This is a genomic window from Sphingobacteriales bacterium (assembly GCA_016719635.1).
Classification (GTDB): domain Bacteria; phylum Bacteroidota; class Bacteroidia; order Chitinophagales; family JADIYW01; genus JADJSS01.
The window spans coordinates 57,672-115,342 of the sequence record JADJYT010000016.1; the positions used below are offsets into that span (position 1 = coordinate 57,672).

Here is a 57,671-nt window from a genome sequence, read left to right on the forward strand (position 1 = left end):
CTTGTCTTTAGGCTGCATCACCAGATTGCCGCCATCCCATTTTTCCGCCATTTTGCAGTCTTCAATCGGTTCTGTCAATGGTTGTATGATTTTTTGCAAAACGGACGTTATCTGCTCCAGAGACACCGCATCCTTATCTTTCTCTACCAGCTTTACGACTACCATTCCGTCAAAATTCTTGGAGATTTCTTTCTCTCCCTCCCCGGGGAAATAAATGTTATAAGAGTATTCATCCCTGTCGTCGATGATTACACCGTTTCCAAATTTGGGGTGTTCAATCCTTGTACCTATTGAAAATGCTGCCATACTGAATTTAAGTTTGAACGAAAATAAAAAAGCAAATCTACATTTCCCAATTTTTACGGATACTCATTCAGTTTGACCAGATACTAATTTCCCTTGTCTAGTATCTATGTATTTCCTAAATTTAGGTAATCATTAAAAGAATAAACATGAAAAAGATAGTATTAGCAGGAGTATTTACCCTTTTATTTTTTAACGGATACAATACGTTTGCACAATGGGGTGGTTTGGGCGACAGGATTGCAGATGGCCTAAGCAATAAAGCGCAGCAAAAAATACAGCAAGAGGTAGATAACGCGGCTGAGAAGGCATACAACAAAACCAAGGAGGGTGTAAAGAATGATGTAAAAAATTCATCCTCCAAGTCAAAAGGGAGCAACAATTCGGATAGCAATAACGGTAGTGATGGAAACGGTTCGACAGCAGGCAACAGCGGAAGCTCCTCCTCCGGAAACGGGAGTTTAAAGGCTTACGGAAAGTTTGATTTCGTACCCGGTGAAAAGGTAATCGCCGTGGAAGATTTCTCACAGGATGCCATCGGTGATTTTCCGGCTAAGTGGAATACAAATGGAACTGGAGAATTAGTATCAATAGATGGACAACAGGGCAAATGGTTGAAATTTGGACCTGAAAGTATTATTTATCCGGAGTTTGTAACCAACCTACCCGAAAACTTTACTGTGGAGTTTATGCTGGCATGTACACAACCATTCAGTTATTATTCCACTGCCTTTCATTTTTTCTTTGTTCCATTGGCAAGCCCTGTAAAAAACTACGTGAAATGGAAACAATATGGCGGAGATAAGGATAACGGCGTGTTAATTGCCTTACATCCGGAAGCAGCCGGTGGCGGCGCAAACGGACAGAAATTTTTAGTTACCTATGATGAGACGGGAGCGGAACTTCTAAGGAACCAAACGGACTTTGGCGATTTTACCCATGAAAGTAAAAATGTGGTGAAAGTGTCCGTCTGGCGGCAAAAGACACGGCTGAGGGTATATGTCAACGAAACGAAGATCTGGGATATCCCAAAAGCGTTCTCCGCAAGCGTTAAATATAATTTTCTTGGATTCCGTACAGATGGTTATCATGATCCGAACAACGCCTATTTTCTCAGCAATTTAAGGGTTGCCGTTGGTGCACCGGATACCCGTCATAAATTTTTAGAATTGGGAAAATATTCTACCACAGGCATCAAATTTGATGTGAACAGCGATAAAATCAAAGGAGAATCCTACGGAACCTTGAAAGATTTTGCCGCTGTAATGACAGAAAATCCGGAGGTTAAAGTAAAAATTGTGGGCCATACCGACAGCGATGGTGACGATGCCGGCAATATGACGCTATCCAAAAAACGGGCTGACGCGGTGAAAGCTGCCTTAAACAAAGAATTCGGAATTGACAACAGCCGAATGGAAACGGAAGGAAAGGGCGAAACTCAGCCTGCAGAACCAAATACCTCTGCCGAAGGAAAAGCCAATAACCGGAGGGTGGAATTTGTAAAATTATAATACTATCAGCAAATTTATTAACTATAAAATCATAACTATGAAGAATTTATTTTCAAAATCATTTATCGCTATAGCTATAGTGATTTCAATTTTTTCATGCTCTAAAGAAGGGCTTCAGGGCCCTGCCGGAAAAGACGGAAACGCCAATGTGATGTATTCGAATTGGATTACTTTTGCCGCTAATTTCACCGATATTGCCACGAATAAAACCATGGGGGTCGTAGTTCCTCAATACACAGATAATTTTGTAGATTCAGGAGGATTTTATTTAGCATTTGTAAGATGGCAGAATAATGTCCACTATCAATTGCCATTTTCACAGCGGTTTAATTCTACTTCATCTCCTATTGTAGAAATGGATGCTACCGGGATCTCATTTGGTGTTACCGGTGAGCTTCGATTTGCAGCCCACAGACAGGATTTTGGCAATTTACAAACAGAATTTACCACACTTATAACGACAAACACACTTCAGGTTCGCTATTTCCTGATAAGAGGCACTCAGAATTTAAGGCTCGGAAATGGCCTTTCTATCCAGGATTATTACAAATCAAAATCCTATGAAGAAATATGTGCCCTTACTGGCGCTCCATTGTAAAAATAAATTATTTTCACCAAACAATATCGAATCAAAATACAGCTTATGAAGACAATCCATCTCTTAACAATCCTGGCACTAACGCTGCTTTCCGCAGCCTGTAAAAAAACAACCACTTCCGGCAGCGTCAAACAGCAAATCAGTTTAAAGGCCGATGGCGTATTATTTTCTGTAACCACCGGTGATGCCGGCGTTACCCAATCCGATGCGCATATTCGCGATGGTAATAAATTTCAATTAGACGCCACTACCAGCACCAAAGATTTCTCCATCAACAATCAGAATGTTCCCTCCACAGGCTCTTACAATATGACTGGCGCAGGGAATGCTTTCAACTTTGTACAGTGGGAAGACGGCAGTGAATTATTCAGTTCTCTCGGAACGGCCAAATCTCACCTTACATTTAACATCTCCAACATTGCCGGAAGTTCAGCAGATTACATAAGATATGTGGAAGGCACTTTTTCCGGAGTGATTTATAACTCTTCCCAAACGGATTCTGTAAAAATCACTGATGGACAAATCAATATCATAGAATAAAACAGATTCAGAAAATTTCCTTTAAAATAAATAAACCGCTCTTTGCAGCGGTTCATTTATTTACTTCTCAAAACTGATTTCTTTAAATCCATATTTTTGAATACCGGCAGCTGTTTCAACAAGCAGCCTTCCGGCTTCATCTACGCCAATGATTTTTCCTTCAAAGATCACATCGTCTTTTTTGAAGCTGGCAAATACATTATACCGATACAGATTTTCTACATATTCCGTCTTCAGCCGTTCAAATTTCCGCTCTTTAAGCAGTAAAAAATATCCCTCTACCGCATTTAAGAGTTTATTCAAAACAGATTGTCTGTCCAGCTCCTGACCTGTTAAACATTTCAAACTGGTGACAGGCACTTCCATCGGAAAGGTATCCTGATTTACATTCAGCCCTATTCCAATTACAGAATATTTCAGATGCATTCCGGAAATGGTGTTTTCTATTAATATACCTGCTATCTTTTGGTGATTAACGTAAATGTCATTTGGCCATTTAATCTTTACCGTCGACAGTTGATTACTCACCGTTGACCAAATTCCCAGCGAAACGGCCATATTCAGGTAAAATTGTTCTGTTGCAAACAGAAACGAAGTGTGATAGATGAGGCTAAACGTTAAGTTTTTGTTAGGTTCGGACAGCCATACGTTGCCGGTTTGCCCCCTGCCCGCATATTGTTCATCTGCTAAAATGACAGTTCCGTCAATTGGACTGCTTTTTGCTATGTACTCCTTAGCGTAATTGTTCGTAGAATCTATTGAAGGAAGGTGTATAAGGAACTTTCCCGTGAAAAAAGTGTTATTTACTTTAATTTCCAAAATTTAGTAGATTTGAGTGAAATTATAAATAATAAAGCATTTGGAAAAAATTAAAGCAAAGAAAAGAACAAAAAACGCATCCACGGATAATCTGAATGAACTGATCGTATCAATCATTCAGGACAAGAAAGGAAAGGATATAGTAAGTTTGGATTTAAGAAAAATTCCGGAAGCAATTGCAGATTATTTTGTAATTTGTCATGGCGAATCTACCACACAAACACGCGCCATTACAGACCATCTCGAAGAAGAGGTTCGCAACCAAGCCAATATCAAGCCTTTTCATATTGAAGGACGTTCTAACGGTGAATGGTGCTTATTGGATTTTGGTGATGTAGTGGTTCATATCTTTCAACGGGAGAAACGCGAATTTTATCAGCTGGAAGACCTGTGGAGCGACGCCGTAATACAACATTATAAAGACTAACAACAACATACGCATTTTATACAACCTATTACTTACCAATTAACACAAATACATGGATTTTTTACCCGAAAACGAGGAGCCGAAGAAGAAAAAAGGAGGATTCAACAGCTATTGGCTGTTTGCCATATTGATTATTGGATTATTAGCCACACAGTTTCTGTCCTTAAACTTTCAGATCAAACAAACCACGGAAGATGATTTCTTCCGGAAGATGATTCCCTCGGGTGATGTTGCAAAAATCACCATCGTCAATAAGGAACAGGTGGAAATTTTCATCAAGGAAGATTCCCTTAAGGCAAAGAAACAATATGCTCCTCTGCGCCAAACAAAGATAGGAACACCGAACAAGGGTCCTCACTATTCATTTGATATTGTTTCAGTAGAAGTTTTCAAACAACAATTGGTTGACATACAAAAAGGGGTTCCAGACAATTTGATAATCCCTTATACTACTGAATATCGAAAAGGAATTTTTGATATCATCGGCTGGTTATTGCCCATCATTCTGCTGATAGCCGTATGGATGTTCCTGATGCGCCGGGCAACCGGCGGCATGGGCGGGGCAGGCGGCCAGATCTTTAATATCGGAAAATCGAAGGCGAATCTTTACGATAAGGACATGAAAGTCAATATCACATTTGACGATGTGGCAGGATTGGATGAAGCCAAGGAAGAAGTGAAAGAAGTCGTGGATTTTTTAAAGAATCCCAAGAAATATACTGCATTGGGTGCCAAGATTCCGAAAGGCGTATTGCTGGTCGGCCCTCCGGGAACCGGTAAGACCTTGTTAGCGAAAGCGATGGCAGGCGAGGCACAAGTGCCTTTCTTTTCCATATCAGGTTCTGACTTCGTGGAAATGTTTGTCGGTGTCGGTGCTTCCCGTGTAAGAGATTTATTTAAACAGGCCCGTGAAAAAGCACCTTGTATCATCTTCATTGACGAGATTGATGCCGTGGGTCGTGCGCGCGGCAAGAATATGATGCAAAGTAATGACGAACGCGAAAGCACACTCAACCAGCTTTTGGTAGAAATGGACGGGTTCAGCGGCGACAAAGGCATCATCATGCTGGCGGCCACCAACCGTCCGGATGTACTGGACTCTGCCTTGCTGCGTCCCGGACGATTTGACAGACAAATCTCGATTGACAAACCTGACCAGAAAGGACGGGAACAAATATTCAAAGTTCATTTAAAGAAACTGACCAAACTAGGTCCGGATGTCACCCCTGAGAAATTAGCATCCTTAACACCCGGATTTGCCGGTGCTGAGATTGCCAACGTATGTAATGAGGCAGCACTGGTGGCCGCCCGTAAGGAAAAAACACAGGTGGAAGTGGATGACTTCAATGAAGCGATTGACAGAAGCATCGGCGGTCTGGAGAAAAAGAATAAGATCATCTCTCCGCACGAAAAGGAAATCATTGCCTATCACGAAGCGGGACACGCCATCTGCGGCTGGTATCTGGAACATGCCCATCCGTTATTGAAGGTTACCATTATCCCTCGCGGGATTGCAGCGCTGGGCTATGCACAATACCTGCCGAAAGAGCAATATCTATACCGAACGGAACAGTTGCTGGATGAAATCTGCATGACATTGGGTGGCCGTGCGGCGGAAGAAATCGTATTTAACAAAATATCTACCGGCGCCCAAAATGACCTGCAGCGCATCACACAACTGGCTTATGCCATGGTGACCGTATACGGAATGAATGACAAAGTGGGTAACGTATCTTTTTACGACCCGCAAAATGAGAATATGTTTACCAAGCCTTATTCGGACGACACGGCAAAGGTGATTGACGAAGAAGTCAGAAAATTAATCGACACCGCGTATCAGCGCACGCTGGGTCTGTTGACAGAGAAACGCGAACAGCTGAACAAGATTGCAAAGGCGTTATTAGAAAAAGAAATCCTGTTTAAAGCAGACCTGGACGAACTGATTGGTAAACGCACCTTCGATGAAGAGACGGTTCCTGTTGCCGTGACCATAGATTAATCGATATCCAGTAAGATAACAACGGCTCCTGCTACTTAGCGGGAGTTTTTTATTGATTTAACTTTACATTCCTAAAAATATAGAGGCAGATTCTATATTTTAGCGTATGCCCATTACCAGAATATACCTCGTATCACTCATTGCCACCACCTGTCTTTTGTTCATTTTCTTACTATTAAACACAACGTTTGACGGCAGTATATGGGATGGTATGCAAATCAGCAAATCGGCATTAACAGTAGAATACTGTGAGCTCAACCGGACACAAGATCTTTTTCATCAGTCGATGAATACCTATTCCAATCTGGTTTATTTCTTTTTGGGTTGTATTGTCCTGCAGACAGCACTATTGGACAGAAAACACAAACAAGCGGATACTGCAAACCCGCTGCAACAATTTCCGATTCTATCTTCTCTTTTTGGGTGCTGTCTGGTTTATTTATGTTTTGGCAGCGCCTTCTTTCATGCATCGCTGACCTGGGTGGGCCAGCGGGTGGATATGAATGCCACCTACAGCCTATGCATTACCTTACTGGCAATCAGCCTGTACAGGTTATTCCACCGGCATTTTATATCCGAAAAACTTAAAGGGATTTATATTGCAGCAATCATTCTTATTATTGTGATTTTTGTGCAGGTTCATTTAATTATTCCAAGTATTATCCTGCTGCCCTTACTAATTATTTCTGTCATAACCACTACCATCATTAATGTCAGCAAGAACAAAAACGCTTATCCTCTTACTATGGCCTTGTTGAGTTTTTTGCTGATGGGGGGTGCAATCATATTACGAACGCTGGATGTACAAAAAATTGGATGTGACCCAACATCCATTTATCAGGGGCACTCGCTATGGCATATCTTCACCGGTATGAGCGGATTTTTATTGTATTGGTTTTACAGAAGCGAATTGAGCACCGTCATTCCGAATAAAATGAGGAATCTCGAAACGAATTAAAATGGCTGTAACATTTGCGGAATTTCTCTCCGCCGGCTGGCGGATCGAAATGACGTGTTCCTCTCGGTCTATTAACTACTTACAATCTCCTTTTTCTCTTATTTTCTGATAAAAATCTTCGTAAAGGGGTAAGATATTCCTGATGTCAAACTTTTGTGCCTGTGCAAAAGCATTCTTTTTAAACTGAGCCAACTTTGCATCATCTTTCAGCAGTTCCATCGATTTTAGCGCCATCCCTTCCACATCTCCTACGTTTAGCAAGAAGCCGGTCACTCCTTCAATATTTACTTCCGGGATGCCCCCGGCATTGGAAGATACTACGGGAACCTCACAGGCCATCGCTTCCAATGCTGCCAATCCGAAACTCTCGCTTTCAGAAGGCATCAGGAACACATCCGCTACCGCCAACAGTTCCTCCACCGCTTCCTGCTTACCCAAAAACCGGACATCCATAGAGGTGCACAGACTACGCGCTAAAATTTCTGTCGCCTGGCGTTCCGGACCATCTCCTATCATGAGCAGCTTGGAAGGAATCTGAGAAGATACTTTGCAAAAGACATGGATGACATCTTCCACCCGTTTTACCTTTCTGAAATTGGATGTATGTACCAATATTTTTTCCCCGTTGGGTGCAATCGCCTTTTTAAAATGGTCTTTGTTTGTTTTTTTAAATCTGGAAAAGTCTATAAAATTGGGTATCACCTCAATCTCATTTTTGATATCGAAATGGGCGAATGTATCTTTCCTTAAGCTCTCAGAAACCGCCGTCACACCACAGGACTGATTGATGGAATAGGTGACCACCGGTTCATACGTAGGATCTTTGCCAACGAGCGTGATATCCGTACCGTGCAAAGTGGTGATGACCGGAATATCCAATCCTTTCTGCAACAAGATCAGACGTGCCATATAGGCAGCAGAGGCATGCGGAATGGCATAATGCACATGAAAGATATCGAGTTTTGCATTGATGGCCACATCCACCAGCTTGCTTGCCAGCGCCGTCTCGTAAGGAGCATAATCGAACAGGGGATAATCGTTGAGACGCACCTCGTGGAAGAAAATATTTTCATTGAATGTATCCAGCAGACGGGCAGGCTCTTTGTAGGTGATGAAGTGGACATTGTGTCCCTTCTGTGCCAACCCTTTTCCTAACTCCGTGGCCACCACACCACTGCCCCCGAAAGTGGGATAACAGACAATACCAATATTCATAGCTATTCTTTTAACGCCTATAAAGGTAATAAGTTTCAGGCAACCCTCGAGGTCAATCCTGTCTTAATTGTTCCTGCATGGAAAGTCCGCACTGCAGGAAAGCGGCATAATTATTTTTGTCGGCAGAAAAACTGTAATCTACCGGCTGGTTGAGAAGCTGTTCTTTCGTATTGATCAGCACATACTGAGGCTGTGCGTTGGTTTTGAAATGCCTGGCCTGAAAGTCACTCCACTTTCCACCAACCGTTTTTATTTCTTTTTGTTTTCCGGTAGCATCCGAGGCAAACCATTCCGACTCTGGCAAAGGTTTTCTGTCATCGACATACAATGAAATTACGACATATTTTTTCATCAGGCTTTGTATGGATGCATCACTCCAGACATTTTCCTCTATCTTTCTGCAATTGACACATCCAAAACCGGTGAAATCGAGCAATATGGGCAGGTCATGTGTTTTTGCATAAGCGAGTCCTTCATTGTAATCGGTAAAATGCAACAACTCCTCCTTATTCTCTTTCTTAAAATTATACGATGACGGAGGAGCCAGGCCGCTTAATAATTTCAAAGGTTTATAAGAGTATCCAGTTAGCAGATAACCAACAAAAACAACTGAAGCAACGCCAACGGCAAGTCTTCCCTTGCCTAATTTCTCCTTGGGGTTATCATGCGGGAAACGGATGAGTCCAAATGAAAATAATGCCAACAGTGTAAAAATCAATATCCATGCCCCGAGGAATAATTCAATGCGGAAGAATCCCCAGTTTTGCGTTAAATCCACCACCGATAAAAATTTGAACGCCAATGCCAATTCCAGAAATCCCAGCACGACTTTTACAGTATTCAGCCACCCGCCCGACTTAGGCAATGAGTGCAGCCACTGCGGAAACAAAGCAAACAAGGTAAACGGCAGGGACAAAGCCAGTGAAAACCCAAACATACCCAACAATGGTTTCAGAGGGATATGATTTAACAAAGTGGGACCACCTCCGGTTGCTGCCTCCACCAACAGTGTTCCGATTATAGGGCCGGTACACGAAAACGAAACCAACGCCAGTGTAAATGCCATAAAAAAGATACCGATATTGCCCCCTTTGCTGGACAAAGCATCCGATTTATTAGCCCAGGAAGCGGGCAACGTAATTTCATAATATCCGAAAAAGGAGAAGGCGAAAATGACAAACACGATAAAGAAGAGCAGATTGAACCACATATTGGTAGACATGGCATTCAGTGCATCGGAGCCAAATACGCCGGTGATGATTATTCCCAGCAACAGATATATCACTATGATAGATATACCATAAATAAGTGCCTTACGTATGCCTTGTTTTCTGTCTTTTCCCCCTTTCGTGAAGAAACTGACGGTAAGCGGCACCATCGGGAAAACGCAGGGTGTCAGTAATGCCAGCAGTCCGCCCAAAAACCCGGCGACAAAAATCCACCAGTAACTTTTATCTTTGCTTTGCGCCTGCACACTACAGCTGTTTTCCGCATATTTCCAGTCAAACGTTGCCGCAACGGCTGAAGCCATTCCTTTGGTAACAGCAGTTGGCGTATCTGTCGGTTCGGTTTGTTCCGGAATATTTCTGGACGTATCCGCAGTGGCGGCAGAAACGGTTCCACTCAGAGGAATTGAAAATTTCTCCGGACCAAAAGGGATACAGCCTTCCTCGTCCTTACAGACCTGTCCGTCAAACTCCCCTTTGAGAGTGGCATTCGGACTTTTTATTTTTACCTTCTGAACAAAGGTAACCGTATTGGAAAAAGAAGAGACTGTCACACCGAACAGTTCATCGAACTGCTTTTTCAACTTTCCTATTTCTTTGGGTTTGCCGATTAATACGACAGCGGCATTTTTTTCAAATCTGAATTCAGTTGGCAACGGGCCGTTAGCTTCCGTAAATTGAGAATACACATGCCAGTCATCATCCAGCGAACAGATAATCTTGATATTAAACTCATCTCCGCTTATCTTTTCCACCTCACTTTTCCATGAAATATGCTGGTCAAATGCCGCTTTAGAAAAGAAAGCAGACAGGATAAAATAAAGAAAAAGGAAATACCTTATATTTTGTTGATTCATTTAGGCTATAGTTAAGTTCAATAATGACTCGAACAGTTTTCTGCCATCCGTATTACCCAGTACGTCTTCCGCCGAACGCTCCGGATGCGGCATCATGCCAAATACATTTCTGCCGGCATTACAGATACCGGCGATATTTTCTATGGAGCCATTTGGATTAGAAGTATCATTTATACTTCCCGAGACATCACAGTATTTAAACAAAATCTGATCGTTTTGTTTCAGGGAATGCAATGTTTTTTCATCTGCATAATATCTGCCCTCACCGTGTGCTATCGGGATGTTCAACGGTTCGCTTAAATCCAGGCTGCGGGTGATGGCGCTGTCCGTTGTCTGCGGCAGCAGATACTGGTTTTGACAGATAAACCGCTGATGGTCATTCATCAGCAAAGCACCCGGTAACAGATGACTTTCGCACAATACCTGAAATCCGTTGCATATACCCCAAACGTAACCGCCGCTACCTGCATGTTGGATCACTTTTTCCATAATGGGCGAAAAACGGGCAATAGCTCCACAACGCAGATAGTCTCCATAAGAAAACCCCCCGGGAATCATGATGCAGTCTTCGACAGTCAGATCCTGTAAAGAAGTGTCTTTATGCCATAAAATGCGGGTTTCGCACTGCATCACCTTACTGCACACATGAATTACATCCTGATCGCAGTTAGAGCCCGGAAAAACAACAACGCCAAATTTCATAATAAGAATTTTTTAGATTCGAGAAACGAGATTGGAGAAAGATTGACAGGATGTTAAAGCATCTCATATCTCTCCTCTCTAATCTCATACCTTAAGATTACGAAATTATTTAATAATCCTTACAATGTTTGTAACAAATATCACTAATACAAAGATAGCATTCAGGATTTCGCCCAATCGCTTTTTACGTATTCTTAACATGAGCAGTGTCAGAAAGATGCTTACCGGAAGTATCAGATAGCTGAACACCACCGAATTTTGCCGGTAGCTTGACAGTACCACCGCTAAAGCACCTAAGAAAAACAGAATAAGCATATTTACATTTTTCCTTCTTCTGATGCCTGCGGAGAACATTATACCCCGCAAACTGACAAACGAGAACAACAGATAGGATAAGATCATTCCGACCGCTATCGCGCTGCTCGTATCAAAATCAGGTATTAACAGATGAAAATCCAACAACTCTGACATCTTAAATTTTAACGGAATATCCGCCAAATAACTGATACTGACAACGACATAAGCGGGAAACAGTATACCAAAAAACAATAAGACAAAATGATGAAACCGAAAAGAACTTAAAATGTAAAATATCACCAGCAGAAAGGGCAGCATGAATATAAAATGCACATCCAGTAAGATAACAATTCCAGTCAGTACTCCCAGATTAAAAGATTCAAGCTTATTATTCTCTTTAGCCCCCACGATAAGCAGCATATGCAGAATGGCCAATAAAATAAAACCGATAATCGTAAAGACAGAGAATAGGTTGAATTGATGGAAAGCGGCTGTAATCATGCTGAAATACACGGCTGGCACAAGACTGCTGACTTCATGGTAATCTGCCTTGTTGAAAAGAGAATTAAACCATATTGCCTGCAAAAGAAGGCAGCATTGAGCAAGAATGAGATTGAGCAATGGATACCCTGGCAGAATGATGCCAATGCCACCCCACAGGGACTCCAACTCCGTAACAGCAGGGGAAATGCCTGATAAAAGAAAGGGAAGCCTGATAACAAGAAAAAACAGCAGAAAGGCTAAGGTAGTAGTAGGCTGCTGGGATTTAAAAAAAGATATCACATTTCAGGTTTAGGGAAGATTATTTATGACCATTAGCCTGTTAGTATTGAAACAGTACTAATTGTAAATTACGTTTCTGCTCACTGGGAACGATGATGGTCTGACCGTCCAGCTGTTTGGCTTTCAGCGGCACCAATACCAAATCTTGTTTCTCGCTGTTCATAACACTCAGCCGTTTGGTCAGCCCATTTGGATTAATGTTATATTCCACAAAATTCCCAATATTATAAAAATCCTCATTAAACAAGAATTTCAGTACATTATTCGATTCAAAGAATGCGAAGGAAGAATAATATCCTTCATCATTCTCTGACACCTGTACTTTTGGTAAAGAGGATTGCCAGTCCAATGTACCGTCCTTATTGATAGAATAAATACCAATGTCGTAATAATGGTTTTGTTCAATATATCTGGCGGAAGTGGTTGCAGGATAGGTATTATAGTATCCATAATTGGTCATAGGCATACGTTCCACCCTTGTAAACTTATACTCCCCCTCCGTTACTACAATGGCACCACCGTCACTGCGCGGGATGATCCTTCTCGGACGCACCAGAGATGCCTTATCCTGCCATGTCTTGAATTCATTGTTTTGTGACCGCTGTAATATCTCCTCGTCAAAAGGCATCTTGGAATTGAGTAATACCGTATTGGCTCCCAAGTCAATGGTCTGGTTGAGTAACCCAATATCCCTCTTGTCTTTGATGCTCTTATAACAGGCTGTCACATAGACCAACCCGCTTTGATTGGTAACTTCCGTAATAATATTTTTAAGTATCGCATCCTGACTCATCAGCATCTGCTCACTGATGGTATTGGTGGATGGATTATATGCGAAGATGGTATATTTATCAAAATTGTAATCCTGATTGTCATACCCTCCTTCATGACCTATCGCTGCAACGACACTACCCTGGTTGCTCACCTTAATAGATTTTAAAGACACATTACTGACATCTGTCAGCGTAAAGATATTTCTTTTCAGAATTCTCAGTGAATCGTCCATAACTGTAAACCGAACAAAAAATGAAGACTTTGTCTTCACTATATTAAATAGCAGTATCTTGGATTTGTCCGGTGACGCCTTTACATAAAAAGCTTTTGAATTTCCAACGTTTACCAAAGGGAGAGAATCCAAGAGAATGGTTTCGTTCGGTATTGTTAGCTTATTGTCCAGTACCTTTAACTTGAAGAATTGAAAATTTTCATTGTTCGTAGTATAAAAGGTCAGAACCTTATCTTTCAATAACAAGAAACCTTCCAGATTAATGCCCCTTCCCTTAAATGGCAATTCCTTTCTGTTGACAATACGCAGTTGATTATCGTATGCAACCAACTCACTTTCGTTGCTGCCAAAGAAATGAATAAGGATACCCAAATCATTCTTACCAATGATTTCATAATCGGAAAAACGGCTTGCCACTTTATCGGGACTTGATTTTACAATCGTTTGTGAAAACAGAGAAGAAGGGTTGGAAAGAAAAGAAATAAACAATAGCAGAACAACGAAACAGAACAAGTTCACTTTGACGAACATTCTGGAGGAAAGGTTCTTTGTACAGTTGCTATATGCCATATTAATTTTCATCCTTTTTTTCTCACGGATTCAACCATTATTTTTTCTGTCTGGGATCCAATGCATCTGTTAGTCCTTCACCAATCAAATTAAACAGCGTCACCGTCAGGAAGATGGCAACACCGGGAAAGATAGCCACCCACAACTGGGAAGCACTTCCACGTGCCAATGACAACAATTTACCCCAGGTGATGATTTCCGGGGGAACACCCAGCCCTAAGAAAGACAGGGAAGATTCTATCAAAATAGCTGCAGCAATACCAAATGCGACGGTAATCAATACCGGTGAAATGGCATTCGGTATGGCGTGTTTGAGTAATATCCTGGTCCTGCTGTATCCGAGCGCTTCGGATGCTTCAATATATTCTAAACTTCGCACTCTCAACAATTCCGCCCGTATGAAACGGGCAATCTCCGTCCAGGATGTAAGACCTATGATAACCATTACCAGCATAATTCCAGGTTTAGAAATAGCAATGACCGCTATTATTAAGAATAAACGCGGAATGGACACCAATATTTCAATCAGCCGCTGAACAATGATATCAACCGGTATCGCGGTCTTCTTTCTGAAAAACGGTATAATCTTTAATATAAAACCTGACGCATATCCAACGAAAAGCGCTCCTATGAAAATTCCAATACTGATGAGCAATTGTCCTAAGAAAGAAACGATTGATTTGCCAATTGCATCGCTTAATATATAGCTCCTGGAACCGAACGCATAAAACCATGCGAAATACAGAAAGATGAAACCCATCAGCATGGATGCTCTCGAAATCTTAATGCGGTTATCCCCGAAGAACCCGGCAAGAGACCCCAAAAGAATCCCGATCAATGAAGCGATAGACATGGAAACAATACCTACGGTAAAGGCGATTCTGGTACCATGTATCAAACCCGCTAATATATCACGGCCTATTCCTTCCGTTCCAAGCCAGTGCCGCCACCGGGTGGAAGCTACGCTCTGTTTGGCAAACGGAGAGACAAAGCCTGAATTGAAGAAATCCTGGGTAGTCGGAGAATACGGAACAATGGGCCGTATGGCAAAATCAAACTTTGTATCTGTCCAGTTGATGTTCAATAAATCCTTTGGCCATTTTGCAATGCCTAAATCAACGGCATACTCTTTGAAAATAGGGAAATAGGTATGGCCCTTATAGGTACACACTATCGGTTTTTCATTCGCCAGGAAGTCCGCGGTTATGGCTATCAATGCCATTACCGCTACAATATACGCTGAGATAACGGCCCGCTTGTTTTTCTTGAACTGCCGTTTGACGTATGACCAGTAATCCTGCCTTTGATCTGTGTTGTTGGAGTCGCCCATGTTATTTCTTATTATACGAGATTCTTGGATCTACCACTGCATACAATATGTCAGCCACCAGATATCCGACTAATGTAAGAATAGCTGAAAACATGACAACCGTATATACTATCGGATAATTTCTTGCCACCAGCGCTTCATAGGCCAGTTTTCCCATTCCGGGAATGGAAAAGATAATTTCTATTACAATCGAGCCGCTTATAGCCAGTGGAAATACGCTGGCAAACAGGGTAATGATGGGTAATAACGAATTTTTAAATCCATGCTTCCATAAGACTTCTTTCTCTTCCAATCCCTTGGCCCTTGCCGTACGGATATAATCCTGGCTTAATGTCGTAATCATGGCTCCCCGCATCTGCCGGTATAAGAATGCCAGGCCACCGTAGGTAAAACAAATCATAGGCAGTATCAGATGGTATACGCGGGTACCTGCCACTTCCGCCAGGCTCATACTGCTGTCGAGCTCTCCTACCCCGTATGCCGGGAACCATCCCAGGAAGTCTCCACCTCCGAAAAACAAGATCAACAGAGTGGCTACCCAGAAATTGGGCAACGAATATAACATAAACAAGAATGTAGAAATGGTCTGGTCTCTTTTGCTTCCTTTTCTCGCCGCTGAGAGAATGCCTAAGGGTATGGCTATGAGGTAGGTTAAAATAATGGATAAGATGCTCAGCATAACCGTCCAACGTACAGCATCCCATAACACGTTCTTTACAGGACGGCCATCCTGATAGGAAATACCAAAATCCCCTTTAAAGAATTTGGTAATCCAGTGGTGGTATTGATTGTCTCTGCCATACCAGTGAAGGGCCGGAATATATTTTTTATAGGGTGTGGCCTTTTTTACGACGCCATCCGTATATGATGATTCCAACGTACTAAATGAAGGCTGCAATGCCGCTAATGTGGGTGCCTTACTGATTTCTTTTTCAATATTCCGGAAAGCAGTTTGCAGTGCATTGCCATCATAGTTCAGGTAAGTCTTCTGAATATTGTCCTTTATAATAATTAATGCATCCCCATTGGCTGAATCTCTCGGCGTATCGCCCGTTTTCAATTCAAATGCCCGGATATTCTTGTAATACTGGTCAATCTCACTCCAGTTGCCGTATTTATCCACCAGCCTTTCTAAATTCTGACGATGAAACTTTTTAGGAATCTCATACATGTTGTTGGGGGTGGCAGCATTCGAAAGGGTGAAATAAAAGATGGGCAGATCCAATCCTAACTGTTTCCGTTTGTCAATGTACGCTCTCTCTGAAGCAATGGCATTAGCAGAACTTCCCATCTCACTGTTACTGTTAAGCATCTGTTCCACTGGGTCGCCGGGCACGCTGGTACTCAGCATAAAGGTGACTAAAGAAATAACCAGCAAGGTAGGGATGAAAATCAATATCCTTTTGACGATGTATTTGAACATATAGGTTCAAAAATACGATTTTAGCTGTAATTAAATAAAAAAAATCCTGCCGTTTGCGGCAGGATGCAATAGATTCAACTTTCTGATTGTCTTTTATTCCCTTCCTTCCACTTTATATCCTTCTTTCACCTTAAATCCGGCGAACCATACGCCCGGATAAACCGGACCGGCACCGGTATTCTCAAACCTTTTGTGAACGCAGTTTCTGAAATTTTGTACGTATAAGAAAATATACGGCACTTCATCGTGTTCAATCTGCTGCCATTGTTTGTACAATTCATTCCGTTTGGTGACATCCAGCTCTGCCCTTATTTGTTCCAGTAAAGCATCGGTTTTTGCATTGCCGAAATTCATATAATTGGACCCTCCGTTTGCAGAAGATGTATGGAAAATCTGTTTCTCATCATCCGGACGCGGTTCTTTCACCCAACCCTGATAAAACAACTGGCAATTATGTTTCTTTAATTCATCCAGGTATAAAGCCCAGTCTAAGGCCTTTATTTCCAATTTGATACCTGCCTGTTTGAATGAATTCTGAATCAACAAACCCACTGTTTCCCTCAGCGGATTTCCGCTGTTGTATGAATAGCTGATTTCAAATTTCGTTTTCTGGCCATCAATGACTTTATCCAGTACGCCGTCACCGTCGGAATCATTCCAGCCTGCCTCTGCCAGCAATGCCTTTGCCTTTTCCACATCATACGGATATGGAGTAATGCCGCTGTTGTATGCGTCCTTTTTCATGGGTAAGATAGAACCGATGGTGCGTATCCCCTTGCCATATAACACTTTCTCAATAATCTGATCTACATTCGTCAGGTAACACAATGCCTGTCTTACCTTCTGATCCGTCAGCACCTTATCTCTTCCATTCACACCTATCGCCTGATAAGCCAGCATCTGGGGCTCCGATTTCACAAAATTCTGTTTGAACTTCGGAGAATTATCCAATTCCACATATTCCTTTACCGGTGTGACATAAATGAAATCCAGCTTTTCATCAACGAGCGCCGTAAGTGCCGTATTAAAATCATTGATTGTTTCAAACACCAGTCTTTTCGGATAGGCCTCGAAGTATTCGTTTTCTTTTGCCAGTTTATCTCCCCACCAGTTTTTCTTCTTCTCTAAAATCAACCGTTGTCCCGTTTCAAATGAAACCAGCCTGTATGCTCCGGAACCCATAACAATCGTGGTATCTCTGTTTGATTTTTCTGAATTGAAGAAATCGGCAAATTCATTTATTTCCGGGTCACTGTTTGCTTTGCTGTTCCCGGAAATCAGTTCAGCAATGGTATATTTCCTGAGCACTTTTTTAGAATCGTAGATATATTCAGGTATGATTGGAATACCGCCTGTCCCGTCTTCCATCCCTATATGTTTGGAACAAACGAACGTAATCTTTCTGTTGTTATCCGGATACGTTTTTATATCTTTTATAAAATCTACTCCCGGTTTTACATTGTCAGTATTTGCTTTTGGACAAAATATGGTCTTAACGGTAAACAACACATCATCCGTGGTAACCGGCTGCCCGTTATCCCACACAGCTTCCTCCCGCAGTTCAAAGGTCAGCTCCGCCATGTCACCGTTCTGCACCAACTGTGGTCTGGCTTTAGCCAAAACAGGTACTAAATTCATCGTCTCATGATCATAATTCAATAATTGCTGAAAAATATTGGGAGAGATATAACTATTGGAAAAAGCATCCGATGTCGTCATAGGATTTAATCCTTTGGCGTCCGACAAACCGTGTATCACCACCTGGTCTTTATACACTTTGTTAGACCCTCCTTTGTTGCCTTTACAACCGGATAGTGCAATCAAAACAACCGTCGCTACCCAAATAAATTTTGACTTATTGAACATATTACTCTTAATTTAGGTTACAAAAATAAGTGTTTTAAACCGTTATTTCGTTAATTATGGCAAAAGTAATCATTACAGGTGGAACAGGTTTGGTGGGGAAAAGATTAACCCAATTACTGCTTAACAGAGGTTATGGGGTAAATATCCTCTGCCGGAACCCCAAAAGACCGAATGAATTCAAATGGGACATTTCCGGAAACTATATCGACAAAAACGTATTTGAACAGGCAAATGCCATCATCCATCTGGCAGGTGCCGGCGTGGCGGATGAGCGCTGGACGGCGGAACGAAAAAAAGAAATCATAGACAGCCGCATACGGTCTGCCGGATTGCTGTATGACTATTTAGCCAATAACAAACATACCATTTCAAACTTCATATCGGCTTCGGCTGTCGGTTTCTACGGCGACAGGGGAAACGAAGTGCTGACTGAGACGTCAACAGCAGGTACCGGTTTCTTAGCGGATGTCTGCAAGTTATGGGAGAACGGGGCAGACACATTGGCAACTCTCCATATTCCGGTCAGCAAAATCCGGATCGGCATTGTCTTAAGTAAGGACGGAGGCGCTTTACCGAAATTAGACCTTCCGATAAGGTTTGGTATCGGTGCGTATATTGGCAGCGGAAAACAATACGTTCCGTGGATACACATCGATGACCTGTGTGCCATTATTCTGTATCTCCTGGAAAATAAAAAGTATGCAGGCATTTATAATGCAAGTGCTCCGGATATAAAAACCAACCGACAGATGAGTGCAACCATCGCAAAGGTATTGCAACGTCCCTTCATTCCGGCTCCGGCTCCGGCATTTCTGCTTAAAACCGTTATGGGAGAAATGTCAGAGATGTTGCTGATGAGCAGCAACTGCTCTCCGGAGAAAATTACTGCCGCAGGCTTCCGTTTTCAGTTCCCTTTGCTGACAGATGCGTTGGAAAATATCTATCATACTGCTCCACCCGGTTAAAAATACTTTGTAATTTCAGCATTGAAAGGATATAATTTGTTATATTCACGAAACAAAAAAAATATCCCATGCGCAAGTTTTTTTTATTCTCAGTATCCGTACTTCTTACAGTTGCATTGCAGTCTTGCAAAGGCGGCAAAAAAGCAGGAGACAGCGCCGGATTCACCTATGATGAGCAAATAGAAAAGGATTTTCTGGAAAAGCTGATCCTCGTAGAAGACGGTGGAACGGTGGAATTACCTGCCGGTAGATTTCTGTTCAAAAAGGCCCTGTCGATGGAAGGCAAAAAAGATGTCACCATTAAGGGTGCGGGTGCTGACAAAACGATACTTTCCTTTTTGGGACAAACAGAAGGCGCTGAGGGAATTAATATTACCAACTGTCAGAATGTGACGGTAACGGACTTTACCATACAGGATGCTAAAGGCGACAACCTGAAGCTGAAAGGATGCGATGGTGTGCACATCCATCATATGAACTCCACCTGGACCACAGGGGCAGACACGTCCAATGGAAATTACGGATATTACCCGGTAGAATGCAGAAATGTGGTCATGGAGCATTGTGAGGTATCTTATTGCGCGGATGCCGGTGTGTATATCGGACAATCCACCAATGTCACCATCCACGACTGTTACGCACACCACAACGTAGCTGGTATAGAAATTGAAAACTGCATCAACTCGGATATCTATAAAAATAAGGCGGAAAACAATTCAGGGGGGATTTTAGTTTTTGACTTGCCTAAATTATTTCAGGCAAATGGCCGCAATGCAAGAGTTTGGGACAACGACTGCGTCAACAATAACTTTCCGAACTTTGGGAAGCCGGGAAGTATCGTTGCCAGCATCCCTCCGGGCAGCGGAATGATTATCATGGCCACGGACAGTGTAGACATCTATAATAATCGTATCACGGATAACAAAACGGTTGGCTGCGCAATTGTAAGTTATTTTACAACAGGTAAACAACTTAACGATTCCACCTATGGTCCATACTGCCATAACATCTATGTACATGATAATAAATTCAGCAGAAAAGCGATGATGATACCGGCACTGGATACAGATTTTGGCAAACTTGCCATGGCAGCCTGTAAATCCCCTATAGATATTGTATACGACGGAAGTGCAGAGAAGAGCCTCATAGATGCGAATGGGAATCTGCCGGAAGGCAAGAAAATCTGCATTCGCAACAACGGCGACATAAAATTCGTCAACATGAACTTGTGGAAAGCAAAAAACTTAACGGATGTGCTCCGTACTTTCGACAAGGATATGACTAAATTCGACTGTTCTTATACGGGCATTAACGGAAATAATACGAATCTGTAAATACAAATAGTCTTTATTGGTTTCTTTCTAATGAAGTGCGCAAACAGAATTCTATGAAAAAAGTATCCATCGCGGCCATCTTACTTTCGATTACCTGTGTCATCCTATTTAACCAATGTAAATTTTCCGGTGACGGCAAAGTTACGCTTGATGTTGCCGCAAAACCATTTGAGAAATTATCCCAATATCATTTCTTCAAAGGCTCATTAAAAGATCTGATACCCAATGAAAAAGTACTGCCTTATGATCTCATTACTTCGCTGTTTACCGACTATGCCCACAAATCCAGATTTGTATGGATGCCGGAAGGAGCTGCCGCTACCTACTCAAAAGACGAGGTAATGGAATTTCCTGTCGGGACCGTGCTGATAAAGAACTTCTATTATCCGCATGATTTCAGAGATGAAAGTAAGGGTAAAAGAATCTTGGAAACACGCCTGCTGGTAAAAAGAGAAGACAAGTGGGATGCATTGGATTATGTTTGGAATAACGAACAGACCGATGCTGCGCTGAACATTGTAGGCGATTCAAAGAAAGTGGACTTTATCAACCCAGAGGGTGTCACCCGGCATATCGACTATTCCATTCCAAATAAGAATCAATGTAAAAACTGTCACAACCTGAATAATGTACAAATGCCAATCGGTCCGAAAGTGCGTTACCTGAACAAAGATTTTAAATATACGGACGGAGTAAGAAATCAGCTGGAAAAATGGACGGAAATCGGGTATCTGAAGGGGTATGAGAAAGAAGAAAACTTAACGAATAAGATTGCAGATGTATTTGATGAAAAAACCGGATCCCTGGAGGAGCGGGCAAAATCATATCTCGAAGTGAACTGTGCCCATTGTCACCGCAAAGAAGGCAGCGCCAATACCTCAGGGCTATTCCTGTTATTGAGTGAAAAAAATCCGGAAAGCTGGGGAATCATGAAAAGTCCGGTAGCTGCCGGCAAAGCCAGCGGCAATAACCTATATGATATCGTACCCGGAAAACCCGGTGAATCCATTTTGGTTTACCGCACTGAAAGCGATGATCCGGAAATACGCATGCCTGAACTGGGAAGATCGGTGGCACATGCCGAAGCTATCATACTTATCAAAGAATGGATTGCTGCCATGAAATGACCGCTTTGTATTTCTAACTCCTTTATTTGACTATGTTATACCGCCGTATGCCCATAGAAGCCGAATCTCCCGAAGAAATGGGCTATGGCACGATTCAGTACAACCTGGCAGAAAGTTCGGTGAGGGATATCTATTTCCGTGACTTACATATCGACTTAAACGATTTATTCATCTGCTACGGTGAGCACCGCGGCAATGCCGGGTTGAGAAAGGAGATTGTGTTGGATGAGAAAGGCCTGGATGCGGAGGATGTATTGGTTTGTCCGAGCGCGGCTACTGCGTTGTTTATCATTTCAACCACATTACTGCAACCTAAGGATCATCTGATTGTATTGCGGCCGAACTATGCGACCAATATTGAAACGCCAAGGGCAATAGGCTGCACGATAAGCTATATAGATTTGTCTTTTGAAGAAGGCTTTCAGTTTACATTAGAACAGATAAAAGAGGCAATAACACCGGAAACCAGACTCATCAGCCTTACCTCCCCACATAATCCAACCGGTGTGGTCTTTGACGATGCATTAATTAAAAGCGTTATTGATCTCGCGAAAGAACGGAGTATATATGTGCTGGTGGATGAGACCTACCGCTACCTCCATTTCCAATCCGGCTTAATCCCGTATTATGCAGGTATTTCAGACAATGTCATTTCTGTCTGTTCCCTGTCCAAGGCATTCGGTGTGCCGGGCATCCGCCTGGGCTGGCTCATCACTGAGAATAAGGCGCTTCAAGCCGCTTTCCTGGCCGCCAAAGAACAGATTATCATTTGTAATTCCGTAGTGGACGAAGCCATTGCCCATCATATCCTAAAACAGAAAGATAAGTTCCTGCAACCTACCCATCAGCTTATCCGGGAACAGTTCAGCATCCTGAAAAACTGGATAACCCGTGAACAGGATATACTGGAATGGGTGGAGCCCAACGCCGGTGTTGTCTGTTTTCCGCGAATCAAGAGAGAATACAATATTGATATAAAGAAGTTTTACACCATCTTATATGAACAACATCAAACACTGGTTGGCGCAGGACATTGGTTCGAACAAGACGACCGCTGCATGCGGATTGGGTTCGGGTATCCTCAAAAGGAAGAATTGAGGATTGGATTGAATAATATCTTCAACACAGCCAGGAAGGCTGCGGTTTAAATCACTTCGCAGCTGTTGCCGGAGCCTGCATCTCATTGAACGTTACATCTGCCGGAAGCTCAAATGCCGATGACGGAACATCGGTTTCTTCGAATCGTACAAACCTGGTTTTGATGGTATGGCCACTGACGCTCATTTCTGATTGAATAGGCAACCCTTTCCAAACATAGGATTTTCCATTCATTCCCTCTACACTAAAACTGAAGACCTTGCAATCCTTTCCATCAATAGTTTCATTGGCGATCTCCTTTATCTGGAATTTATCTCTCATCTCCTTCGTTAAATTCTTGAAATCAATATTCTTATCGTCAAACTTGCCCTCTTCTATTCTCATTTTTGTAGCAGCCCCCATGGATGGTACCGCCCAGGTATACAGAAAACCGTCTTTTATAAGTGATCTTGTTGATGTATTGATTTTTTTACCCATCATCTCCATGCTCACCGTACTTTCTATCAGCTGTGTTTTCCCATACCCCTCAAATGTTGTCTTAATGTTGGCATTTCCCATACCCATCATTTCAGTTTGCGTTTCCAAGATACCGGATTTAAAATCATATCTGCCTTCAACGCCTCTGGTTTCTGTGTTTACAGACTGTGCCTGTTCTTCTGAAACAGCCTCAGAATTTGTACTGCTGTTCTTGCATGCGGAAATGCTTATTGCAAAAACGGACAATAAAACAATTAGATTTTTCATTTTTATTGATTTTATACTTAAAGATACAAAAAATATCTCAATCTAACTGTATTTTTGGAAGATGAACTGGCTACCGTTAGAAGAAGGGGTAAAACATAAAATCGAATCTGCACCATTATTCAAACCTATAAGAATAACCTTTGCAGGAAAAGACATCTGTGTCGTAAAAACAGAAGAGGATATCTGCGGGATCAGCAATAAATGTCCGCATGCAGGGGCGCAATTGCATTACGGACACTGCAATAAGAAAGGGATTGTAAGCTGTCCGCTGCATGGCTATAAATTTGACTGTAAAACTGGAAAGAGTGCAGACGGGAATAATTATAAAATTACCCATTATGCATTTAAGTTAGAAGAAGATAAGTTGTATATTGGTTTAAGATAGAAAGCTTTTTTTAGTATTCCTGAAATGAGATACAGCATCCACGAAATAAAGTCCATCCTAAACGGACATTTCCTCCGGCAGCCGTCAGATGCCATTCTTACGCAGGTTTGTATTGACACCCGGAAAATAACGAACGCTGCTCAATCACTGTTCTTCTGTTTATCCGCCCGCAACGATGGCCATCAGTATATCGGAACGGCTTTTAATAAAGGCATCCGGAATTTTATTGTATCAAAAGGAGTGGAAATTTTTCAATTTCCTGACGCAAATTTTATCCAAGTAGATGATACCCTGCAAGCCCTGCAGCAATTAGCAAAACATCACCGCGAGCAGTTTAACATTCCGGTTATCGGCATAACCGGCAGCAACGGAAAGACCATAGTAAAAGAATGGCTGTATCAATTATTATCTGCCGAAAAAAATATTGTAAAAAGTCCTAAAAGTTATAACTCACAAATTGGCGTACCGCTCTCTGTGTTGAATATGGACGCCGCAAACGAGCTGGCAATTTTTGAAGCCGGTATTTCTACAGTTGCTGAGATGAAAAATTTAGAAAAAATAATCCAGCCCAGTATCGGAATACTAACAAACATTGGCACCGCTCACGATGCCGGCTTTTCCTCAAAAGAAGAAAAACTGAAAGAAAAATTAAAATTATTTACGAATAGTAAAACGCTGATTTCCTGTTATGACAATCCGCTTGTCTATACTGAAGTCGGAAAAATGGCGAAAGAAAAAGCATCATTAACGTCTGTCTCCTGGAGCGTAAATATTGATTCTGCTGTCATAATTAATTTTATTAAAAGAGAAAACGACTCTTCATTTTTCTCAATAAAAAATGGATATGGATCGACACTTGATTTCCCGGCTTTTACATTAAAGATTCCATTTACAGATGATGCATCCTTAGAAAATTGTCTGCATTGTGTTGTTACACTTTTGCAATTAGACTATTCAACAGACATCATTCAAAGCAAAATTTTATCGCTTCGCAATTTACCAATGCGTCTGGAATTGAAATACGGCATAAACAACTGTACTATAATAGATGATTCCTACAGTGCCGATTTTCATTCGCTTCAGGTAGCTTTAGACTTTTTCAAACAACAGGAAACACACAAAAAGAAAACGCTTATTATTTCTGAGTTTGAGGGTTCCGGTTTAAGTGAAAAAGATTTTATTCAAAAATTAAAAGGTATACTGCAGGAAAATAAATTCGATAAACTGATTGGTGTAGGCAAATCTTTCATGCATGAAATAGAATCCCTTGCTTACACGGTTAAGGAATGGTATGTATTTGAAAGCACGGAAAAACTGATTGAGCAGTTTAATGTATTAAAATTTGAGCATGAACTTATTTTGCTGAAAGGCGCTCGCAAATTCAGTTTTGAGAAAATCACTGCACAATTAATCGGACAAACACATGCCACCGTTTTAGAGGTAAACCTGAATGCATTGACGAATAATTTAAATGTGTATAAAAGCTATTTGCCAAAAAATTGCGGTGTCATTGCGATGGTAAAAGCCTTTTCGTATGGCAGCGGCAGTGTAGAAGTGGCCAGTTTGCTCGAAAAACAAGGTGTAGATTATCTCGCGGTTGCTTATGCTGATGAAGGTGTTGAACTGCGAAAAGATAATATCAAAACAGCGGTTATGGTGATGAATCCTGATGCAGTAGACTTTGACAGGATGCTGGAGTTTAACCTCGAACCGGAAATTTACTCACTGAGAATCTTAAAAGAATTAATCCATTTTCTGGACTCTTTACATCATCCGGAATCATTCCATTTTAACATTCACCTGAAACTGGAAACAGGTATGAATCGTTTAGGGTTTGTTGAAGACGAATTGAATGAACTGTTAGCCATCCTCCGGCAACATCCGTACGTGGTAGTCAGGACTGTATTTTCGCACCTCGCAGCCAGTGAGGAAGCACAGTTGGACGCTTTCACGGAAGCACAGATAATAACCTTTAAAAGGCTTTCTGAGAAAATAACCGAAGGTCTTCCTTATCAGGTCAAAAGGCATTTATTAAATTCATCCGGCATTCTCCGTTTTCCTCAGGCATATTTTGATTATGTAAGATTAGGCATTGGCCTGTACGGTGTTGACAGTTCCTCCACTATTCAGGATAAATTGCTTCCTATCGGTAAGTTAAAAACCAGGGTGGCACAAATCAAGCAGGTGAAAGAAGGAGAAAGCATCGGTTACTCCAGAAAGGGAATGGCAGACAAGGACTTAAAAATCGGCGTGCTGGCAATAGGCTATGCGGATGGTTATGACAGGCGATTCGGCAACGGAATCGGGGAAGTTTTTATAGCAGGGCATCGGGCGAGCATCATCGGCAATATTTGTATGGATATGTGTATGGTGGACATCACGCATATCGATGACGTGCACGAAGGGGATGAAGCCGAAATCTACGGCAAAGAAATCTCCATCATTGAACAGGCAAGGAAAATCGGAACGATTGCCTATGAATTACTGACCCGCATTTCAGGAAGGGTAAAACGTTTGTATTACCTCGATTGAGGAAGACAATCAAAAGAGCAAATCAACGATTGCTGAATAAAAAAGCTGAATTTCGTTATTTTGAATTATATTTACAATTAATAGATTCTATATTAACATAGTACTAAAAACATGAAAAAAATAAAAATAAACCCTATAGTATTTTTTATTACTTTTTTATCCCTGAATTCAGCATGCACAAAAACACTAGACGATATTTCTAATATCACAGACTCGAACCAATTAAGCAAACCATTAAATGAAGAGGCAATTATAAATGCCAGAAAGGCAGTAATTGACTCATTCTTATACTTTGCAAATTTAGTTTCACCAAGCAGAGATATTGACAACTTTGATAATATATATGGTGATTTACAAGAAGTTAATGTATGGAAAAACACCATTGAAACAACTACTAGCGGTGGTGGTGGTAACAACGGTGATTGTTATGAACTTCCTGCTTGCAATGGAATTACTTTTCCACTTCAACCCGGGTGGGCTTGTGATGTAATTCCACCCAAAGACACATTCAATAATATAATTAATGCATTTGGTCAATATGGAACAGATATTCGGCAACAATATGTGGTACATTATCCCGCAAATAAAAATTCAAGCTCGCCAATTATTATATTAGTGCATGGTGGTGGTTGGTTTAGTGGCCCAAACCCAGATGAATTATTAGGTTGGCATTTTGGTTTTACGACTAACAAACCTAATAACTTTGTAAAGAATTTATTAGACAGTGGTTTTGTTGTGGTAAACCTTTTATATAGACTAACACGGTATGGTGATGTTGATGCTGATATTACAACAAATCCAATTCCAATTCAAGACCAAATTAGTGATATTAACTCTGGCATATTGCATATCCGTAGCAACTTTCCAACATGCCTCGGGTTAAATGCAAATAGTATACAAGTTTTAGGTGAGAGTGCTGGTGGTCATCTTGTTTTATCCTGGGCTTATGCCAATGCTAGTACATCTTACATAAAATCCGTGGTATCTATGTATGCTCCAACAAATATGCAACAATATGGTAACTACTTAAAAAACATACCTACGTATGCAAATTTTACATGTGGTAACGCTTTTAATGGGTTTCCATGGTATTTCCCGATTGTAAATATATACAATCCTTACATGGTATATAATACAACAAATTTTAACTGTCAAGCCTTAACTTATCCTAATTCAAGAGTATTGCAGTCATATAAACTTATTCAAAGTTTAGTAAAGACTATAATTTCAGCACCACTTAGTTCATCAGAATTATTCGATGTATCGCCGTGTAATATCTTGAATTCAGCCAGGATTATCCCAACTTTTATTATGCATGGAAAAAATGATGTATTTGTTCCAAAGAATCAAGCCACTAATAAAATGGATACGACCCTAACGAACAATGGAGGATTATTATTTAACATTAATTCCTCTGGCGGAAGCGTACCTACAAGTTATACATCCAATTTAAAACACGGCATTAAATATTATGATTATGCCAATCATAGTTGGGAAACAACCAATACTATCTTTGCTCCACAATCAACCCTTTACAGTCTCATTAGAACTGATGCCATCAAATGGTTAAACGGACACAAATAATATCATATATGAAATTATATATTTATCTGGCTATTACAACAGTAATTCTTTTTTCATGTAAAAAGAATTGTATATATCCCTATAGCTCATTAAATGGGAAAGTAAAATCAATGACCATTAGTTTACAAGATTCTTCTAAATTCAATATCATTTTTTTTTACGATACATTAACAGCAAAAATCACAAATATTAAACTCCTCAGGAAACCTCCAGATATTGATTCATTCGGACTAGATGCTGAATTTGTATTTAGATATGATAAAAATATAATAACCATAGATGAAATAGGATTAGATAATATTAATATATATCACCAGTACAAAATTCATTTTGATAACTATAAACATATTAATGCATTTAACACAGTTGATGTTAATTTTAATATGGAAGCCCCATACATGACATGTATTCAGCAAGGCAGTAGAATAGATTCATTTTACGAAAAATATAATTGGCCAACAGCGTTCAACAGGCAATGTTATGATTATGTTTTCGATGGTAATAATTATACCGGCTTTAAATTCGAATATGACTGGTATGCCATTTTTGGCGGCAACGTGCATGTTTTAGACTCCGCAAAGATTAACTATACTAACTTACCCTTTACTTCTTATGCGCCTATGCAGTATATGTATAGCGCCAACACATTATTTAATTTAGGAGCACCAGGCGAAGTCTTTTATGATATATTGTATTTCCTGCAATTGGAAGGATTTGTTTTTTATACACCAAACAGAAATTTGGTGAATACCATTAGAACTTTTGATGACAGCACAAACATTGTTTATATGAATTATGACTTTAATTCTAATAATCAACTTTCTAAATTTTATGTAAATTTCAGAACTCCATCCTTCAGATTCTTTACCTATACTTTTGAGTATTATTAAACTTACTTAGTTTTAACCGCTTGTACGGTTAATAGTTGAATTGAACATCTAAAAACATAGTTATTTTGTTGATTAGCCAAAACTCCATAGCTCCCGGCAGGGTAAAACGTTTGTATTACCTCGATTGATATTTATTCTGAGATGTTACTTTCTTCCGTACCTGATTCTTTCACCTCCTTTTCCTCGGATATTGCACCCTTTCCTTCCTCTCGTTGGACAGGATTCTCTTGTATTTCAACGGTCAATTCCTCTGTTGGTAATTCTTCTTCTCTGGCAGGTTCCTCAGCCTGCTGTTCCTGTTTCTTGTTTTGCTGCTCCTGTTCGCGCTTCAGCTTTTCCTGTTCTCGCTTTTCCTGCTGTTTCTTCTCTTTTTCCAAATCCGCTTTCAGCTGGGCTATTGTCTGCTGTATTCCCAATACTTTCGCTTCCTTTTCCTTCACGGTATCCAGTATGAAACCAAACCGGTTTTTAATTTCCTCTTCGGTCAGTTTACCTCTGGTATAATGCTGCATCTTTTCCAGCTGCATCTTATAACTATCGGTATCACGCGCCACGGAATCTTTCAGGCCGGCTAATATTTTTGTCAGTTGGGCAATGCGGTTATTCGTCTTGCTGACGACCTCCGTCATGCGGTACTTGCGCAAATCATCAAAAATTTCATTAATCTGATTATACAGATTCTTCTTATGATTCCAGCGGATAGCCGCTTCTTTCAGCTCCGCCTGCATTTTCTTCAGCTCATCGAAAATATGCTTCCACTGATCCGCATAAATCAGTTTGGACTGCAGCTCTTCTGTGCGTTTATAATAACTTTTCACCAGAACCGCATTGGCCTGATCTTCATTTTCATGGTTAATTCTTTTGACCGCTTTCAGCGCCTCAAACACACGGTTGATCTTATCTTTCAGGACAGTGGTCTGCTCCCAGGATATTTCATTTTTTTTCTGATAAGAAGCGATCTTCTCCCATTGTGCCTTTGCCTTATCCCACAGGGAGGCATCGTAATCTGCTAGTACGGATGCCTTTTCTTCCAGCAGTTTCACCTCATCGGTCAGCAGCTGATTGATTTTGGTGCTCATCAGTTTCTTTCCCCATTTGTGCTGCGACTGCAGAACAATATCCGTTCTGTCCACCTTTACATTTTCCGGCAAAATGGTATCGCTGTTCGCATCCACTTCCCAATGGATGGTATTTTCCGGAAAGGTAAAATCCCCTCCGTTCTTCCATTCCACAAAAAGAGCATCCTGGATTTCTTTGGTGACCTCTTCTTTAGGAAAAGCGTAGAGATGAATTTTTGCCGTTTCTTCATTCAGGTAGACAGCAATCAGGGCTTTTCTGTCCGTGCCTATTTCTCCCCATAAAACCAATCGTGTGTTCATAATATAATCGCAGGTGTAAGTAGCCGGTGACGGATATTCATTACGGAACAACCGGCACATCAATTTTGAAATTAAATAAAAACAGTTTGTATTTCCATACAAACTGTATATGCAAAATTAAAGATTATTGTTTAATAATTCAAAGAAGCGCGTTTTGATTTAACAGTTTCTATTATTTGCTGTTGTATGACAATCTGCTGTTGTTTCGTAGTCTGGTCCACATCATTTTTCTTGATGTCCTGCTCGCGTTGCTGTATCAGCGCCTTCGCTTTTTCAATTTCTTTAATATGATCCTCTTTTTTCTTCACGAGGTCTTTCAAATCCCCTGTTAGTCCCTTCAGCACTTTTTCCTCTGATTTCAGCTGGTCGTCGGTCACATCAATGGCACGGTCTCTGGCAAATTTTTTCAATACCGCTTCCATTCCTGCGTATTGTGATCCATAAGCTGCTGATGTGATAAAGGCACCTCCCAAATCTGTAAAAACGGTCACCTTAGAGCCTTTTTCCACCGGTGAAACGATAACATACATATCTACCACATTCGCGCTCACCGTTGGTATTTGAGCATTATCAATGAATATCTCGGGATTCTTTTTATCTCTCGCGACTTTCCCTTTCATCTTTTTGCCCCATCTTTCAATGGCGTCTTTGGCACCCTCCTGGTCACTGCCGTTCAGCACGATCTCAATACCATTCTGTTCACCTTTGCTCATAAACTGGCGAACTTCATTTGTGGTAAACACAGTCTGTGCAGACAAGGAGGCAGAAAGAAACAAAGCCGCTGTCAACAATAAATGATTAAAATAATTTTTCATAATAATTTAATTTTATTTAATAATATTGGAAACTTTTCCTTTGGTGTACTGCAAAATGAATGCCACAAAATAATTCTGCGCCCTGACCTTTTCAAGCACTGCCTTCGCCTCTCCCAAATCATAATACTCTCCCAGTCTGTATATATACTGTTCAAATGATTTTATCCTTTCAATTTTTCCCAGATTGCTGAGTTGCGGAAACTCGACATTATCATCCAGGAAGCTGCCAATCTGTATTTTGTAACTTATGTCCGGACGGTTGATGAGTTTAAGTTTAGCCGGTTTATAGGAATCGGGAATCGGCAGGAAGGCTGTAGTATCTAATTCAAACAACTGTTCTGCAATCTCCGGATTGATAACCTTCTCCGTTTTAATTTCCGTCTTGTCAGGCTTTATTTCTTCTGAAAGAACCGGAGGTTTTACAGGAATTTCTTCAGTTTTCTTTTCGGAAACAACTTCTTTCTTCAGTTCATTTTGAATTTTCGCCGTTCCTTCGGATGATTTAGCTGTTTTGGAATCTAACCAGCTAATCTTAGCCGGTTCATCTTTTGATATTACCTTTAGCAATGAATCCACCTTTGACCGTGTAATCGGTTCATTGTGCACCGGTTTATTGATGACCGTTTCAGGCGGACCATTCTGTTCAACTTTAATATATGTGGGCACATTATTCCTGGCGTATACCTTGTTGGCGGTAGTGGTAAAGGTGTTCCCTGTCAATATATAATCTTTCACCTTAACACTATATTTATCCAGGCCGTAAGTGGATAGTTCGTCCGTAATCTTATTTTCCTGCCGTTCAAAAATAACTTTGTAATTGTTATTCAATAACAGCTTCAGCTGATACCTGCCGTCTTTATCAATTTCAATCTCCCGCAATTTCTGAGTAGTGTAATTCACCATCCTCATCTTGACATTCTTTGCCGGTTTATTGGTTGCTCCATCTGTCACCTTACCCGTAAACACAATATAATTCTCCAATGACAATTGGTTGGTTGCACTGTTGAGAATGCTGAACTTTGCATTTTGGCTCAGTCGAATCTCTTCAACTATGGAATCCGTGGAATTCTTTCCAAATGAATTCGGGGTAATCGTTACGGGTTTATAATTGTCTTTTGAAATATTCACCGTGAAATTCTTATCCCTGGCCACTTGAAAAACGGCCCTGCCGTTAGCATCTGTCACCCCTTCCGTCATCCTGTTATCATTCTTGTTTTCGGAGAGTTTCAGAAAGGCGTAGTCTAATGCATGGCCGCTGGAAGAGTCTGATACCTGAACGATCAGTTTGAGGTCGAAAGGAATAAACCGGTAAATATCAAATCCTCCCTTGCCTCCGGCTCTGTTGGAAGTCACATACCCCGTATTAATCGCTTTGTCAAACAGGATACTGACCTCATCGCCAGCCGAATTGATAGGCGCCGGCTGCATCAAAACATCCTGCCAGACATTATTTGCATAGTCAGCCACATATATATCATAACCGCCAAAACCTCCATCCCTGCCGGAAGAAAAATAAAGGATGTTGTCTTTTCCATCCTGAACGACGAAGGGACTTATTTCATCGGCTGGTGAATTCAGCAATTTCCCCAAATTGGACGGTTTGCTCCAGCTATTGTTTGTCCATGAACTCTTCCAGATATCGAAACCGCCTGAACCATTCGGCAGATTAGATGAAAAATAAATATCCGCACCGTCAGTGCTGAATGCAGGCTGCCTGAATATATAACCTTCCTGATTAAAGGGCAGCGGTTGAATGTTTAACAGATTACCACCCAGATTATCCGCTATGTACAATTGTTCATGGGCTTTTGAAGCTTTATTAGCGTTAGCATTATCTGATTTAGCGGCAAATACCACCCTGTTGCCATCTCTGGAATAAGATAATCCGGTGATGATTAATTTGAGCATATTTGGATTCACGACCCTGACAGGTTCAGCAAAACCATCGTATGCCCTTACCGCCTGAAGTATCCTGTACTGCGTTTTATCCTCGGGAGCAGAAGGGTTTTGTATGGTAACATAAACGGGGTTGGTTCTGAGTACAGCCAGTTGTATTTCATCTGCTGAAGTATTAAACGCATAGTTTTCCAGCTTGTAATTATCCGTTAGCGCCGATGCTTTGAGGATGCGTTCACATTGATTCGCCAAATCCATTACCTTATTCACATCACCCGTCATGGCTGCGTACATCAGATAGGCATCTAACGCTTTCTGATATTCCCCGGTCAACTGGCTGGCATAGGCGTAATTGAATAAATTAATCTTGGAAGAATTGATCAGTTGAGTTTCTTTATTATACCATTGCATCGCCGCGGTATATTCCTTTTTCTTTACATACAGGTCTGCAATCCTGAAGGCATCCTGCGGATCGCGGTTTGGGCTGTAATATCTATCCTGGTAATACTGGATCACCTTATCGATTCCACCCTTGGCAATTAATTTGCTGATATACGCTGCATCCCATTTCTTTGCAACAGAAACGAGGGACAGGAACATACAAACCAATAGAAATACTCTTCTCATAGTTACCTGATTAATGTGCTTCCAGCCAGTTGGTACCGAACCCTGCCGATACCTCTAAGGGTACCTGCAAAGGTAACGCATTTTGCATTTCGTGTATTACAATTTTCTTAATTTCCTCCTTTTCGGGTATATAAACATCAAACAACAGCTCATCATGTACCTGCAGGATCATCTTGGACTGCAATTTATGCCGTTTGAAGGCACGATGGATGTTTATCATCGCGAGTTTTATCATATCGGCTGCGGTACCCTGAATAGGTGCATTGATGGCATTCCGCTCTGCAAATCCGCGTATCGTCCAGTTCCCGGCATTGATATCGCGCAGATAACGGCGTCTGTGCAAAAGCGTTTCCACATACCCGTTTTTGCGCGCCGATTCAATGGTCGAATCCATATAATTTTTGATGCCGCTGTATTTCTGAAAATACTGCTCGATAAGCGCGGCAGCATCCGTACGGGAGATGCCGAGACGTTGTGCCAGTCCGAAAGCGGAAATACCATAGATGATACCGAAATTCACCATTTTGGCCTGTCGGCGCATTTCAGCCGTCACTTCTGCTAAAGGCACGTTGAAGACATTGGCCGCTGTGGCTGCATGAATATCCAGGTTCCTCTGAAACGCATGTATCATATTTTCATCCTGACTGATAGAGGCTACTATGCGCAGTTCAATTTGCGAATAGTCTGCAGATAATAACGTATGGTGTTCATCTTTTTGTATAAATGCCTTCCGTATCTTTCTTCCCCGTTCGGTACGAATGGGTATATTTTGCAGATTCGGATTCGTAGAACTCAATCTTCCTGTGGCCGCAATGGCTTGATTGAAGGTGGTATGCAGGCGATGTGTTTTGGGGTTGATGAGATTCGGCAGCGCATCCACATAGGTAGATTTTAGCTTGGTAAACTCCCGATAGTCCAGTAATTTTTCAACGATCGGATATTCATGTGCTATCTTTTGCAGCGTTTCTTCATCCGTGGAATATTGCCCCGACTTTGTCTTTTTGCCGGGATACGGAATTTTCATCTTCTCAAATAATATATCCCCTAATTGTTTCGGTGAGTCAATATTGAAATGAGCCCCGCAGGCAGACTGAATCTCTTCCTGCAACTGGACGATATCACCTGCTATTTCTTTGGAATAATCTTTCAGGAAGCCCGTATCAATTCGAACGCCCTCGTATTCCATATCCGTCAAGACAGAAACCAAAGGTGTTTCTAGGTCGTAAAAGAGTTTATCCAGATGCGTCTGCTCAATTTCATTTTTAAAGGCTTCATACAACTGATAAGTTACATCGGCATCTTCGGCGGCATATTCTTTTATCTTCTCAAGGGGTACATCCCGCATGGTGCCCTGTTTAGGTCCTTTTTTGCCAATCAGTTCTTCGATGGAGACGGGTGTATAGCCTAAATAATTTTCAGACAACACATTCATGTTGTGCTTGGTATCGGCATCCATCAGGTAATGAGCGAGCATCGTATCAAAGAAAACACCTTTCAGTTCAACGCCATACCACTTCAGCACCAATTGGTCAAACTTGATATTTTGTCCTATTTTGACGATTTTTTCGTCTTCTAAAACGGCCTTAAACCAATGAACGATTCCTGTCGCTTCCTCTTGTTTTTCCGGAACCGGGACATACCAGGCTTCATGACTCTTGACGGCAAATGACATACCGACCAGCTCACAATTATTGGCCTCCAATGAAGTAGTCTCGGTGTCAAAGGCGAATTTTTCGGAGGTCTGCAACAGATGAACTAACTTCTGAATCTTCTCCGGTGTATCCGTTAAGTGATAATGATGTTCGGTATTCTGTATATTTTTTCCGTATGTAACGGATTCCTCTTTCGTTACGTTATCTGCTGCAGCGTCCACTGAAAATAAAGAAAACTGTGATTTATCTGAAGACAGAACCGTTTGCTTTTTGGCTGCCACCTCATTGATGGAATAATCTTCTCCCAGAATTCTTTTTCCCAATGTTCTGAATTCCAGTTCAGCAAAAATGGCTGCTAATTTTTCTTTATCAAACTCTTTTAGAATAAAGTCTTCTTCCTTCCATTCTATCGGGGCGTCCGTAATAATGGTTGCTAATTTCTTGGAGATGAATGCCATCTCTTTATGCTCCAGGAGTTTCTCTTTCATCGCTCCCTTCACACTGTCTATATTTTCATAAATATTCTCGATGGAACCAAACTGCCGTATCAGCATCTTGGCACCTTTCTCCCCTATGCCTCTTACACCGGGAATATTATCCACGGCATCGCCCCAAAGCCCGAGTATATCGATAATCTGTTTCGGACCGTTGATTTCCCACTTTTTATTCAGGTCCCCCACATTCAACACCTCCGCGGGCTTCCCCATAAACGGAGGCTTGTGTATGAAAATATTTTCAGAGGCAACCTGGCCTAAATCCTTATCCGGCGAAACGATATAACATTCAAATCCTTCCTTTGCCGCTTTTACGGCCAGTGTTCCTATCAGGTCATCCGCTTCATACCCTTCGATTTCCACTACAGGCATATTCATGGCACGGATAATGTCCTTGATATAGGGAATCGCCCTTACAATATCATCCGGCGTTTCCTGCCGGTTGGCCTTGTAAAAATCATGTTCCGCCTGCCTGTCCGTTTGTGCGGCAGCATCAAATACAATGGCATAATGCGTTGGCTTGTATTTTGTTTTTATTTCCCAGATGGTATTCAGAAACCCGGAAATGGCTGATACATTCAATCCCTTGGAATTGATCAACGGATTTTTCTGCATCGCAAAATAGGCGCGAAAGATGAGGGCAAATGAGTCAAAGAGATATAGTTTTTTTATGGTTTGGCCTGAACTCATTGTTTGTTATTTTTTTGTAATGCTTCCCAATATTCCGCGGCTCTCCTGGTATGAGGAATGCAGATGCTCCCTCCCACTAAATTGGCAATGGCGAAGACTTCATAGATTTGTTCTGTACTGACACCAAGTTCGTAGTTTTTTCCCAAATGATATTTGATACAATCGTCACACCTCAGCACCATGGACGCCACCAGCCCCAGCATTTCCTTTGTCTTGGAATCAACAGCCCCATCGGCATATGCATGCATGTCGAGATTGAAAAACCGATTGAGTGTCAGGTTTTTTTGTTCCAGTATGACCTCATTCATTTTTGAACGATAGTCGTTAAATTCACTAATTAAATCAGCCATAAAAAAAGACCATTATTTCGTCTAAAATACGACAAATAATAGTCTTTGATAAATTACTAACAAAAAAAGAAATGAATTATTTCTTCTTCTTGGCCACTTTACGCGCCTGTGTCCACTCTTCAAACAAATCGATGCCACGGTTCATTGCATCTAATCGCTCATAGTTCAGAGAGTAATAGATTTTTTTCCCATCTCTGCGGGTACGGACAACATCCACTCCTCTCAGAATCTTTAAATGCTGAGATGTAATAGATTGTTCAATCTTGAGTGTGTTGTAAATGACGTTTACATTCACTTCTTTTTTGTCGTGGATCAGCTTGATGATTTTTAATCTGAGGTGATGTGCCACTGCTCTTAAAAGCTCTGCCGCTTTCTCGATCTTTTCGGTGTTGAATTCAAAATTTTCCATAAAGACTTTTTTCAATTTAGTTCACTACAAATATATGTAATCTTTGGATAGTTAAGCGGAATTATATAGTTAAATATCACAATATTTAACATATCTCCTGAAATTAAGAGAGGTATAGATAGAAAAGTTGATCTTACTCAATAAGAATCGGGGCTATTAGTTCCTTATTTCACTAACTCGTGCATCAATCTGGAAATTTCATCCATTCGTGCATGATCTACTGAATAGTATATATATTTACCGTCACGGGTGGTAACCACAACTCCTGCACGACGCAACAAGGCAAGATGCTGTGAAGCGACGGACTGCTCTAAACGCAATCGGACATACAAATCGGTCACAGTCATTTTCCCTTCCTTATTTAACAGGCGAATCATTTCCTGGCGTAGTTTGTGATTAACCGCACGTAATACAAGAACAGATTTGCGCAATACCTGGAAATCAATCTTTAATTCCGGTTGCATAATCGTTTTGCTGTTTACAGACATTGAATTTAATTTTACTTTTTCCGCTATATTAATAGATCAAGAATCATTCCAACGTTGAAAATATTATTATTGATCAGAAGTTTCAAATAATAAACGTTAAAAATATTTATTTGTTTTGCTGGGTGTAAAATGCTTTCGCATAATTGGGTTCAAAGTAGGCTGTGTCTTCGAATGTCTGGTTTCTGAATCGTGAATAGGCCAGGCAACACATATCTTCTGCACTTGGTATAAATTCCTCGATAATCGTAATATTGTCAGTATCTATGTATTTTCTGGATTTCGCAGCCCCGCTACCAAAAAGTACATATGTCTTATCTGACAGAAACAACTGTTCCGATGTTGCATCCAGCACCAAACTGGAAAACTCCTGAGTAACACCTAAGGCTCTGTCATAAAAGGAGGTATACACTTCTTCCCTTCGGGCATCTATCATAGGAACAAAAATATCAAATGCCGTCTGGCAGTGCCTGTTTTGTATACCCGCCGTCATTGCCTGCAGGGTTGGAACGGCAATCAGCGGAATATCCAATGAATAGCAATACCCTTTCGCAGCAGAGGCCGCAATGCGCAGTCCGGTATAGGAGCCGGGGCCGGCGCTGATGGCAACCGCCTGTAAATCTCTAAATGATATTCCCGCTTCTTTCAAAACCTCAGCCGTTAACAGATGAATCTTATCTGCCGCCTTGTTGGGTTCCAGCACATTCTTGATGCTGATACATTGCTCATTACGGCAGACAGCCACGGAGGTGACCGATTGGGCAACTTCAAGACATATAATATAAACGGGTAACAGAGCCACTGCCTGCATGCTATTTTTTAGCCGTTAGCATTGATTTATATTTTGCTGCATCTGACAAAACATCAATAGCTTTCTGAACATCCAGATCATCCTTTAAGCTATTGGCAATTCTTCCCTTTTCATATTTATACCGGCTCACAATCTCCTGCTCCAGGATACGTTTAATTTCCGGTTTAAATTTGGATAAATCTTTTGACTTGTCATGTTTCACTTTTTCTTCCAGTTCCGTAATTACTTTCTGTACATCGTCAGAATAGCTGTCTTCCTTGACACTCTTCTTTAAATCTTTCAATTTCAACTCACTCGGAGTGGTGTACTCATATTCTTTACCTTTCAGAAAGTCGGCAAACTGATTATATTCTTCATCTGTGAGGGAAAAATGACTGCTATCCCTTAATTCCTTGTGTTGATATCTGTACTGATTGGCAAAGTGGAAGATATGATTGTTGGAATACAATGCAATGGTTATAGGCGCAACTTTTAATTCGTCCGTTTTGATATCCGGTTCTATTCCTGCTCCGTCCTTCACCACTCGTCCGGATTTTGTTTTAAATTCTTTTCTCAAGGAATCTGCTAGTGCACTGGCACTTCCGTCCGTATTCCTGTGTGAATAGTCAATTCGCTGAATGCATCGTCCGCTTGGGATGTAGTATTTGGAAATAGTCACTTTTAATTTGGATTTATAAGCAACGGGTTTGGTCACCTGCACCAACCCTTTTCCATAGGTATTTTGTCCTATGACAAGCCCTCTGTCCAAATCCTGTATAGATCCGGATACGATTTCAGAAGCAGATGCAGAACCTTCATCTGTCAGTACCGCCAATGGTATCTCCGTATCTACCGGCTTCCCGGTTGTAGAATACTGCATATTGGCCTCCTGAATCTTACCTTTGGTATTTACAATATTGACTCCTTTGTCGACAAACGTATTGCAAATATTGATCGCTTCATTCAATAAGCCACCTCCGTTTCCACGCAAATCCAGAATTACTCCTGCTAATTGCGGATACTTCTTAAGCTCCTTCAGTGCATCCTGCACTTCCGTTGAAGCATTATCGGTGAAACTGGTCAGTTTTATATACCCGATCTTACTGTTGACCATGCCGAAGTATGGCACATTCTCCAAACGGATCTCTTCTCTGTTGAAGGAGATTGTTTTCTCTTCATTGGAAATTGCCTTACGTATCTTTACGGTTATCTTTGTTCCCGGTTCTCCCTTTAATAACTGACTCACCTCATCGGAGTTATATTTAGTGGCAACCTTTCCATTTATCTCCAGAATGGCATCCCCGGCTTCCAGTCCTGCTTTTTGTGCAGGATATCCTTCATACGGATCAGTGATTACCACATAGTCCCCCATTTTGGCAATGCGCGCTCCTATACCGCCATATTTTCCGGTTGTCTGCAATTGATATTCATCCAAATCTGCCCCTGTGATGTAGTTGGTAAAAGGGTCCAGACCATCCAGCATCTTATTAATACCATCTGTCATCAGCTTATTCGGGTCTATATCATCAACATAATAATTATTCAGTTCTTTATATAACTGTGTAAATAATTCCATATTCTTGGCAATTTCGAAATAACGGTCCTTATCCGCAGCCTGTGTATGGAGAATTAAACAGAGACATAAAATGGTGAAGAGTCTTTTCATGGGTGTAGTATATTACTTTTAGTTAGAACTTAAAACTACTAAAAATAGTTTTGCTCAATGGTTAAAAAATATCAATTATTCAGGGTACCGGGTCATATCCGCTGCCGCCCCAGGGGTGGCAGGACAGGATTCTTTTTGCGGCCAGATAACCGCCTTTAAACAACCCGTGTTTTTGTAAAGCCTGAATGGCATAGGTGGAACACGAAGGCTGGTAACGGCATTTGCTGGCTCCTAACAACGGTGAGACAGCGTATTTATACAACTGGATAAGCAGCACAAACGGGAAAATAATTATTTTTCTAAAAATGGACATCAGTACAAAATACATTATAACTTAATGATTATCTGCAAAATAAGGCAAAACCAACAGAACAATTTTAAAAGATGGCATCCTATTTGTTTTTGTTTCTACCGTAAATTATATTCAATTTTACAGGGTGAGAAAACTGCTTTTTATCTTTTACAGCTGCTTGATGCCTTTTTATTCGATGGGGCAACTTACTCAGTATGTCAATGGTTTTGATTACAAAAATATAAATACTCAGGCATTTATTCCTATGACAGGATGGAATAATAATCAGAAACACATATTGACGGTATTAAAACACAGTTTTGAATTACAGGAAATCATCAGTCATCCGACGGATACTTTATTTGTCTGGAATGCGTTGATGGGAGCAAAAAGCATCTATACCAAAGATTCTTTGCTGCTTTGTTTTATCCGACCGGCTGATGCAGTGAAGCGTCCCTGTATTCTGCTGACGCACGGCAACAATGCCAGATACAGGAGCAGCTGGAATGAATTCATGAATTTTTATGCGATTGACTTGGCGATGCGTGGCTATTGCGTAGCCTACTATGAAAACCCAAGCAGTTTTGAAGCAAAAGAAATCACGGCAGTTCTGAACGAAGACGACAGTCATTTGCTGGCAAATCCCCGTAATGCCTTTTACAACGGCTTCCAGTCCGCCGTAGCAGCCAACCTGTTTATCAAACACCATGCAGTTTTGTATAATATCGATACGACTAAATTCTTTGCAGGCGGCTATAGCTTTGGCGCATTTCTGTCGTTGATGATGGCGACCGCCGATGTGGGTAAGAATTTTACAGACACTCTTTTTAACCGTCAGGGGCGTTTTACAGAAAAATCTATCTATAATGACCCGTACACTAAAAATATCCGCAGTGCATTCAGTATCGGCGGCGGACTGCCCAAAGACGATACGGCTGAAATCAACAACAGTAAGATGGGCGAATTCTTAGATATGTATGAAACGGATTTATCCCTTTTATTTCTACACGGAAGAACGGACAATTTCGTTTCTTTCGATTTGACAAAGTTTTCCGATAGTATAGCAGCCCCTGCTTATTTCTGGGGAGAAGGTCCGCGCGCACTGATGAATAAGATCAGGAAACAAAACTATCCGGTAACGTCCAAATTATTTGTGAACTGCAAAGGCGGGCATTCATTCCTTACATCTGTCTGCGGATACAGCAATCCGTATTGTCTGCCTCAATGGCAATGGCAGTATTTGCTGGCTCCTCCGAATGATTTATCCAATACCGGCACATATTTCCAAGATGCCTACCGAGATACCTTGTTACACTACATTGCGTATCTGCATACGCAGATACACGATGTAGATGGCATTGTCAGTGATTTCCTTCAGCCTAAGATTTCCGGTTCCCTCTCCGTTTTTACGGATGCCGCCTATTATATCCAGCCAACCGATTCATTCACTTATGTTCGTCCGGAAGGATATTATACCCTGAGAACAAGCGACTGCGACGGAAATGTGATTGTGATCAGTTCCGCAACTGGAAATAATAGCAGCAATGATTTCCTTAAGATTTTCCCCAATCCTACCAATGGACGGCTAACGGTAGAGTGCCGGGAATCCATTCAGCAGATATCCATTTATAGCCTGTTGGGAAAGCTGATACAACAGATCAGTCATCCTGACAAACAAGCATCTCTTGATATGAGCCACCTGGAATCCGGGCAATACCTGCTGAGTATTGCCTTTATAGACAGGCTTATTTCGAAGAAAGTAACTGTGTTTCATTAAGCAGCCGCTGCAATAGCTGCGTTATGGCTGCATCAACCTCTTTACAAATTCTTATCTCTTTAGCCTGATAGCTCAGCAAGAACAGCATTTGTTTGTTTTGAACGGTTAGTATTTCATGAATGGAAGACTTCTGCAGACGCACACTTTCACGCATCAGGCGCTTGAGTCGGTTTCTGTCGGTGGCGTGAGGGAAGAGTTTTTTGGGAACTGTAAATGCAAATTGCGCCGGAAAGGCGCAATTCAATTCAGTTTGTTTATAATAAATTCTTAGTGTCGGATTTTGAACAAAGGTTCTTTCGCTGAAGAGTAAATCGAGTAATCTTTTACTTTTCAGACGTTCGTCTTCAGTGAAGGTAAGCCGTATATGTTTATCTGTTCCAGCTATTATTTTCCTTTTCTTTCGTCAGAAATAGATAATTTTTTTCTGCCTTTTGCTCTGCGCGCGTTCAACACGGCTCTGCCGCCCTTTGTTTTCATACGCTCACGAAAACCATGCTTGTTTTTTCTTTTTCTTACCGATGGTTGAAACGTTCTTTTCATTTTATCTCAATTATTGAATTATTGAATGGTAGAATTATAGTGTAAAAACAGCTAAAAATTCGGACTGCAAAGATACTATTTAATTTGAGAATTTGAAAATTAAACAATCTAAAATGCTTTTTTGAGCGAAAATTCAATGATTTAACCTTTAGGACATCTTGAAAATCCCATTTTCAAGTCTCCAAACCGGCTCATTTTCAAATTGTTACCGATTCATAGTCATCAGGAATTCTTCGTTGCTTCTGGTGCCTTTCATCTGTTGCAACAGGAATTTCATCGACTCTTCCGCCGTCATATCCGCTAAGTGGTTACGCAGTACCCACATCTTCTGTAAAGCATCTTTATCCAACAACAAGTCATCTCGACGGGTGGAAGACGAAATCACGTCAATAGCCGGAAAGATACGTTTGTTGGACAGTTTGCGCTCCAGCTGCAATTCCATATTACCGGTTCCCTTAAACTCTTCAAAAATCACCTCATCCATCTTAGAACCGGTTTCTGTCAGAGCAGTAGCAATAATGGTCAACGAACCGCCATTTTCAATATTCCTGGCTGCACCGAAGAATTGTTTTGGTTTGTGCAGGGCATTTGCCTCCACGCCACCGGAAAGTACTTTTCCGGAAGATGGCGCCACGGTGTTGTGCGCACGCGCCAGACGCGTGATGGAATCTAAAAGGATAACCACATCGTGTCCGCACTCCACCAATCGTTTCGCCTTTTGCAAAACAATATTCGAGACTTTTACGTGCCGGTCAGCGGGTTCGTCAAATGTAGAGGCTACAACTTCCGCATTTACACTGCGCTGCATATCCGTAACCTCTTCAGGCCGTTCATCAATCAACAAAATTATCAGGTATACTTCCGGGTGGTTCTTGGCAATCGAGTTGGCGATATCTTTCAGCAACATCGTCTTACCGGTCTTAGGCTGTGCGACAATCATACCACGCTGCCCCTTGCCTATGGGTGTAAACAAATCGACCACACGGGTGGAATAATTCGTGGCATCCTGAAATAAATCCAGTTTTTCCTGCGGGAATAACGGCGTCAGGTAGTCGAACGGAATTCTGTCTCTGATTTCCTGGGGCGTCTTGCCGTTTATCACTTCTACCTTCAGCAACGCAAAATATTTTTCCCCTTCTTTTGGCGGACGGATAGAGCCTACAATCGTATCTCCTGTTTTTAACCCCATTAATTTTATCTGTGAAGGAGAAACGTAAACATCATCCGGGGAGGAAAGGTAATTGTAATCGGATGAACGCAGAAACCCATATCCCTCCGGGATGATTTCCAATACACCCTCCCCCAAGATAACCCCGTCTAGATCAATATTAAAATCCACTTTCCTTTCTTCCGGCAACGGTGAATCGTTTAGTTCCTCTGTTACCTGCTCCCTGCGCACAGGGGTAGGATTGGCAACGTATTCCACCTCTTTTTTTTTGGTCTCAAAAGAGGGTGTTTCTATAACGGATACCATTTCTTCCTTGGCATGTTCTGCATGCATTGCGTTTCTTTCAGAAAAAGGATTCTCTTTAACTTTCTTTTGCGGCACCACTTTTTCAGCCACCTTGCGCGGGATACGAACACGTTCTCTCTTACCCTTGGATTGTTCTTCTTCGGTAGCCTCTGTATTTATTACCGATTCTTCTTCTTTATTTGGCTCTTGCATATCTTGTATTTTTAGAATAAGCTCAATTAATTCTGGTTTTTTGGATTTGGCAATCTTTGCCTTTGGTATCATCAGCTTTTCAGCTATTTCTTTCAATTCAGGGAGTAACATTTCTGTTAACAGGGAAATATCGTACATACGTCGAACTGGTTAGGTTGGAAAATGAAAAACATTAAAGCAGTGGATTATAGAATCGTTCGTTGAAATTGGTCAATAAATCTTGTGGAAATTTGATTGATACTGCAAATAAACAACTTTTTTACTAAAATCGCATGGTTTATGTTACTTTTTTTTGAAAAATACCCATTTAAACGGGCACATTTAGCGTAAGCCGACCGCAATTTCTATCTTTGCAGCACAATACCAATGACAAGATGCTTACCATTGACCAATTACGAAAAGATCCGGCATTTGCCAAAGAACGTTTAGCGCATAAACATTTTAAGGAACTGCAGTTTGTAGAGGAGATAATTGCGCTGGATGACCAGCGAAAAGCCTCTAAATCAATGCTCGATGACTTTCTGGCACAACGAAATACATTATCAAAAGAGATAGGCATTTTGATGAAAGAGGGGAAAAAAGAGGAAGCCGAAGCGCAGAAAGATAAAATTGCGGATATCAAAGAGGAAGCTGACGCATTAGAAGCCAAGGTATCAGAAACAGAGGCACAAATTTTCGAACGGCTGGTGCAGTTGCCTAATCTTCCGAACAGCATCGTTCCGGAAGGCAAAACGCCGGAAGAGAATGAAATTGCTTTTTCTGTGAAAGAAATTCCTGCGTTACCCGAAACGGCTCTGCCGCATTGGGATCTGGCTAAAAAATTTGACCTCATTGATTTTGAACTCGGCAATAAACTGACGGGTGCCGGATTTCCGGTATACAAAGGCAAAGGAGCCGCCTTGCAGCGCGCCTTAATCACGTTCTTTTTAGATAAAGCCATTGAAGCGGGCTATCAGGAAGTGCAGGTGCCACATATGGTGAACAAAGATTCTGCTTTTGCCACCGGCCAGTTGCCCGACAAAGAAGGGCAAATGTATCATGCCACTGTGGATGATTTTTATTTGATTCCGACCGCAGAAGTACCTATCACCAACATTTACCGCGATGAGATTATAGATGAAAAATCTCTGCCGATTCAGAAAGTGGGCTATACGCCTTGCTTCCGCAGGGAAGCCGGCAGTTATGGCAAAGAGGTACGCGGCCTGAACAGGCTGCACCAGTTTGATAAGGTGGAAATTGTACGCGTTGAAAAACCGGAACATTCGTATGCCGCACTGGACGAAATGCTGAAACATGTGGAGGGATTGCTGCAGGCGTTGGAATTGCCGTACAGAATCCTGCGCCTGTGTGGCGGCGACATGACCTTCTCCTCTGCGCTGACCTATGACTTTGAAGTATTTTCCGGTGCACAAAAACGGTGGCTGGAAGTGAGTTCCGTTTCAAACTTTGAGACCTTTCAGGCGAACCGCCTGAAACTGCGTATCAAAGATGCCGACAACAAAAAAACGCTGGCGCATACATTAAACGGCAGCGCTCTGGCATTACCCCGAATACTCGCCAGCTTACTGGAAAACCATCAGACGGAGAATGGCATCAGGATACCTAAAGTGCTGGTGCCTTACACCAGGTTTGAACTTATTGATTAATTTGTACGTTTAATTCAAGTATGATATCTATTTCGGAAAAAGCAAAAGAGCGCGTGTTGAAGATGTGGGAAGAAGACCAACTTTCCCCGAATCATTTTGTGCGTGTTTCCGTCACCAGCGGCGGTTGCAGCGGATTGACCTACAATATGAAATTTGATGACCAGCAACAGGCTTCCGATGAAGTGTTCGAGGACAAAGGCATTAAGCTGGTGGCAGACCCTAAAAGTATCTTATACCTGCTGGGAACCGAATTAGATTTTTCAGAAGGACTGGATGGAAAAGGATTTTACTTCAACAATCCGAATGCAGCCCGTACCTGCAGTTGCGGCGAAAGTTTTAGCTTATAATTTAATGGTGGATTAATGGGCGTTTTTAAATTGCCCCAGGAACCGAACGTCATTTTCGGACAGCAGGCGTATATCTTTAATCTGATATTTCAACATCGTAATACGTTCCACCCCCATTCCAAAAGCGAATCCTGTAAACTTCTTCGGGTCAATATTGCAATTTTCCAATACTTTCGGATCCACCATGCCACAACCCAGGATTTCTACCCAGCCACTGTATTTACAGACATTACACCCCTTTCCACCACAGATAAAACAGGTGACATCCACTTCTGCCGAAGGCTCTGTAAATGGGAAATAGGAAGGACGGACTTTTATTTTTATATCCGGTCCGAAAAATTCCTTGGCAAAGAAATCCAGCGTCTGCAGCAAATCTGCAAACGAAACATCTTCGTCAATATATAATCCTTCAATCTGATGAAAAAAACAGTGTGAACGCGCAGAAATGGTTTCATTTCTATATACCCTTCCCGGCGATAAAATACGGATGGGTGGCTTTTGCCTTTCCATGACCCTCACCTGAACCGAAGAAGTGTGTGTACGTAACACCACATCCGGATTCACCTGAATGAAAAATGTATCCTGCATATCTCTGGCGGGATGGTCTTCGGGCATATTCAGGGCGGTAAAATTGTGCCAGTCATCTTCTATTTCCCTGTCTTCCTCGACGGCAAATCCCAAACGTTTAAAAATGTCTGTGATCTGGTTCCTGACAATGCTGATAGGATGACGGGCACCCAAAGGAACCACATCACCGGGTAATGTCAAATCGATGGATTCGGTTCCTGTACTTACCGTTTGTTGTAACTGTTCCTGATGTGCCGCAAATTTTTCTTCCGCCGCCTGCTTCACGCTATTCACCAACTGTCCGAATTCTTTTTTTCGTTCATTCGGCACATTTCTCATCTCGGCAAAAATGTCTTTCAATACATTCTTAGTTCCCAGAAAACGGATACGAAATTTTTCCAATTCGTCCGGGGAAGCAATCATCACTCCATTGACTTCCTCTAAGAGTGCTGTCGTCTGCTGAAAAATATCCATCCTTCAAAATTAAAAAAAGAGGCATAAAAAATGCCTCTTTTTAAGTTGTATAAAGATTAATTAAAATTTTAATTCATCCAGCGTAACCGTATGAGAAATCTGAGGCACCAACGGGTCGGTATTGCCGTAGACTTCAGCCTTAACTGTAACCGGAGAAGCATTCCAGTCTATGGTTAATAGTCCAAAGTTAACATATTGCCAGCCATTACCCACTCTGATGGCATCGTTCGTAGATCCCACTTTATCTTCATGGTGGGTGATACCACTGGCTGTGAAATCATAAACAGGATACATATCATCCGGTTGTGTCTTTGTAAATTCTGCAAAGTGAATATCCCCGCTCAGGAAAAATGCACCTTCTGCACGGGTACTTTTTAACAGGTCAATCATTTTTTGTTTCTCCAGTGGAAGCACCGCCCAGTTTTCTCCGCCATTATAGAAGGAGTTAAACTGTAAACTGGACATGATGATTCTAACTTTTGCCGGTTTTTTCAGTTCTTCTTCCAGCCATGTCCATTGTGTGGCGCCCAGAATGGTCGCATCCGGAGACATCATCGTATCGTACCCGCTTAATGCAGCACCTGGGCCTGAAGCCTTGTAAGGTGTATGGTTCCATCGTAAATCCAGTAAAATAATCTGCACTTTATGTGCATCATCTCCATAATAAATGGCATCATAAATACCCCCATCCGGTCTGTTACGACGAGGGGCATCAGCCGGTATTCCCCAAAATTTAAAAAATTCGGCTTTTGCCACTCCTTTCACAGGATTGTCAGATGTGCCATCGTTTTGTCCGGTATCATGGTCATCCCAAATAGGGAGAATCGGTACGTTTGCTTTCAGGCGCTGAAAGGCCTTATCCCCGCCCAGCTGGGCATATGCACCACGGATATAATCCGGCGTTCCGGGAGCTAATGCAAAGAAGTCTGCATACACATTATCTCCTCCAAATATGAACAGCTGCGGGTTCTTTTCAATAATTCTGTCAAAGATTTTTTTGTCTCCCAAAAACTGTTCACAACAAGAGCCGAAAGCAATGACAGACAAGTTACCATCATCCGTTGTTGAGGTGGTCTTTGTACAACCTGCCAGTAAAAAAAGGGCAGCAGCGAATAGAGTCGTAATTTTTTTCATGAAAATGCCGTATTAGATTGTGTCGTATAAAATTATGAATTTTAAGTGAATAACCTTTAATACGGCACACACATTTAACATTATTTTTTCATTTAATCTTCTTGATGAAGCGATAACGATGTAATTAGATTCTCAATGCGTATTTTTATGCAATGTTTGAACAATTCTCCAAAGAACTCTATCAGGCATTTCAGCGTCCTTTGCCCGGAGAAGCGGCGCATCAGGCGCTAAAGCCGTATTTAAGCATCCATAAGAATCTGGATGTTCCTCCATTAATTAAACCAAAGCTGGGTGCTGTCATGGCATTGATTTATCCGGTTAAAAACGAACCTCATCTATTATTCATTGAGCGTCCGGTATATGACGGTGTACACAGCGGACAAATCGCATTTCCGGGTGGAAAAATTGAAAAAAAAGATGCCTCGTATTTGGATGCCGCACTGAGAGAAACGCAGGAGGAAATAGGTGTCCATCCCGATAAAATCTCTGTTGTCGGCCAGTTGTCCAATGTTTTTGTATTTGCAAGCAACTTTATGGTTTATCCATATGTAGGTATTTTGCAGGAGCCGCCTCTCCTGGTTCTGGAAGAAAAAGAGGTTGCATCCATTTTACAGATTCCCATTCATACATTTCTACAGCCTGAAATCATAAAAGAAAAACCCATAAAAAATGCACTTGGATTCACCCTTATGGCACCTTATTATGATATAGAAGGAAAAGTTTTGTGGGGAGCCACCGCCATGATGGTCAGTGAACTTTGTGAAGTAATAAAAAAGGGGAGTGTTCATTTACCCTAGCAACTGAATAATACTACAACAGACTAAAATAGTACGTAATATAACGGTCTGTACAGATTTTTTTCACTTTCTTTTCTTTTTTTACTTTCGGTAAGGCCGGAATCTGTGATGGGGTGGAATCATGAGGCGGAAATGTTTCATCCTGTGCCCTTGCAACTAAAGTTAATCCTGCAAGGATAAAGAAGAAGATTATAGTTTTTTTCATTTTATGCAAAATTGACAGTTACATATAGCTTCTTAAAGTTAATTCCAAACGAACTCTATTGTAAGCAGAACAGCAAATCTTCATCATTTTTACTCCTTTTAAACAACATCAACACACATGATTTTCATAGTTGTATGTATTTTAAATAAATTGCCGGGATAAACAAAATCAGATTCTTATTTTTGAGAATCGGGGGGCTTACACTTTTCCTAACAGGCTTACCTCTTTTGATGTTATCTTCTGCATTTGCAACTTTGAAAGATGCCGCCATCACATGCATCTCAACAAAGAACAAATAAAGCCGAGCACCGGGTTGTGTCGGATATCATCTGTAAGTAGAACGTTTCCTCATTCCTCCATTGCTTTCCAGCAGAACAAATAGCAAGCAGGCTCAGGTGATTGTTTATACATATTGATAAACAGGATAGTTAAATTATAAATACCGGTCGTTTGGGTTAAGGTTTTGTACTGCGACTACAGGGTAAATCCAATATACGCTGTTCCGTAAATACAGTAATGCACTAATAAATTGAATTCCGCCATTGGAAAAAGGGTGAAAGTATGTACGCTATCTTGCATCCATTTCCAGAGACAACTGCATCGTTTTATCAGCTTTGTTTCTCCCCGGTTTTTCTTTTGTTTTAAATGAAAAGAGAATGCTCGTTAACACGATAGCCAATGTGAATTCAAAAAGCATTAAATAAAGATTACCCCAGTGCTGGAGTAAATATACCAGTGCAATAAACAGGATATTAACACCAATAAGAACAAAGGTAGCCTGAATATGAGAACAGCCTAAATCAATCAGCTTATGGTGTATATGGTTTCTGTCTGCCAAAAAAGGAGATTTTCTATTGATAATCCTTAATGAGAAGGCACGCAACGTGTCAAAAACAGGAATAATCAATATGGCGATGGCCATAGCAGGCGCAGAGATAATGGTTATTCCCTTACTAGAACCGCTGAGCAGTACAATTTCATTCTTTTCAATAAATTGTATGGCCATGACTGCAGCGAGCAGACCGATGGACAGACTTCCGGAGTCACCCATGAAAATCTTAGCCGGCGTATAATTATATTTTAAGAAAGCCAGCACGGCACCACTCATAGATAGAGCCAGTATGGCATAATCAAAGAATCCGTAATAATAAAACCAGGCGCCAAATGCCACCGACATCAGGATACAAACACTTCCTGCAAGAAGATTAATCCCATCTATAATATTAAAAGCATTGATGATGAAAATAATGGTGGTTACAGACAACAGTACGCTCGGTATGTAATCCAGATAGGAAACTCCAAACAGGCCATACAGGCTTGTCAGGCGTATATCACCTAAAATGACAATGATACAGGCAGCGAAAATCTGACCTATAAATTTCTTGGTTGGCACCAGTTCCACTATATCGTCTTTAGCGCCGAGCATAAAGATAAAACACAAGGCAGCCAATATATACCTCATGCCATTTGTAGGATAAAACTTACCAAACAGACATAAACTGATCATAAAGCCACCAAAGATACCTACCCCGCCTAAGGTCGGGATAACATCATAATGGGACTTTCTGGCTCCGGGTGTATCAAATAAATGTTTAATCTTTGCCACTTTAATTATGGAAGGGATAAACATATTTGTGAGCACAAAAGAAGTCAAAAGGGCTGAAACCAATAATAAATAGTCGCTACGCATACTCTTCGATAACCAAAGTTAATAACAATAATTTAAAAAGAGTGAAAAAGCGTTAAAGATTTCTCAGGATTTTGATGTAAATCAGATTGATTTTTTCCGTTGAAAATAAGTCTTCGGCCCTTTTTCTGGCATTCTTACCAAATTGATTTTGGGTCTTTTTATCTAATAAAACGAATTTTTTTAACATTTCGTATAAAGAATCTGCGTCTGCGACCTTACAAAGGAATCCAGTTTGTCCGTTTACTACCGCATCTTTGCACCCAGGAGCAACTGTTGTCACGCATGGTTTTCCCATTGCCATTCCCTCTAAGATTACTCTGGGCATTCCTTCCCTGTAGGATGGAAGCACTATACAATCCGCCTCACAGATGTAAGGACGGATATCTATGGCATAACCCCTGTAACACAGAACCCCATCCTGAATCCATGCATCTAACTCCGATTGCCGGATGGCAGCCGGATTATTCTGGTCGATATCGCCCAGCAAATGAAATTCGGCACGGATACCATCTCCCTGTATCATTTTCGCAGCTGCTGCATATTCGTAAACGCCTTTATCTCGCAGTAATCTGCCTATCATTAAAAAACGGATAGTTCCGGTTTCATTTCCTGCAGGCGGGCAGTATTGCGGCGAGAATTCTTTTATGTCAATGCCGGAACCGGGCACCAGCAACGTTTTTTGTTTGTTGACCAACTTCCCCCGAACAAACATTTCCATGTCATCTGTATTCTGAAACAGTACCTTGTCTGCAAATGTAAATGCAACCCTGTATAAAAAATGCGCTATCCTGCTAGCCGCGCTTTTATTTAAGAAAGTATACCCTAATCCTGTTACGGTACAGATAGTTTTGGTTCCTGTCAGCCGTGCAGCCAACGTTCCGTAAATATTCGGTTTGATGGTGTATTGCAGTGCCACATCTATCTTGTGTTTTTTATAGATGCCCCTTATTTCATTTATCAGCAGCAAATCATAAAACGGATTGGTGCCTTTACGTGCTAATTTTTTGACTTCCACAAACTCGATATTCTGCTCTTGCAGAAATCCAACATACTCATCATTTGGTGCAATAGCCAGCACACGATAACCTGCAGCCTGAAGCGCCTTTATAAGTCCGAGGCGGAAATTAAAAAGGTTGAAAGCAGTATTGGCAACTACGCCTATGGTTGTTATCTGTGCGGACATTTTCAACAACCCGCAATATACAAGAAAACGGTATGTTGTTAGATTTTTTCAGGCAGATTTATTTTGGAAAGTTACTCCGCCTTCACAACGGTACGGGTAATAATGTCTTCGCCATTATACAGACACACGACATATTGCCCCTTCGGTAAATCCGCAATATCCAGTTTTTCAAAGTACACCCCCTTCGGTCTGCTGCCCAAGTCTTTTACATAAACCAACTGCCCTGTTGCACTATACACGTATATGTTCAGATTGGCGCTGCGATTCGTTGAAAACTGAATGCCGGTATAATTGATGAATGGATTGGGGTATACCGCCGTTATCTCTATTGCTCCGAAATAATTTTTTACCGACGTGGTAATCTGCTGTCTAGGGAATCTGGGTCCTTTTACAGTGTTTAACCCTCCGTTATTACTAGGGATTAAAGACTTCTTTAAATGATTGGAATCTCTTTCCGTATAATAACTTGTCTGGTGAGAATAATTAAAATTAGGTGTTTCAATCGTGCCGATATTATAAAAATCGCCCTGACATCGTTGCGGATTTATGTCAATGATATCAAAACCCCTGTTTACAAAATTATTGTGTTTAACATGTGGGTTGTTCTCTCTGATAATTTGCGAGAATGCATCCTGTGTGATATTTCCTAAGATTCCGGTAAGGGGTATTCCGGGAGATGTAACTGCTGTACTCACAAATTCAACCCCCACCGAACCTTTTCCATTCCAACTGACATAAGGCATTCTGCCAAACGGCAGATCATTCGCCCAGGCAGAATGGATATCTCCGGTAAGCACTACCAGATTATTAATTCCTTCATTGTTAATCATATCAAAAAACTTTCTTCTCTCGGAAGGGTAGCCATCCCACTGATCATTATTAAATGCCACATTAAAGACCTTGAAAGGAGCTACCATCACCTGATTTGCAATTAGTTTCCAAGTTGCAGAAGAGTTCCTTAATCCATTTCTAAGCCAATCGAACTGTTCAGGTCCTATCAGGTAATGCGATGTATCATCTATTCCTGTAATGGATGCAGCCAAAGATTGTTCATTTCTAGCAGTGATTCTGGTATCAATGAAAAACAAATCCGCGAGATTGCCAATGCTGAATTTTCTATAAAGCCTTATAGCCGGAACGGTGTCTATTGTCCGGATGGGCATCCATTCATTATAGGCTCTCAAAGCCGCCATCTTGCGCATCTGCCAGTCACCCTCATTCGTTGCGGTATGATTCTCCGCTCCTGATTCGTAGGCATTATCGGCAAATTCATGATCATCCCAGATGGTATAAAACGGATACTGCTGATGCAAACGCATCAACATAGAGTCCAGTTTATACATATTATGCCTTAACCTGTAATCTGCCAGTGTCAAAATTTCATTTTCCGGTTCTGGTACACGAGTAGTTCCATATTCATTTTTGCCGTACTCATAAATATAATCTCCCAAATGCACGATGGCATCCACATCATTGCGCTGATTCAGCACCTGATAGACATTAAAATACCCGTGAGGAAAACTGGAACAGGATACTACACCCAACCGCACCTGATTCACATCACCGGACGGCAGCGTTTTTGTTCTGCCGCGCAGGGAGTATTTTTCATCGTATTTAAATTCATAAAAATAGTACGTTCCTGGTTGTAATCCTGTAGCCTCCACCTTGATGGTATAATCGTTATCTGCCGAGGTGCTGACAGAACCACTTTGAACGACATTGGTCATGGATGTATCCGTGGCGACACGCCATTGTACTTCCGGATTAGCAGCATCTGTTGTAATCCTGGTCCATATAAATACGGAATTTTGGACTGCATCACCGGAGGCAACACCATGATAGAAAGGTGCCAGCGATGAATCAACATATATTCTGGAGGCAGAATTTGGCTGAGCAAACGCTCTGTTATTTGTTGCCAGAATTGTCGTAAAGATAAAAAAACGAAATACAAAGGTGTAAAATCTGTACATGAGGATTAGTGTTTCTCAAAAGTAGTACTATGATAATTTTTACTTCATTGATACACCGAATTTACAAACAGCATTCTCACATACTATCGGATTTCTACACAAATAAATCAGATAAAACACGTATTCTTAATATTGGTCTGAAATCTCTTATTCCATATACTTTCTCCAGAAATTCTGAAACACAATCAATGCCCAGACCTGTGCATGCACATCGCCGGGATTATGGGAAAACAACCGCTGTTTCAGTTCCTGTATCATCTCTATATTAAAGACACCCTGCGACCGAATGTAATCATCCGACAGCCAGTCATTCAGAATCTTATCTTTCAAATCGGTTCTGAACCATTGCAGCAACGGCACCTCAAATCCTTTTTTAGGACGGTTGTATAATTCGTTGGGCAAAATTTCGCGGAAGGAATCCTGCACAATCTTTTTCTTCAGGAATCCATTTATCTTGCTTGATACGGGCAATGAAAATGCAAATTCCACGATACGATAATCTAAGAAAGGAACGCGCACTTCCAGCGAATTGAGCATGCTCATCCTGTCCACCTTCACCAGCATATCATAGGGCAATACCATCCCGACATCCGCCAGCAGGCAATCATTGAGCGTACCGTCAAAATCAACCACAGAAGAAAACTGCTGCCGGGTTTCGATTATATCCGTCAATACCTTGTCCACCTTATCATTCAGTAATTTTTCCGGATATGCCTCGTCGCTGATACAACACCAACGCCACCAGCGTTCTGCCGGAGAAATATCCATCCCTGAAGCAAATCGCTCCAACTGACGGACTTTATTTCCCAATTTCCCGCTTCTGGATTTTGGCATGCGTTCCCACACAGGTTGCAGCAGGTGAATCATTTTGGCCTGCCAGCTGCCGCTCCTTGTCTGCCATTCACCGTAGTGTTTATTGTATCCGGCAAATAACTCATCCCCACCGTCACCGCTCAGTGCAACGGTTACCTGTTGCCGGGTAAATTTAGAAAGGATATTGACCAGCAGGGCAGACGAATCCGCAAACGGCTCATCCGTATAGTCGAGCAATTCATGCAGACTCTGGAACAAATCATCATTCTTTAATTTAAAGACGGTATGATTGGTATTAAAATGTTTGGCAACCAGATTGGCGTAGGGTGTTTCATCAAAAAATCCATTGCCTTCAAACCCGATAGAAAACGTATTGAGGTGCTGGGTATGCCTGACCGCCATGGCCGTGACCACAGAGGAGTCAATCCCCCCACTCAGAAAGGCACCCAACGGCACATCCGAGATTAATCGCAACCGAACAGAATCGTCCATCAGGTCTATGAACTTTTTCTTCTGTTCGGAATAGGAAAGTTGATTTTGCTCCGCCTGCAGGGCGTTGTAGGGAATGGTGTACCAATGTTGAACAGACCACGGTCGACGGTCGACGGTCGACGGTCGACTATTTATTTCTATAAATGAACCAGGTTCTAACCGTTGTATGTCTTTAAAAACGGAATTCTTGCCGGGGATATAATTGAGTTGAAAATAAAGACTCACGGAACTCCAGTTGATTTCTTTCGGTACAGGGAAATTCAGAATCGCCTTTAACTCCGACCCAAAGAAAAAATAATCTTCATCCTGATAATAATACAACGGTTTGATTCCAAAACGGTCACAGGCGATAAACAATTTTTCGGCTTCCTTGTCATAAACCGCAAACGCGAAAAATCCATTCAGCTTATGAAGACAATCATTTCCGAAGTGTATATACGCATACAAGAGCACTTCGGTATCCGACTGTGTCCTGAACTGTACACCTTTTTGCTGCAATTCATGTCGAATAGACTGATAGTTGAAAATTTCCCCGTTAAAAATGATTGCATATCTGCCGGAGGCATCGTAAATAGGCTGGTTTGCCTGTTCAGAGGTATCAATGATGGATAAACGGGCATGTATCAGGGATGCCTTACCGATAGTTACATAGTTCTGATTATCGGGACCCCGTTTTTTCAAGGAGACAGCTGCATTTTGCAGCCATTCGTCCTGAACCAGTTTGTTTTTATAAGAGAAAGCACCCGCAATTCCGCACATTTCAATAGACCATTTTCGATGGACAAGTTACAATTTTCTTTGTCACTTTTGATGTCAAAAAAAACAGCATTTTTCATATTGGCAAAAATAATGACAAGATTTCTCGATGCACACTGAATGACTGAAAAGGTCAGCTATTCCTGGAATCTTCGCCCCAGTTTAACTTTTCGCGGAGGGTATTGAGGTAAGAGCTTTCGGGCATCCGCAGCAACTTGAATGAAAAACCGGCTTTGCGCACTGCCAATTGACAGGTATTATCGACATTCCTGGAACGCGAATCTATGGAACACAGGAAATTATTGGAGCGACACTCCACCTCAAACGACAGTACCGTATCATCTGCAATAATAATAGGCCGGGCATTGAGGTTATGCGGTGCAACCGGCGTTAAGACAAACGTTCCGGATGCTGGAAATACGATTGGCCCCCCGCAACTCAGCGAATAGGCCGTAGAACCTGTTGGCGTTGCTATAATTAATCCATCCGCCCAGAATGAATTCAGAAACTCCCCGTTCAGATATACATGTACCACAATCATGGAAGACGAATCTGTCTTGTGGATGGTAAATTCATTCAACCCATAATTTACCTCTCCGAAAACAGGCTTATTCGTCTCGACGCAAATCAGCGTTCTGTCTTCAATGGTATAGGTGTTTTGCTCAATGGAGTCTATCAGCTGTTTAATCTCTTCCTTGTGAATATCGGCCAGGAATCCGAGCCTGCCCATATTAATGCCGGCAACCGGAATCTCGCTGTCGCGCACCAAATGCAGGGTATCCAGCAATGTTCCGTCTCCCCCTAATGTAATCAGTAAATCTATGTTGGCTTTAACATCCAGATGGCTTCTGAAAAGTTGTATGCTTTGTTTCGGAAGATGTTTTTTTATGGATTTATAGTATTCTTCGTAAACAGATACGGAAAAATTTTTCTGGTAAAGCTGCTGCAACAACTCCAGCACGAAGGGCGTGTGCTCTTCC

The 57,671-nt window shown here is 41.4% G+C and carries 50 protein-coding genes (2 of these 50 cut by a window edge); 18 read left to right on the forward strand and 32 right to left on the reverse strand.

All coding sequences use genetic code 11. The features are described from left to right. On the reverse strand, positions 1–306 hold the 5' portion of the coding sequence (locus tag IPM95_15025) for a hypothetical protein (GenBank protein ID MBK9330569.1). It extends 225 nt beyond the left edge of the window; 306 of the gene's 531 nt are visible here — the first part of the coding sequence; its start codon is at positions 304–306; its stop codon lies off the left edge, out of view. A 146-nt stretch (positions 307–452) separates the two neighbouring features. Here IPM95_15025 and IPM95_15030 point away from each other — a divergent pair, with 146 nt between their 5' ends. Genes IPM95_15030 through IPM95_15040 form a run of 3 tightly spaced genes read left to right on the forward strand, consistent with a single transcriptional unit; the run spans position 453 to position 2,952 of the window. Continuing rightward, complete coding sequence (locus tag IPM95_15030; protein MBK9330570.1) at positions 453–1,814, forward strand: OmpA family protein; 1,362 nt, start codon at positions 453–455, stop codon at positions 1,812–1,814. Positions 1,815–1,851: 37 nt separating this feature from the next. Continuing rightward, positions 1,852–2,412 (forward strand): hypothetical protein, encoded by a 561-nt coding sequence (locus tag IPM95_15035; protein MBK9330571.1) that lies wholly within the window; start codon positions 1,852–1,854, stop codon positions 2,410–2,412. Between the two features lie 45 nt (positions 2,413–2,457). After that, positions 2,458–2,952 (forward strand): hypothetical protein, encoded by a 495-nt coding sequence (locus IPM95_15040; protein MBK9330572.1) that lies wholly within the window; start codon positions 2,458–2,460, stop codon positions 2,950–2,952. Between the two features lie 60 nt (positions 2,953–3,012). Here IPM95_15040 and IPM95_15045 read toward each other — a convergent pair whose 3' ends face one another. Next, the gene (locus IPM95_15045) at positions 3,013–3,771 is read right to left on the reverse strand and encodes a biotin--[acetyl-CoA-carboxylase] ligase (protein MBK9330573.1); all 759 of its coding nucleotides are present in this window, start codon (positions 3,769–3,771) and stop codon (positions 3,013–3,015) included. 49 nt (positions 3,772–3,820) lie between these two features. On the opposite strand from IPM95_15045, the gene rsfS reads away from it, so the two are divergent. The 3 genes from rsfS to IPM95_15060 all read left to right on the forward strand — a co-directional run bounded on the left by rsfS (position 3,821) and on the right by IPM95_15060 (position 7,155). Further along, positions 3,821–4,198 (forward strand): ribosome silencing factor, encoded by a 378-nt coding sequence (gene rsfS, locus IPM95_15050; GenBank protein ID MBK9330574.1) that lies wholly within the window; start codon positions 3,821–3,823, stop codon positions 4,196–4,198. Positions 4,199–4,250: 52 nt separating this feature from the next. Next, complete coding sequence (gene ftsH, locus IPM95_15055) at positions 4,251–6,197, forward strand: ATP-dependent zinc metalloprotease FtsH (GenBank protein ID MBK9330575.1); 1,947 nt, start codon at positions 4,251–4,253, stop codon at positions 6,195–6,197. Between the two features lie 106 nt (positions 6,198–6,303). Then, complete coding sequence (locus IPM95_15060; protein MBK9330576.1) at positions 6,304–7,155, forward strand: ceramidase domain-containing protein; 852 nt, start codon at positions 6,304–6,306, stop codon at positions 7,153–7,155. 75 nt (positions 7,156–7,230) lie between these two features. Here IPM95_15060 and bshA read toward each other — a convergent pair whose 3' ends face one another. The 8 genes from bshA to IPM95_15100 all read right to left on the reverse strand — a co-directional run bounded on the left by bshA (position 7,231) and on the right by IPM95_15100 (position 18,430). Then, positions 7,231–8,370, reverse strand: coding sequence for an N-acetyl-alpha-D-glucosaminyl L-malate synthase BshA (bshA, locus tag IPM95_15065; protein ID MBK9330577.1), 1,140 nt, complete (start codon positions 8,368–8,370; stop codon positions 7,231–7,233). A 52-nt stretch (positions 8,371–8,422) separates the two neighbouring features. Next, positions 8,423–10,453, reverse strand: a complete 2,031-nt coding sequence (locus IPM95_15070; GenBank protein ID MBK9330578.1) for a thioredoxin family protein — start codon at positions 10,451–10,453, stop codon at positions 8,423–8,425. Beyond that, entirely contained in the window at positions 10,454–11,155 is a 702-nt protein-coding gene (gene purQ / locus IPM95_15075) for a phosphoribosylformylglycinamidine synthase subunit PurQ (GenBank protein ID MBK9330579.1), read from the reverse strand. A 105-nt stretch (positions 11,156–11,260) separates the two neighbouring features. After that, positions 11,261–12,235: a hypothetical protein gene (locus IPM95_15080; GenBank protein ID MBK9330580.1), complete on the reverse strand. Its 975-nt coding sequence runs from the start codon at positions 12,233–12,235 to the stop codon at positions 11,261–11,263. A gap of 40 nt (positions 12,236–12,275) precedes the next feature. After that, a complete protein-coding gene (locus IPM95_15085) occupies positions 12,276–13,811 on the reverse strand; it encodes a hypothetical protein (protein MBK9330581.1) in 1,536 nt (511 codons plus the stop codon). Positions 13,812–13,848: 37 nt separating this feature from the next. Further along, positions 13,849–15,141, reverse strand: coding sequence for an ABC transporter permease subunit (locus IPM95_15090; GenBank protein MBK9330582.1), 1,293 nt, complete (start codon positions 15,139–15,141; stop codon positions 13,849–13,851). Between the two features lies 1 nt (position 15,142). Continuing rightward, positions 15,143–16,564 (reverse strand): ABC transporter permease, encoded by a 1,422-nt coding sequence (locus IPM95_15095; GenBank protein ID MBK9330583.1) that lies wholly within the window; start codon positions 16,562–16,564, stop codon positions 15,143–15,145. A gap of 93 nt (positions 16,565–16,657) precedes the next feature. Next, entirely contained in the window at positions 16,658–18,430 is a 1,773-nt protein-coding gene (locus tag IPM95_15100) for a hypothetical protein (protein MBK9330584.1), read from the reverse strand. A 56-nt stretch (positions 18,431–18,486) separates the two neighbouring features. Here IPM95_15100 and IPM95_15105 point away from each other — a divergent pair, with 56 nt between their 5' ends. The 4 genes from IPM95_15105 (at position 18,487) to IPM95_15120 (ending at position 23,004) form a co-directional block, all read left to right on the forward strand. Continuing rightward, positions 18,487–19,395: a TIGR01777 family protein gene (locus IPM95_15105; protein ID MBK9330585.1), complete on the forward strand. Its 909-nt coding sequence runs from the start codon at positions 18,487–18,489 to the stop codon at positions 19,393–19,395. Positions 19,396–19,463: 68 nt separating this feature from the next. Beyond that, positions 19,464–20,729 carry a right-handed parallel beta-helix repeat-containing protein gene (locus IPM95_15110; GenBank protein MBK9330586.1) on the forward strand — a complete coding sequence of 422 codons (1,266 nt, stop codon included), beginning with the start codon at positions 19,464–19,466 and terminating at the stop codon, positions 20,727–20,729. A 53-nt stretch (positions 20,730–20,782) separates the two neighbouring features. Continuing rightward, positions 20,783–21,856, forward strand: coding sequence for a hypothetical protein (locus IPM95_15115; protein ID MBK9330587.1), 1,074 nt, complete (start codon positions 20,783–20,785; stop codon positions 21,854–21,856). Between the two features lie 32 nt (positions 21,857–21,888). Next, positions 21,889–23,004 (forward strand): aminotransferase class I/II-fold pyridoxal phosphate-dependent enzyme, encoded by a 1,116-nt coding sequence (locus tag IPM95_15120; GenBank protein MBK9330588.1) that lies wholly within the window; start codon positions 21,889–21,891, stop codon positions 23,002–23,004. A gap of 1 nt (position 23,005) precedes the next feature. On the opposite strand, the gene IPM95_15125 is transcribed toward IPM95_15120, so the two are convergent. After that, positions 23,006–23,698, reverse strand: coding sequence for a hypothetical protein (locus tag IPM95_15125; protein MBK9330589.1), 693 nt, complete (start codon positions 23,696–23,698; stop codon positions 23,006–23,008). A gap of 61 nt (positions 23,699–23,759) precedes the next feature. Between IPM95_15125 and IPM95_15130 the strand changes: the two genes are divergently transcribed. From IPM95_15130 to IPM95_15145, 4 genes are all read left to right on the forward strand, one after another. Next, a complete protein-coding gene (locus tag IPM95_15130; GenBank protein MBK9330590.1) occupies positions 23,760–24,083 on the forward strand; it encodes a Rieske 2Fe-2S domain-containing protein in 324 nt (107 codons plus the stop codon). Positions 24,084–24,107: 24 nt separating this feature from the next. After that, a complete protein-coding gene (locus tag IPM95_15135; protein ID MBK9330591.1) occupies positions 24,108–26,615 on the forward strand; it encodes a bifunctional UDP-N-acetylmuramoyl-tripeptide:D-alanyl-D-alanine ligase/alanine racemase in 2,508 nt (835 codons plus the stop codon). 111 nt (positions 26,616–26,726) lie between these two features. Next, positions 26,727–28,199: an alpha/beta hydrolase gene (locus tag IPM95_15140; protein ID MBK9330592.1), complete on the forward strand. Its 1,473-nt coding sequence runs from the start codon at positions 26,727–26,729 to the stop codon at positions 28,197–28,199. Between the two features lie 8 nt (positions 28,200–28,207). Further along, positions 28,208–29,089: a hypothetical protein gene (locus tag IPM95_15145; GenBank protein MBK9330593.1), complete on the forward strand. Its 882-nt coding sequence runs from the start codon at positions 28,208–28,210 to the stop codon at positions 29,087–29,089. Between the two features lie 131 nt (positions 29,090–29,220). On the opposite strand, the gene IPM95_15150 is transcribed toward IPM95_15145, so the two are convergent. The 10 genes from IPM95_15150 to yidD form a co-directional block, all read right to left on the reverse strand. Beyond that, positions 29,221–30,468 (reverse strand): hypothetical protein, encoded by a 1,248-nt coding sequence (locus tag IPM95_15150; protein MBK9330594.1) that lies wholly within the window; start codon positions 30,466–30,468, stop codon positions 29,221–29,223. 131 nt (positions 30,469–30,599) lie between these two features. Further along, on the reverse strand, positions 30,600–31,283 hold the full coding sequence (locus IPM95_15155; protein MBK9330595.1) for a hypothetical protein: 684 nt from the start codon (positions 31,281–31,283) through the stop codon (positions 30,600–30,602). A 12-nt stretch (positions 31,284–31,295) separates the two neighbouring features. Beyond that, positions 31,296–33,806 carry a PD40 domain-containing protein gene (locus tag IPM95_15160; protein MBK9330596.1) on the reverse strand — a complete coding sequence of 837 codons (2,511 nt, stop codon included), beginning with the start codon at positions 33,804–33,806 and terminating at the stop codon, positions 31,296–31,298. Positions 33,807–33,816: 10 nt separating this feature from the next. Further along, positions 33,817–36,624: a DNA polymerase I gene (gene polA, locus IPM95_15165; protein ID MBK9330597.1), complete on the reverse strand. Its 2,808-nt coding sequence runs from the start codon at positions 36,622–36,624 to the stop codon at positions 33,817–33,819. Positions 36,625–36,638: 14 nt separating this feature from the next. Then, entirely contained in the window at positions 36,639–36,992 is a 354-nt protein-coding gene (locus IPM95_15170; GenBank protein MBK9330598.1) for a carboxymuconolactone decarboxylase family protein, read from the reverse strand. Between the two features lie 76 nt (positions 36,993–37,068). After that, the gene (locus IPM95_15175; GenBank protein MBK9330599.1) at positions 37,069–37,401 is read right to left on the reverse strand and encodes a winged helix-turn-helix transcriptional regulator; all 333 of its coding nucleotides are present in this window, start codon (positions 37,399–37,401) and stop codon (positions 37,069–37,071) included. A 164-nt stretch (positions 37,402–37,565) separates the two neighbouring features. Further along, positions 37,566–37,889 carry a helix-turn-helix transcriptional regulator gene (locus IPM95_15180; GenBank protein ID MBK9330600.1) on the reverse strand — a complete coding sequence of 108 codons (324 nt, stop codon included), beginning with the start codon at positions 37,887–37,889 and terminating at the stop codon, positions 37,566–37,568. 106 nt (positions 37,890–37,995) lie between these two features. After that, positions 37,996–38,697 (reverse strand): tRNA (adenosine(37)-N6)-threonylcarbamoyltransferase complex dimerization subunit type 1 TsaB, encoded by a 702-nt coding sequence (tsaB, locus tag IPM95_15185; protein ID MBK9330601.1) that lies wholly within the window; start codon positions 38,695–38,697, stop codon positions 37,996–37,998. A 1-nt stretch (position 38,698) separates the two neighbouring features. Then, positions 38,699–40,342: a S41 family peptidase gene (locus IPM95_15190; protein MBK9330602.1), complete on the reverse strand. Its 1,644-nt coding sequence runs from the start codon at positions 40,340–40,342 to the stop codon at positions 38,699–38,701. A gap of 79 nt (positions 40,343–40,421) precedes the next feature. Further along, positions 40,422–40,649, reverse strand: a complete 228-nt coding sequence (yidD, locus tag IPM95_15195; GenBank protein MBK9330603.1) for a membrane protein insertion efficiency factor YidD — start codon at positions 40,647–40,649, stop codon at positions 40,422–40,424. Positions 40,650–40,779: 130 nt separating this feature from the next. Here yidD and IPM95_15200 point away from each other — a divergent pair, with 130 nt between their 5' ends. After that, on the forward strand, positions 40,780–42,411 hold the full coding sequence (locus IPM95_15200) for a T9SS type A sorting domain-containing protein (GenBank protein MBK9330604.1): 1,632 nt from the start codon (positions 40,780–40,782) through the stop codon (positions 42,409–42,411). Here IPM95_15200 and IPM95_15205 read toward each other — a convergent pair. The 3 genes from IPM95_15205 to rho all read right to left on the reverse strand — a co-directional run bounded on the left by IPM95_15205 (position 42,380) and on the right by rho (position 44,755). Beyond that, a complete protein-coding gene (locus tag IPM95_15205) occupies positions 42,380–42,799 on the reverse strand; it encodes a ribonuclease P protein component (GenBank protein ID MBK9330605.1) in 420 nt (139 codons plus the stop codon). The two genes, IPM95_15200 and IPM95_15205, sit on opposite strands and share 32 nt — an antisense overlap. Beyond that, positions 42,796–42,951 carry a 50S ribosomal protein L34 gene (rpmH, locus tag IPM95_15210; GenBank protein MBK9330606.1) on the reverse strand — a complete coding sequence of 52 codons (156 nt, stop codon included), beginning with the start codon at positions 42,949–42,951 and terminating at the stop codon, positions 42,796–42,798. Before rpmH ends, IPM95_15205 begins: the two co-directional genes overlap by 4 nt. Positions 42,952–43,156: 205 nt before the next feature. Further along, positions 43,157–44,755 (reverse strand): transcription termination factor Rho, encoded by a 1,599-nt coding sequence (gene rho / locus IPM95_15215; GenBank protein ID MBK9330607.1) that lies wholly within the window; start codon positions 44,753–44,755, stop codon positions 43,157–43,159. A 236-nt stretch (positions 44,756–44,991) separates the two neighbouring features. On the opposite strand from rho, the gene serS reads away from it, so the two are divergent. Together serS and IPM95_15225 are read left to right on the forward strand one after the other, a co-directional pair. After that, positions 44,992–46,263 carry a serine--tRNA ligase gene (gene serS, locus IPM95_15220; protein MBK9330608.1) on the forward strand — a complete coding sequence of 424 codons (1,272 nt, stop codon included), beginning with the start codon at positions 44,992–44,994 and terminating at the stop codon, positions 46,261–46,263. Between the two features lie 20 nt (positions 46,264–46,283). Further along, positions 46,284–46,610: an iron-sulfur cluster assembly accessory protein gene (locus tag IPM95_15225; GenBank protein MBK9330609.1), complete on the forward strand. Its 327-nt coding sequence runs from the start codon at positions 46,284–46,286 to the stop codon at positions 46,608–46,610. A 12-nt stretch (positions 46,611–46,622) separates the two neighbouring features. Here IPM95_15225 and pheS read toward each other — a convergent pair whose 3' ends face one another. Together pheS and IPM95_15235 are read right to left on the reverse strand one after the other, a co-directional pair. After that, on the reverse strand, positions 46,623–47,651 hold the full coding sequence (gene pheS / locus IPM95_15230) for a phenylalanine--tRNA ligase subunit alpha (GenBank protein MBK9330610.1): 1,029 nt from the start codon (positions 47,649–47,651) through the stop codon (positions 46,623–46,625). Between the two features lie 60 nt (positions 47,652–47,711). Then, complete coding sequence (locus IPM95_15235) at positions 47,712–48,785, reverse strand: alkaline phosphatase family protein (protein MBK9330611.1); 1,074 nt, start codon at positions 48,783–48,785, stop codon at positions 47,712–47,714. 152 nt (positions 48,786–48,937) lie between these two features. On the opposite strand from IPM95_15235, the gene IPM95_15240 reads away from it, so the two are divergent. Beyond that, entirely contained in the window at positions 48,938–49,582 is a 645-nt protein-coding gene (locus IPM95_15240; protein ID MBK9330612.1) for a CoA pyrophosphatase, read from the forward strand. Positions 49,583–49,595: 13 nt separating this feature from the next. On the opposite strand, the gene IPM95_15245 is transcribed toward IPM95_15240, so the two are convergent. The 6 genes from IPM95_15245 to IPM95_15270 form a co-directional block, all read right to left on the reverse strand. After that, a complete protein-coding gene (locus tag IPM95_15245) occupies positions 49,596–49,787 on the reverse strand; it encodes a hypothetical protein (protein MBK9330613.1) in 192 nt (63 codons plus the stop codon). 568 nt (positions 49,788–50,355) lie between these two features. After that, positions 50,356–51,477: an undecaprenyl/decaprenyl-phosphate alpha-N-acetylglucosaminyl 1-phosphate transferase gene (locus IPM95_15250; protein ID MBK9330614.1), complete on the reverse strand. Its 1,122-nt coding sequence runs from the start codon at positions 51,475–51,477 to the stop codon at positions 50,356–50,358. A gap of 52 nt (positions 51,478–51,529) precedes the next feature. Continuing rightward, positions 51,530–52,660 (reverse strand): glycosyltransferase family 4 protein, encoded by a 1,131-nt coding sequence (locus tag IPM95_15255; GenBank protein MBK9330615.1) that lies wholly within the window; start codon positions 52,658–52,660, stop codon positions 51,530–51,532. Between the two features lie 71 nt (positions 52,661–52,731). Continuing rightward, positions 52,732–54,630, reverse strand: coding sequence for an alkaline phosphatase D family protein (locus tag IPM95_15260; GenBank protein MBK9330616.1), 1,899 nt, complete (start codon positions 54,628–54,630; stop codon positions 52,732–52,734). 147 nt (positions 54,631–54,777) lie between these two features. After that, entirely contained in the window at positions 54,778–56,694 is a 1,917-nt protein-coding gene (gene asnB, locus IPM95_15265) for an asparagine synthase (glutamine-hydrolyzing) (protein ID MBK9330617.1), read from the reverse strand. A gap of 130 nt (positions 56,695–56,824) precedes the next feature. Next, positions 56,825–57,671: the 3' portion of an NAD kinase gene (locus IPM95_15270; GenBank protein ID MBK9330618.1), read on the reverse strand. It continues 32 nt past the right edge of the window; 847 of the gene's 879 nt are visible here — the last part of the coding sequence; its start codon lies beyond the right edge, outside the window; its stop codon occupies positions 56,825–56,827.

What these genes read in the sequence shown, in the direction of transcription:
- IPM95_15030 (MBK9330570.1), top strand. Translation starts at nt 453, where the DNA reads ATGAAAAAGATAGTATTAGCAGGAGTATTTACCCTTTTATTTTTTAAC.
- IPM95_15035 (MBK9330571.1), top strand. Translation starts at nt 1,852, where the DNA reads ATGAAGAATTTATTTTCAAAATCATTTATCGCTATAGCTATAGTGATT.
- IPM95_15040 (MBK9330572.1), top strand. Translation starts at nt 2,458, where the DNA reads ATGAAGACAATCCATCTCTTAACAATCCTGGCACTAACGCTGCTTTCC.
- ftsH (MBK9330575.1), top strand. Translation starts at nt 4,251, where the DNA reads ATGGATTTTTTACCCGAAAACGAGGAGCCGAAGAAGAAAAAAGGAGGA.
- IPM95_15060 (MBK9330576.1), top strand. Translation starts at nt 6,304, where the DNA reads ATGCCCATTACCAGAATATACCTCGTATCACTCATTGCCACCACCTGT.
- bshA (MBK9330577.1), bottom strand. Translation starts at nt 8,370, where the DNA reads ATGAATATTGGTATTGTCTGTTATCCCACTTTCGGGGGCAGTGGTGTG.
- IPM95_15070 (MBK9330578.1), bottom strand. Translation starts at nt 10,453, where the DNA reads ATGAATCAACAAAATATAAGGTATTTCCTTTTTCTTTATTTTATCCTG.
- purQ (MBK9330579.1), bottom strand. Translation starts at nt 11,155, where the DNA reads ATGAAATTTGGCGTTGTTGTTTTTCCGGGCTCTAACTGCGATCAGGAT.
- IPM95_15085 (MBK9330581.1), bottom strand. Translation starts at nt 13,811, where the DNA reads ATGGCATATAGCAACTGTACAAAGAACCTTTCCTCCAGAATGTTCGTC.
- IPM95_15090 (MBK9330582.1), bottom strand. Translation starts at nt 15,141, where the DNA reads ATGGGCGACTCCAACAACACAGATCAAAGGCAGGATTACTGGTCATAC.
- IPM95_15095 (MBK9330583.1), bottom strand. Translation starts at nt 16,564, where the DNA reads ATGTTCAAATACATCGTCAAAAGGATATTGATTTTCATCCCTACCTTG.
- IPM95_15100 (MBK9330584.1), bottom strand. Translation starts at nt 18,430, where the DNA reads ATGTTCAATAAGTCAAAATTTATTTGGGTAGCGACGGTTGTTTTGATT.
- IPM95_15105 (MBK9330585.1), top strand. Translation starts at nt 18,487, where the DNA reads ATGGCAAAAGTAATCATTACAGGTGGAACAGGTTTGGTGGGGAAAAGA.
- IPM95_15110 (MBK9330586.1), top strand. Translation starts at nt 19,464, where the DNA reads ATGCGCAAGTTTTTTTTATTCTCAGTATCCGTACTTCTTACAGTTGCA.
- IPM95_15115 (MBK9330587.1), top strand. Translation starts at nt 20,783, where the DNA reads ATGAAAAAAGTATCCATCGCGGCCATCTTACTTTCGATTACCTGTGTC.
- IPM95_15120 (MBK9330588.1), top strand. Translation starts at nt 21,889, where the DNA reads ATGTTATACCGCCGTATGCCCATAGAAGCCGAATCTCCCGAAGAAATG.
- IPM95_15125 (MBK9330589.1), bottom strand. Translation starts at nt 23,698, where the DNA reads ATGAAAAATCTAATTGTTTTATTGTCCGTTTTTGCAATAAGCATTTCC.
- IPM95_15130 (MBK9330590.1), top strand. Translation starts at nt 23,760, where the DNA reads ATGAACTGGCTACCGTTAGAAGAAGGGGTAAAACATAAAATCGAATCT.
- IPM95_15135 (MBK9330591.1), top strand. Translation starts at nt 24,108, where the DNA reads ATGAGATACAGCATCCACGAAATAAAGTCCATCCTAAACGGACATTTC.
- IPM95_15140 (MBK9330592.1), top strand. Translation starts at nt 26,727, where the DNA reads ATGAAAAAAATAAAAATAAACCCTATAGTATTTTTTATTACTTTTTTA.
- IPM95_15145 (MBK9330593.1), top strand. Translation starts at nt 28,208, where the DNA reads ATGAAATTATATATTTATCTGGCTATTACAACAGTAATTCTTTTTTCA.
- IPM95_15150 (MBK9330594.1), bottom strand. Translation starts at nt 30,468, where the DNA reads ATGAACACACGATTGGTTTTATGGGGAGAAATAGGCACGGACAGAAAA.
- IPM95_15155 (MBK9330595.1), bottom strand. Translation starts at nt 31,283, where the DNA reads ATGAAAAATTATTTTAATCATTTATTGTTGACAGCGGCTTTGTTTCTT.
- IPM95_15160 (MBK9330596.1), bottom strand. Translation starts at nt 33,806, where the DNA reads ATGAGAAGAGTATTTCTATTGGTTTGTATGTTCCTGTCCCTCGTTTCT.
- IPM95_15170 (MBK9330598.1), bottom strand. Translation starts at nt 36,992, where the DNA reads ATGGCTGATTTAATTAGTGAATTTAACGACTATCGTTCAAAAATGAAT.
- IPM95_15175 (MBK9330599.1), bottom strand. Translation starts at nt 37,401, where the DNA reads ATGGAAAATTTTGAATTCAACACCGAAAAGATCGAGAAAGCGGCAGAG.
- IPM95_15180 (MBK9330600.1), bottom strand. Translation starts at nt 37,889, where the DNA reads ATGTCTGTAAACAGCAAAACGATTATGCAACCGGAATTAAAGATTGAT.
- tsaB (MBK9330601.1), bottom strand. Translation starts at nt 38,697, where the DNA reads ATGCAGGCAGTGGCTCTGTTACCCGTTTATATTATATGTCTTGAAGTT.
- IPM95_15190 (MBK9330602.1), bottom strand. Translation starts at nt 40,342, where the DNA reads ATGAAAAGACTCTTCACCATTTTATGTCTCTGTTTAATTCTCCATACA.
- rpmH (MBK9330606.1), bottom strand. Translation starts at nt 42,951, where the DNA reads ATGAAAAGAACGTTTCAACCATCGGTAAGAAAAAGAAAAAACAAGCAT.
- rho (MBK9330607.1), bottom strand. Translation starts at nt 44,755, where the DNA reads ATGTACGATATTTCCCTGTTAACAGAAATGTTACTCCCTGAATTGAAA.
- serS (MBK9330608.1), top strand. Translation starts at nt 44,992, where the DNA reads ATGCTTACCATTGACCAATTACGAAAAGATCCGGCATTTGCCAAAGAA.
- IPM95_15225 (MBK9330609.1), top strand. Translation starts at nt 46,284, where the DNA reads ATGATATCTATTTCGGAAAAAGCAAAAGAGCGCGTGTTGAAGATGTGG.
- pheS (MBK9330610.1), bottom strand. Translation starts at nt 47,651, where the DNA reads ATGGATATTTTTCAGCAGACGACAGCACTCTTAGAGGAAGTCAATGGA.
- IPM95_15235 (MBK9330611.1), bottom strand. Translation starts at nt 48,785, where the DNA reads ATGAAAAAAATTACGACTCTATTCGCTGCTGCCCTTTTTTTACTGGCA.
- IPM95_15240 (MBK9330612.1), top strand. Translation starts at nt 48,938, where the DNA reads ATGTTTGAACAATTCTCCAAAGAACTCTATCAGGCATTTCAGCGTCCT.
- IPM95_15245 (MBK9330613.1), bottom strand. Translation starts at nt 49,787, where the DNA reads ATGAAAAAAACTATAATCTTCTTCTTTATCCTTGCAGGATTAACTTTA.
- IPM95_15250 (MBK9330614.1), bottom strand. Translation starts at nt 51,477, where the DNA reads ATGCGTAGCGACTATTTATTATTGGTTTCAGCCCTTTTGACTTCTTTT.
- IPM95_15255 (MBK9330615.1), bottom strand. Translation starts at nt 52,660, where the DNA reads ATGTCCGCACAGATAACAACCATAGGCGTAGTTGCCAATACTGCTTTC.
- IPM95_15260 (MBK9330616.1), bottom strand. Translation starts at nt 54,630, where the DNA reads ATGTACAGATTTTACACCTTTGTATTTCGTTTTTTTATCTTTACGACA.
- asnB (MBK9330617.1), bottom strand. Translation starts at nt 56,694, where the DNA reads ATGTGCGGAATTGCGGGTGCTTTCTCTTATAAAAACAAACTGGTTCAG.